General features: G+C 71.0%; 60 protein-coding genes and 2 pseudogenes (1 of these 62 running past the window's edge). 51 read left to right on the top strand and 11 right to left on the bottom strand.

Features of this window, described 5'->3' with window-relative positions; translation table 11 throughout:
• Window positions 1-411, top strand: a pseudogene (locus ACFXPX_RS11005) (IS5 family transposase) (it extends 593 nt beyond the left edge of the window).
• A gap of 19 nt (window positions 412-430) precedes the next feature.
• Here the strand turns inward: ACFXPX_RS11005 and ACFXPX_RS11000 are convergent.
• The 6 genes from ACFXPX_RS11000 to ACFXPX_RS10975 form a co-directional block, all read right to left on the bottom strand.
• The gene (locus ACFXPX_RS11000) at window positions 431-1,723 is read right to left on the bottom strand and encodes a DNA sulfur modification protein DndB (RefSeq protein WP_380640690.1); all 1,293 of its coding nucleotides are present in this window, start codon (window positions 1,721-1,723) and stop codon (window positions 431-433) included.
• Window positions 1,724-1,753: 30 nt separating this feature from the next.
• Window positions 1,754-2,356 (bottom strand): hypothetical protein, encoded by a 603-nt coding sequence (locus ACFXPX_RS10995; RefSeq protein WP_380640688.1) that lies wholly within the window; start codon window positions 2,354-2,356, stop codon window positions 1,754-1,756.
• A 143-nt stretch (window positions 2,357-2,499) separates the two neighbouring features.
• On the bottom strand, window positions 2,500-3,333 hold the full coding sequence (locus tag ACFXPX_RS10990) for a phosphoadenosine phosphosulfate reductase family protein (RefSeq protein WP_380640686.1): 834 nt from the start codon (window positions 3,331-3,333) through the stop codon (window positions 2,500-2,502).
• A gap of 2 nt (window positions 3,334-3,335) precedes the next feature.
• The gene (locus ACFXPX_RS10985; RefSeq protein WP_380640684.1) at window positions 3,336-6,896 is read right to left on the bottom strand and encodes an ATP-binding protein; all 3,561 of its coding nucleotides are present in this window, start codon (window positions 6,894-6,896) and stop codon (window positions 3,336-3,338) included.
• Window positions 6,893-7,993 carry a DUF4007 family protein gene (locus ACFXPX_RS10980; RefSeq protein ID WP_380640682.1) on the bottom strand — a complete coding sequence of 367 codons (1,101 nt, stop codon included), beginning with the start codon at window positions 7,991-7,993 and terminating at the stop codon, window positions 6,893-6,895. Before ACFXPX_RS10980 ends, ACFXPX_RS10985 begins: the two co-directional genes overlap by 4 nt.
• Window positions 7,994-8,046: 53 nt before the next feature.
• Window positions 8,047-9,216 (bottom strand): cysteine desulfurase family protein, encoded by a 1,170-nt coding sequence (locus tag ACFXPX_RS10975; RefSeq protein ID WP_380640680.1) that lies wholly within the window; start codon window positions 9,214-9,216, stop codon window positions 8,047-8,049.
• Window positions 9,217-9,646: 430 nt separating this feature from the next.
• On the opposite strand from ACFXPX_RS10975, the gene ACFXPX_RS10970 reads away from it, so the two are divergent.
• The 7 genes from ACFXPX_RS10970 (at window position 9,647) to ACFXPX_RS10940 (ending at window position 18,766) form a co-directional block, all read left to right on the top strand.
• The gene (locus ACFXPX_RS10970) at window positions 9,647-11,266 is read left to right on the top strand and encodes a DEAD/DEAH box helicase (RefSeq protein WP_380640678.1); all 1,620 of its coding nucleotides are present in this window, start codon (window positions 9,647-9,649) and stop codon (window positions 11,264-11,266) included.
• Complete coding sequence (locus tag ACFXPX_RS10965; RefSeq protein ID WP_380640676.1) at window positions 11,263-13,131, top strand: ATP-binding protein; 1,869 nt, start codon at window positions 11,263-11,265, stop codon at window positions 13,129-13,131. The genes ACFXPX_RS10970 and ACFXPX_RS10965 overlap by 4 nt, the downstream gene beginning before the upstream one ends.
• Complete coding sequence (locus ACFXPX_RS10960) at window positions 13,128-14,039, top strand: phospholipase D family protein (RefSeq protein WP_380640674.1); 912 nt, start codon at window positions 13,128-13,130, stop codon at window positions 14,037-14,039. Before ACFXPX_RS10965 ends, ACFXPX_RS10960 begins: the two co-directional genes overlap by 4 nt.
• 160 nt (window positions 14,040-14,199) lie before the next feature.
• A complete protein-coding gene (locus ACFXPX_RS10955) occupies window positions 14,200-14,844 on the top strand; it encodes a hypothetical protein (RefSeq protein ID WP_380640672.1) in 645 nt (214 codons plus the stop codon).
• Between the two features lie 221 nt (window positions 14,845-15,065).
• Window positions 15,066-15,863, top strand: coding sequence for a phosphoadenosine phosphosulfate reductase (locus tag ACFXPX_RS10950; RefSeq protein WP_380640670.1), 798 nt, complete (start codon window positions 15,066-15,068; stop codon window positions 15,861-15,863).
• 121 nt (window positions 15,864-15,984) lie between these two features.
• On the top strand, window positions 15,985-17,610 hold the full coding sequence (locus ACFXPX_RS10945) for a protein kinase (RefSeq protein WP_380640753.1): 1,626 nt from the start codon (window positions 15,985-15,987) through the stop codon (window positions 17,608-17,610).
• 220 nt (window positions 17,611-17,830) lie between these two features.
• Window positions 17,831-18,766 carry a hypothetical protein gene (locus tag ACFXPX_RS10940; protein WP_380640668.1) on the top strand — a complete coding sequence of 312 codons (936 nt, stop codon included), beginning with the start codon at window positions 17,831-17,833 and terminating at the stop codon, window positions 18,764-18,766.
• Between the two features lie 90 nt (window positions 18,767-18,856).
• Here ACFXPX_RS10940 and ACFXPX_RS10935 read toward each other — a convergent pair whose 3' ends face one another.
• Complete coding sequence (locus tag ACFXPX_RS10935; protein WP_380640666.1) at window positions 18,857-19,603, bottom strand: DNA-methyltransferase; 747 nt, start codon at window positions 19,601-19,603, stop codon at window positions 18,857-18,859.
• A gap of 577 nt (window positions 19,604-20,180) precedes the next feature.
• Between ACFXPX_RS10935 and ACFXPX_RS10930 the strand changes: the two genes are divergently transcribed.
• From ACFXPX_RS10930 to ACFXPX_RS10770, 33 genes and pseudogenes are all read left to right on the top strand, one after another.
• Entirely contained in the window at window positions 20,181-21,350 is a 1,170-nt protein-coding gene (locus ACFXPX_RS10930) for a C40 family peptidase (RefSeq protein ID WP_380640664.1), read from the top strand.
• Window positions 21,351-21,429: 79 nt separating this feature from the next.
• Window positions 21,430-21,738 carry a DUF6112 family protein gene (locus tag ACFXPX_RS10925; RefSeq protein ID WP_380640662.1) on the top strand — a complete coding sequence of 103 codons (309 nt, stop codon included), beginning with the start codon at window positions 21,430-21,432 and terminating at the stop codon, window positions 21,736-21,738.
• Window positions 21,738-22,427 (top strand): hypothetical protein, encoded by a 690-nt coding sequence (locus tag ACFXPX_RS10920; protein ID WP_380640660.1) that lies wholly within the window; start codon window positions 21,738-21,740, stop codon window positions 22,425-22,427. Before ACFXPX_RS10925 ends, ACFXPX_RS10920 begins: the two co-directional genes overlap by 1 nt.
• A 21-nt stretch (window positions 22,428-22,448) precedes the next feature.
• Entirely contained in the window at window positions 22,449-23,870 is a 1,422-nt protein-coding gene (locus tag ACFXPX_RS10915; protein WP_380640659.1) for an ATP-binding protein, read from the top strand.
• A gap of 144 nt (window positions 23,871-24,014) precedes the next feature.
• Window positions 24,015-25,481: an SCO6880 family protein gene (locus tag ACFXPX_RS10910; protein ID WP_380640657.1), complete on the top strand. Its 1,467-nt coding sequence runs from the start codon at window positions 24,015-24,017 to the stop codon at window positions 25,479-25,481.
• Between the two features lie 34 nt (window positions 25,482-25,515).
• A complete protein-coding gene (locus ACFXPX_RS10905) occupies window positions 25,516-25,965 on the top strand; it encodes a DUF6238 family protein (protein WP_380640655.1) in 450 nt (149 codons plus the stop codon).
• 24 nt (window positions 25,966-25,989) lie between these two features.
• On the top strand, window positions 25,990-27,495 hold the full coding sequence (locus ACFXPX_RS10900; RefSeq protein ID WP_380640653.1) for an ATP-binding protein: 1,506 nt from the start codon (window positions 25,990-25,992) through the stop codon (window positions 27,493-27,495).
• Between the two features lie 48 nt (window positions 27,496-27,543).
• Window positions 27,544-28,803: a hypothetical protein gene (locus ACFXPX_RS10895; RefSeq protein ID WP_380640651.1), complete on the top strand. Its 1,260-nt coding sequence runs from the start codon at window positions 27,544-27,546 to the stop codon at window positions 28,801-28,803.
• A gap of 100 nt (window positions 28,804-28,903) precedes the next feature.
• Window positions 28,904-30,010 (top strand): hypothetical protein, encoded by a 1,107-nt coding sequence (locus ACFXPX_RS10890; RefSeq protein ID WP_380640649.1) that lies wholly within the window; start codon window positions 28,904-28,906, stop codon window positions 30,008-30,010.
• 95 nt (window positions 30,011-30,105) lie between these two features.
• Window positions 30,106-30,852: a hypothetical protein gene (locus ACFXPX_RS10885; protein ID WP_380640647.1), complete on the top strand. Its 747-nt coding sequence runs from the start codon at window positions 30,106-30,108 to the stop codon at window positions 30,850-30,852.
• A 35-nt stretch (window positions 30,853-30,887) separates the two neighbouring features.
• Window positions 30,888-31,385 (top strand): hypothetical protein, encoded by a 498-nt coding sequence (locus tag ACFXPX_RS10880; protein WP_350574839.1) that lies wholly within the window; start codon window positions 30,888-30,890, stop codon window positions 31,383-31,385.
• Window positions 31,386-31,460: 75 nt separating this feature from the next.
• A complete protein-coding gene (locus tag ACFXPX_RS10875) occupies window positions 31,461-31,991 on the top strand; it encodes a hypothetical protein (RefSeq protein WP_380640645.1) in 531 nt (176 codons plus the stop codon).
• 123 nt (window positions 31,992-32,114) lie between these two features.
• Complete coding sequence (locus tag ACFXPX_RS10870; RefSeq protein WP_380640643.1) at window positions 32,115-33,323, top strand: hypothetical protein; 1,209 nt, start codon at window positions 32,115-32,117, stop codon at window positions 33,321-33,323.
• A 36-nt stretch (window positions 33,324-33,359) separates the two neighbouring features.
• Window positions 33,360-34,010, top strand: coding sequence for a hypothetical protein (locus ACFXPX_RS10865; RefSeq protein ID WP_380640641.1), 651 nt, complete (start codon window positions 33,360-33,362; stop codon window positions 34,008-34,010).
• A 26-nt stretch (window positions 34,011-34,036) separates the two neighbouring features.
• A complete protein-coding gene (locus ACFXPX_RS10860; RefSeq protein ID WP_380640639.1) occupies window positions 34,037-34,459 on the top strand; it encodes a hypothetical protein in 423 nt (140 codons plus the stop codon).
• A 105-nt stretch (window positions 34,460-34,564) separates the two neighbouring features.
• Window positions 34,565-36,349, top strand: coding sequence for a type IV secretory system conjugative DNA transfer family protein (locus tag ACFXPX_RS10855; RefSeq protein ID WP_380640637.1), 1,785 nt, complete (start codon window positions 34,565-34,567; stop codon window positions 36,347-36,349).
• Window positions 36,350-36,440: 91 nt separating this feature from the next.
• Window positions 36,441-36,686, top strand: a complete 246-nt coding sequence (locus tag ACFXPX_RS10850) for a hypothetical protein (protein WP_380640635.1) — start codon at window positions 36,441-36,443, stop codon at window positions 36,684-36,686.
• Entirely contained in the window at window positions 36,686-37,879 is a 1,194-nt protein-coding gene (locus ACFXPX_RS10845; RefSeq protein ID WP_380640633.1) for a DnaB-like helicase N-terminal domain-containing protein, read from the top strand. Before ACFXPX_RS10850 ends, ACFXPX_RS10845 begins: the two co-directional genes overlap by 1 nt.
• The gene (locus ACFXPX_RS10840) at window positions 37,876-38,454 is read left to right on the top strand and encodes a hypothetical protein (protein ID WP_380640631.1); all 579 of its coding nucleotides are present in this window, start codon (window positions 37,876-37,878) and stop codon (window positions 38,452-38,454) included. The genes ACFXPX_RS10845 and ACFXPX_RS10840 overlap by 4 nt, the downstream gene beginning before the upstream one ends.
• Before the next feature lie 36 nt (window positions 38,455-38,490).
• Window positions 38,491-39,066, top strand: coding sequence for a hypothetical protein (locus ACFXPX_RS10835; RefSeq protein WP_380640629.1), 576 nt, complete (start codon window positions 38,491-38,493; stop codon window positions 39,064-39,066).
• Window positions 39,067-39,150: 84 nt separating this feature from the next.
• Window positions 39,151-39,357: pseudogene (locus tag ACFXPX_RS10830) on the top strand (hypothetical protein); the annotation flags it as partial.
• Window positions 39,269-40,360 carry a DNA cytosine methyltransferase gene (locus ACFXPX_RS10825; protein WP_380640751.1) on the top strand — a complete coding sequence of 364 codons (1,092 nt, stop codon included), beginning with the start codon at window positions 39,269-39,271 and terminating at the stop codon, window positions 40,358-40,360. The pseudogene ACFXPX_RS10830 and the gene ACFXPX_RS10825, both read left to right, overlap by 89 nt.
• Before the next feature lie 156 nt (window positions 40,361-40,516).
• Window positions 40,517-41,719, top strand: a complete 1,203-nt coding sequence (locus tag ACFXPX_RS10820; RefSeq protein WP_380640627.1) for an MFS transporter — start codon at window positions 40,517-40,519, stop codon at window positions 41,717-41,719.
• A 20-nt stretch (window positions 41,720-41,739) separates the two neighbouring features.
• On the top strand, window positions 41,740-42,453 hold the full coding sequence (locus ACFXPX_RS10815; protein ID WP_380640625.1) for an HAD family hydrolase: 714 nt from the start codon (window positions 41,740-41,742) through the stop codon (window positions 42,451-42,453).
• Window positions 42,454-42,590: 137 nt separating this feature from the next.
• On the top strand, window positions 42,591-43,181 hold the full coding sequence (locus ACFXPX_RS10810) for a DUF4913 domain-containing protein (protein ID WP_380640623.1): 591 nt from the start codon (window positions 42,591-42,593) through the stop codon (window positions 43,179-43,181).
• The gene (locus tag ACFXPX_RS10805; protein WP_380640621.1) at window positions 43,178-43,927 is read left to right on the top strand and encodes a glycosyl hydrolase; all 750 of its coding nucleotides are present in this window, start codon (window positions 43,178-43,180) and stop codon (window positions 43,925-43,927) included. The genes ACFXPX_RS10810 and ACFXPX_RS10805 overlap by 4 nt, the downstream gene beginning before the upstream one ends.
• Window positions 43,924-44,436, top strand: a complete 513-nt coding sequence (locus ACFXPX_RS10800; protein WP_380640619.1) for a hypothetical protein — start codon at window positions 43,924-43,926, stop codon at window positions 44,434-44,436. Before ACFXPX_RS10805 ends, ACFXPX_RS10800 begins: the two co-directional genes overlap by 4 nt.
• Window positions 44,436-45,083 carry a hypothetical protein gene (locus ACFXPX_RS10795; protein WP_380640617.1) on the top strand — a complete coding sequence of 216 codons (648 nt, stop codon included), beginning with the start codon at window positions 44,436-44,438 and terminating at the stop codon, window positions 45,081-45,083. The genes ACFXPX_RS10800 and ACFXPX_RS10795 overlap by 1 nt, the downstream gene beginning before the upstream one ends.
• Entirely contained in the window at window positions 45,080-45,937 is an 858-nt protein-coding gene (locus ACFXPX_RS10790) for a hypothetical protein (protein WP_380640615.1), read from the top strand. Before ACFXPX_RS10795 ends, ACFXPX_RS10790 begins: the two co-directional genes overlap by 4 nt.
• Window positions 45,938-45,954: 17 nt before the next feature.
• Entirely contained in the window at window positions 45,955-46,767 is an 813-nt protein-coding gene (locus ACFXPX_RS10785; RefSeq protein ID WP_380640613.1) for a winged helix-turn-helix transcriptional regulator, read from the top strand.
• Between the two features lie 115 nt (window positions 46,768-46,882).
• A complete protein-coding gene (locus ACFXPX_RS10780; protein WP_380640611.1) occupies window positions 46,883-47,677 on the top strand; it encodes a DUF317 domain-containing protein in 795 nt (264 codons plus the stop codon).
• 16 nt (window positions 47,678-47,693) lie between these two features.
• Window positions 47,694-48,509 (top strand): DUF317 domain-containing protein, encoded by an 816-nt coding sequence (locus ACFXPX_RS10775; protein ID WP_380640609.1) that lies wholly within the window; start codon window positions 47,694-47,696, stop codon window positions 48,507-48,509.
• Between the two features lie 89 nt (window positions 48,510-48,598).
• Complete coding sequence (locus ACFXPX_RS10770) at window positions 48,599-49,336, top strand: LuxR C-terminal-related transcriptional regulator (RefSeq protein WP_380640607.1); 738 nt, start codon at window positions 48,599-48,601, stop codon at window positions 49,334-49,336.
• Window positions 49,337-49,343: 7 nt separating this feature from the next.
• Here ACFXPX_RS10770 and ACFXPX_RS10765 read toward each other — a convergent pair whose 3' ends face one another.
• Window positions 49,344-49,604: a hypothetical protein gene (locus tag ACFXPX_RS10765; RefSeq protein WP_380640605.1), complete on the bottom strand. Its 261-nt coding sequence runs from the start codon at window positions 49,602-49,604 to the stop codon at window positions 49,344-49,346.
• A gap of 195 nt (window positions 49,605-49,799) precedes the next feature.
• Between ACFXPX_RS10765 and ACFXPX_RS10760 the strand changes: the two genes are divergently transcribed.
• From ACFXPX_RS10760 to ACFXPX_RS10715, 10 genes are all read left to right on the top strand, one after another.
• Window positions 49,800-50,153, top strand: a complete 354-nt coding sequence (locus ACFXPX_RS10760; protein ID WP_380640603.1) for a DUF317 domain-containing protein — start codon at window positions 49,800-49,802, stop codon at window positions 50,151-50,153.
• Window positions 50,154-50,220: 67 nt separating this feature from the next.
• Window positions 50,221-50,691 (top strand): hypothetical protein, encoded by a 471-nt coding sequence (locus ACFXPX_RS10755; RefSeq protein WP_380640601.1) that lies wholly within the window; start codon window positions 50,221-50,223, stop codon window positions 50,689-50,691.
• 118 nt (window positions 50,692-50,809) lie between these two features.
• Entirely contained in the window at window positions 50,810-51,172 is a 363-nt protein-coding gene (locus ACFXPX_RS10750) for a helix-turn-helix transcriptional regulator (protein ID WP_380640599.1), read from the top strand.
• Window positions 51,173-51,263: 91 nt separating this feature from the next.
• The gene (locus ACFXPX_RS10745; protein ID WP_380640597.1) at window positions 51,264-51,650 is read left to right on the top strand and encodes a hypothetical protein; all 387 of its coding nucleotides are present in this window, start codon (window positions 51,264-51,266) and stop codon (window positions 51,648-51,650) included.
• Window positions 51,650-51,925, top strand: coding sequence for a hypothetical protein (locus tag ACFXPX_RS10740; protein ID WP_380640595.1), 276 nt, complete (start codon window positions 51,650-51,652; stop codon window positions 51,923-51,925). Before ACFXPX_RS10745 ends, ACFXPX_RS10740 begins: the two co-directional genes overlap by 1 nt.
• A gap of 44 nt (window positions 51,926-51,969) precedes the next feature.
• Window positions 51,970-52,182, top strand: a complete 213-nt coding sequence (locus ACFXPX_RS10735; RefSeq protein WP_380640593.1) for a hypothetical protein — start codon at window positions 51,970-51,972, stop codon at window positions 52,180-52,182.
• 81 nt (window positions 52,183-52,263) lie between these two features.
• Window positions 52,264-52,593 (top strand): esterase, encoded by a 330-nt coding sequence (locus ACFXPX_RS10730; RefSeq protein WP_380640591.1) that lies wholly within the window; start codon window positions 52,264-52,266, stop codon window positions 52,591-52,593.
• 113 nt (window positions 52,594-52,706) lie between these two features.
• The gene (locus ACFXPX_RS10725; protein ID WP_380640589.1) at window positions 52,707-52,937 is read left to right on the top strand and encodes a MarR family transcriptional regulator; all 231 of its coding nucleotides are present in this window, start codon (window positions 52,707-52,709) and stop codon (window positions 52,935-52,937) included.
• Between the two features lie 11 nt (window positions 52,938-52,948).
• Complete coding sequence (locus ACFXPX_RS10720; protein ID WP_380640587.1) at window positions 52,949-53,170, top strand: hypothetical protein; 222 nt, start codon at window positions 52,949-52,951, stop codon at window positions 53,168-53,170.
• A 28-nt stretch (window positions 53,171-53,198) separates the two neighbouring features.
• Window positions 53,199-53,543 (top strand): AsnC family protein, encoded by a 345-nt coding sequence (locus ACFXPX_RS10715; RefSeq protein WP_380640585.1) that lies wholly within the window; start codon window positions 53,199-53,201, stop codon window positions 53,541-53,543.
• 65 nt (window positions 53,544-53,608) lie between these two features.
• Here the strand turns inward: ACFXPX_RS10715 and ACFXPX_RS10710 are convergent, their stop codons facing one another.
• From ACFXPX_RS10710 to ACFXPX_RS10700, 3 genes are all read right to left on the bottom strand, one after another.
• Complete coding sequence (locus tag ACFXPX_RS10710) at window positions 53,609-54,007, bottom strand: hypothetical protein (RefSeq protein ID WP_380640583.1); 399 nt, start codon at window positions 54,005-54,007, stop codon at window positions 53,609-53,611.
• A 94-nt stretch (window positions 54,008-54,101) separates the two neighbouring features.
• The gene (locus ACFXPX_RS10705) at window positions 54,102-55,847 is read right to left on the bottom strand and encodes a relaxase/mobilization nuclease domain-containing protein (protein WP_380640581.1); all 1,746 of its coding nucleotides are present in this window, start codon (window positions 55,845-55,847) and stop codon (window positions 54,102-54,104) included.
• Complete coding sequence (locus tag ACFXPX_RS10700; RefSeq protein ID WP_380640579.1) at window positions 55,844-56,278, bottom strand: MobC family plasmid mobilization relaxosome protein; 435 nt, start codon at window positions 56,276-56,278, stop codon at window positions 55,844-55,846. The genes ACFXPX_RS10705 and ACFXPX_RS10700 overlap by 4 nt, the downstream gene beginning before the upstream one ends.
• Window positions 56,279-56,351: the final 73 nt, after the last annotated feature.

Raw genomic sequence — 56,351 nt, 5'->3', positions numbered from 1 at the left:
GAGGGGCAGGCCGCCGACAGCCCGCAGTTCATCCCCGTGCTGAAGAGAATCCGGGTCCGCGGGCCGGTCGGCCGCCCGCGCACCCGGCCCGACGCGGTCGCCGGGGACAAGGCCTACTCGTCCCGCGGTAACCGCAACTACCTGCGCAAACGCCACATCAAAGCGGTCATCCCAGAGAAGAGGGACCAGGCCGCCAATCGCAGGAAGAAGGGCAGTGACGGCGGCCGCCCCGTCAGCCACGACGCCGAGCTCTACAAGGACCGCAACACCGTCGAGCGCCTGATCAACAAGCTGAAGGCCTGGCGGGGCATCGCCACCCGGTTCGACAAGAAGCCCGAGAGTTACCTCGCCGGCCTCCACCTTCGCGGGGCGATGATCTGGATCAAGGATCTCACCAGGACCACCCCTTGATCACGACCGAATACGCTCCCTAGTCAGCATCGACCGGGAGGAGAGCAAACAGCTCCTCGGCCGGCACGGGGTACTTGGTCTTCATGACGTCCGAATAGGCGCGCAGCGCCCTGCTGATCTGGGCCTTGGAACGCGGTGCCAGGTGTACCTGCAGGAGGTCGTACAGGAGCTGCGTGTTGCCGCTGGCCATCTTGCCCTTGGCCTTCGTCCCTTCAGGGGTCTCGATCCACATGGAGGAGAACGGGGCGGCGGTCATCTTCCACTCGAGCGCAGAGAGCCGCTTCAGGACCTCCGGCCACTCCAGTGCTCCCTGCTCGAGGATGTGGCGCACAACCTTGGCGACCTGGTTCTGGACGGCGGGGCGCATGAACGGGTGGCCGGCGCCATCACGGCCCTTGGGCGCCCGAAGGTCCTTCCCTGACAGAGCGGCGAGGTATCGCTCGCGGAGATTCCCGCACGCGTCGAGGAGCTCGTGAAGGCGGACGGACAGGAGCTCGAAGCTCTGGTCGAGGAGCTCATCGGTCGCTCGCTGCTTGGCCTCGCCGGTGGTGCAGGGGAGGTCGTAGCCGATCTCCTTGACGATGTCGTAGAGGACGGCGATGGTGCTCCATGCCGGGCTGGACTGGTTGATGGAGCGCTGAGCGAGGACGAGTTCGCCGTCCTGGCCGACCTTGCTGAAGACGAGAACGACCTTGTCGCGCTTGAGGAACTCGTCATCGTCCAGCAGGCGGCGGGTGAGGATGGCGAAGCTGTCATCCTCGTCGAGGGCGATGTTCTCCTGCAGGTTGGTGCTCTTGGCGTTCCGGTTGATGTTGGTGAACAGACGCCGGGTCCTACGACGGCCGTCCGCGGTGTCGAAGTGCGGCACCACGATGACGTTGATGTCCTCGTTGCCCAACTCAGGATTCTGCTTGATCGCGTCCTTGATGGCCTTGAGCCTGTGCTGACCGTCGAGCGCGAAGAACTGCTGCGTACCGTCAAACGTGAGGACGCCGAAGTTGCGGTCCAGTCCCTGGAGAACGGCCTGGTTCTCGGAATCCATCGTCACCGGCAGGTAGTTCGGGTCACCGCCCCAGACTGCGATGATGAGGGCACCGAGGAACCGGTTCTCGTTGGTGAGCAGGTACTCCGTGATCTCCTGCGTGCGGGTACCGACGCCACGCTGGATCATCGTGCCGAGATCGCGATTGCCGCCGAGCTCGTGCGCGAAGTTGATCTCGCGCGCCACCTGGGCGTAGCTCATCAGGCAGGAGTAGTAGGTCCAGTTGCCCACCTTGGCCTCGAAGGCGGGAACGAACGTCTTGGACGGCATGAGGTACCTCGTTGTCAGGGAGCTTGCGAGCTAGGAGCGGAGAGCCGGCTTGGGGACGGTGCTGAGCCGACCTCGAAGAGTGGGACCGCCCTGGATGTTGAGGGGCGGGTTGTACAGGTGGAGCAGGCGGTCCTCCAGGTTCTTGATCGCCGATCGGTCTTCGACGGTCGCGAACCAGTACTCCAGAGGGCGCAATGCGAGATAGTGGGTGAGCAGGTCGTCCCGGTTGGTAGGTGGCTCGCGGGTCCAAAGGCTCTCGGGGTTGCCCCGCAGGTGCTTGCGGTAGTCCCGGTACCTGTTCCTGAGCGTGTTACCTAGCTGGCCAGCTCCGCCGGCGTGTCCGATGTAGAGGACCTGGTGGAAGCTGCCCTCGGTGCGGTCGGCCATGGCCAGCTTGATTGAAGGGCGCCAGACGAACATGTAGAGGCCCGGCTCGTCGGGTATCGCGTTGACGATGCTCTCGGTCGCGGAGAGCCGCTCCCAGGGAGAAGCGAGTCGCCGGAGATCGTCTTGCAGGACCTGATGTGACGGCACGTCCATCATCGGGGTGATGCCGAGCTGGAACTCGAGAGCGGGACTGGCGTCCAGCCGATGGCGGATGACCGCACGCGCAGCGGTGTCTGGTGTCGCCATTCCCCCTGTGCTCCGATTGGGTGACCGTGTGTGATGAGCGGACACATCCTTACATGCGGCAGCGACAACCGGGGTGGTCGAACGAAAAAGGGTCCAGTTGATGACGGTTTGTCATCTACTGGACCCTTGACCGTGATTCCTCGCTAGAGGTGGCAGACGGAGCAGCCGGCCTCGTCGTCGTCGGCGTCGAGGGCGTCCGACAAGACCTCCAGCAGCGGCCGGTTAGGCTTGATCCGCTTGGCCGCGCGGGCGAGGTTGGCCTCGTGCTTTGCCTGGATCTCCTCCCGCCGCTCTATCAGCTCATGCAGGGACTCGCCCTGGGACCACGTGTAGTCGCGGCCCTGCATGGCGGTGTCCTGGTGGCGCACCTTCTCCTCGTAGGCGACGGCCTTGTCGAAGAGCTCGGGGTGGCGGTCCTTGAGGCCGAGCCACTCGTGCTTGCGCTGGAAGAAGCAGAAGTAGCAGCCGGACCGGGTGCGCCACTCGTAGTAGGCGGGCAGGCCGGTGCCGGCCTCGTCGAGGATGCGGTTGACGCCGTCGCGGTCGATGCCGTCCTCACGGAAAGGGAAGACCGCGGTGATGTTGGGCTTGGTGCTGACGTAGCCGAGGCGGTTCTCGTCGGCGCGGATGGCGACGTAGGAGATGACCTCGTCGTCTCCGACCCATTCCTCCAGGGGCTTGATCTTCAGGTTCTTCGTGCACCAGCGCATCTGGGGGCTGGGAAGGGTGCCTTGGTAGACCTCGAGCCAGTGGTCAAAGTCGCGGTCGGTGTTCAGCCGCACGATGGGCTTGCCGACCGCGGCTTCGAGCTTGTTGAGGTACTCGTATGTCTCGGGCAGCTCGGCGCCGGTGTCGCAGAAGAAGTACTCCATCTCCGGCACGCGGTCGCGCATGTAGATCGCGAGGGCGGAGGAGTCCTTTCCGCCGGACAGGCCCAGGACGTGCCGGACCTTCTTCCCGGAAGTGGTGTCGGTCATGATCACTCCGTCCTCTCGGCTGTGGTGGCGGGCTCGGTGACGCGCTGGGCCAGGGCTGCGAGTAGGATCCGGGCACCGTCAGGTCCGAGCGCCTTCTCGGCCTGTGCCAGGACGCTGACTGCGAGGTTCTCGGCTTCCCGTTGGGTCTGCTTGGGCAGGTAGATCAGCGTGCGCTGTTCGGCCCCGTCCTTGTCGGTCAGGGTAAGCAGCCGGGCTTCGAGTTCCTGCTCCGCGCCGCCCGCGGGCGCGTCGTTCTTGTACAGGTGGCTGACGCGGTCGAGGGCGCTGGCCATCTCGCGTACCCGGCGGGCGAAGACGGCGACGTCGTTGTCGGACCAGTCGCCGAGGGCGGCATGGGACAGCCGAACGATCATCGGGTCCAGCCAGTCGTCGTCCGCCAGGTACTCGTTGAGCGCTATGGCGACGAAGCCGCGCAGCTCCAGGCTGAGGGAGACGCCGGCAAAGCCCTTCAGCCGAGCGGCCAGGGCCCGGCGCAGTTTGGGGAGCGCGGACGGCAGGCGGAACTCCCGGCTGATCGTCTCGATGGCCTCGGCGCGCAGTGCGCGGTCGGCGCCGGAGATCTCATCGGCCGCGGCGGCGAGCCGATCGACGTATCCCTTGTTGCCGGCGGTGCTCTTGCCCTGCTCGGGAGTGATCGGATCCAGGCCGAGGGCCTTGGGCAAGGTCTGGAAGAGCAGCTCGTCCGGGTCCTGCGCCGCGAACAGGGCGGAGCGGACGGCAAGGGCGTCCTTGCTGATCCGCTGGGTGCGCCGGGCGTAGGGGGTGAGCACCATGACTCGCTCCATGAGCGCGCGGGTCACCGCCAGCAGGGCAGGGTTGCGCAGAGCCTGGGAACGAGGCGGCTCCACCTTGAGGGCCACGGACAGGTTCTTGACCACGCTGTGGCGCAGTCCTTCGCCGACCGGTGTGGCCTTCACGGAGAACCGGCCAGGGGACTTCACCATGCGCTCGACCACGTCGGGCGTCAGCCGGGGCAGGTAAGAGCCGTCTTCGAACAGGGCCACGTCATGGCTGCGCACGATGAGGGCAGTCACCACCAGCAGCGGCACGACGCCGGCCTTGACGCCGTACGGCGGCACCATGAGGACCCGGAAGATCCGCTCCAGGCTGGTGCGCTGGTGTGCTTCGGTCAATGCCGTCTCGAGTGCGTTCCACACCTCATGGGTGTACGGATGGGCCGGGCCGGGCCGGGAGAATCCGTAGGGCAGGAGCGAGGGAGAGGACTGGTCGGCAGCCGCAGGGTTTTCGCGGTGCAGACCCATGTAGGCCAGTGCGCCGCTGTACATGGCCCGCTCGGCGGGGTACTTGACGATGCCGAGGTACGGTTCGCCGGACTTCTGCAGCATCGCGGTCAGCAGCTCGCGGCGGGCCTTGGCACCCTGGCTGGTCAGTTCGTGCCGGCCGAGCATCTCGTTGCGGATGTGCGGTGTTGCGGGGAAGACACGGTCACAGGCGATGGACGCAAGGCCGCTGAGGCTGCGGCCCTCGATCACTTCCCCGTCTTCGGCGTCGGCGGCGATGCCGGAGCGCCACAGCCGCCAGGTCGCCCGCTGGGTGGGCGGGAAGAACGCGGCGCTGAGGAGCTCCAGCAGCTCGCGCTTCGCACCGGACGTCCGCTGGCTGATCTCCCGCCGCGCGACGGGGTCGAGGGACTTGTCGCGCTGCAGTTCCTCCAGCGCGACGAGGTTGAAGGCGGCTCGAAGGACGAGGTCGGGCTCTTCGGTGACGCCGAGGACCACCGGCAGGGAGGACTCGATGACGGGCCGGTCCTCGATGCTGCCAAGGTGGAAGACCAGGAGCCCGTCTGCGTGGTCGGCGAGTTCGTCGGGCCCCTTGAGGAGCTTCGTCTGCGCGGTGGTGACCTGGACGAAAAGAGCACGCAGCATGCCGGTGACCTGGCTGTGCCGGCCGGCGGCCACGGCCAAGGGCAGGTAGTCGCCGAGGCGCTGGGCGACGGCGGTGGCGTCGAGGTGACTCCGCGCCTCCTTGAGTCGTCCCTCGATGTCGACATCGGTCCCACGCCAGGCCCGGTATTCCCCGTTGAAAGACCGGTATCCCAGGAACCCGCGGGTCACGAGGCTGTTGAGCTGGTCTTCGAGAGCGGCGAACGCCTTCGGATCGGCGGCCTCGCCGGGCTCGTGCAGCGCGTAGTAGACCATCGCGGCGGTTGCCCGCAGCGCACCGTCCTCGTCGATCAGGTTGAGCATGCCGACCGTGCGCAGCACGTTCTGGTCCGCGGTGGACAGGCCGTTGGCCAGGGTCACACGGGACTCGATCTCGATCCACTTGCTCGCGTTGGTGGACGCAAGAAGCGAGGTACGCCCGGAGTCGAGGAAGAAGTCGTAAAGCTGCGGAAGTTTGACGGTGCTGGCGCGGCGCGGCTTGTCGCTGGAGAACGTCTCCAGGGAGCGGCGGACGGTGTTGGGTTCGTCGTTGTTGAGGAACCCGGTCAGGCTGCGGTCGTGCTGACCGATCTGCGCGGCGAGGAACGGCGCTGCGGCGGCGGTCAGCGGGTGGAGCGGGTAAAGGTCCACGAAGTCCTGCGCCTTGAGGGCGACGACATCGTTGAGGCCGTGGTCGCGCCACGTCTCCTGGGCCGCCTCGGCGTAGGCCGAGATCAGCTTCCGCCCGGATGCGGAGACCCCGGACTGGTCGAGGCGGCGGCGCATCAGCTGGACCGCATCGCCGAGGTGGGGGGCGAAGGTGATGTTCTCGAAGCGCCCCTGGATCTTCGCCCATTCGCGGATTTGCAGTTCGCTGGACTGCGCCGCGTAGTCGAAGAACGACAGGTGCTGGAGCGTCATCATGAACAGCGGCAGGCCCTTCGGGCCGGCACTCTTCTCGGCAAGCTCCTGCAGCAGGAACAGGTCCGTCTTGGCGGTGGCGAACTCGCTGTGCCCGGCGAGGTGTTCGAGGGTCTTGCCGAACTCGTCGATGACCAGCAGCAGGGGCTGCTGCGCGCACAGGGCGGTGACTGCGGCGATGACATCCTCGGGCCCGGCTGTCGCGGGATCGGCGCACCGCACCAGTGCCGCGGAGATCGCCTTCGGCATGCGGGTCGGCCACCGGCGCTCGGCTGCGGTGTGCAGGGCCCGAGAAAGGGTGCTGACGAGCGGCTCGCGACGGGCGGTCGCCACGGCGCCGAGGAAGCCGGCCGGCGCCAGCTCGGCGCGGCCTGCCTCAAGTCGGTGGGCCAGCCCGGTACTGGTGCCGGCCAGGACCTCGTGCGCCTCGGCCCGGCGTCCCTCGTCGTGCCCGAGGAGAGCGTCGATCAGGTTGACGAGCGTGGACTTGCCCGAGCCGTAGGCGCCGGTGAGCGACCACGAGCGGGGGCGGCGCAGATCATCGAGGGCGTTGGCCAGACGGTCGAGGACGTCGAGGGCTCGGGTGCCCACGTAGGGCGAGTGCAGTTCGTCCAGCACGTCGCGCTCCACGTTGGTGGAGCGCATCCTGGAGCCGACGAGCTCGATGCCAGCGGGGAACTCGGTGCCACCGGAAGTCTTGCGGGCGGCCTTGGGCCGCGAGGGGGTCTCGGTGGTCACTGGGAGATCTCCTCGATCAGGGGGAGCTGCTGCTCAACGGTGTTGCGGAGCTCCCGGGCCTCGGCGGCGGCGAGCTTGGGGTAGGTGCGGGCCCAGTCCTGCCGGGTGGGGAACTTCTCCCGCTTGCGGACGTGGTCGTACTGGGCGTCCAGGACCTCCCAGGCGAGCTCGAAGGGATCGGAAGTGAAGACCAGGCTGCGCTGCCCGACAGCTTCGACGAGCTGCAGGCCGGGCGTGGTGGCCGCGACACGCTCCACAGCCGCCGCGATGTCGGGCTCACGGATGCGGAAGGCCCGTCCAGGACCGCCGTGTTCGTTGGCGAGCCGGGCGAGTGAGATCGAGCCGGCGTTGCGCGTCATGGTGGCGGCGTAGTCCAGGCAGGCGTAGGCGACGATCCGGTCCGGGAGGGTGATGCGCGTGCCGGTGGTGAACTCCCACTCCTGCCGACCGGAAACGGGATGCTCCACGGTCTCGATCAGACCCAGTTCGCGGAACGGGCAGGCCAGCAGGTCCTCGAGCGCGCCGGGTGCGCCGCCCTTGGCCCGCTTCGCCGGGACGTACATCTTGGTGATGCAGTCGACGTCCTTCGCGATTGATGCCTCGACCGGCGCCTCCTCGTAGGAGAGGTTCACATGGCGAACGATCAGCTCGGTCAGGTCGGGTGCGGAGAAGCGAGCGAACGGGGCGAGCTGGAAGGCGACGTACCAGGATGGCGCCCAGCTCTTGGCGCCCGGTCGGGAGGACAGCAGCCACCAGTGCAGCAGCCACAGGCTGCCCTGCTCCTCGAGGTACGGGTCGGCGCCGTTCTCGTCAAGGAGCCAGCGCGCCTCCCACGTGGGGTAGGACAGCATCGCTCGGGAGTTGGTGTCGTCACCGTAGTGCTCGCGGGTCAGCTTGAACGCCCGGGACCAGTAGCGCATGGCGTAGACCATGTTCTTGCCGACACCGAGCAGGACCGGGGCGTCCTCGGCGAGGAACACCTCCGGGTTCTCCTTCACCTGCATGTACGCCTTATGGAGCCACCCGAAGCGCGGCGCGAACGTCTCGTGCCGCGCGAAGGAGGGATGGGCGGCTTCCGCGAGCCGGCTGTCTGACATGCGAGGTGTTCTCCGTGTCCGTTCGGGCTTGGATGATCTTTGGGCGGGCTGTGTTATATCGCAGCCGTCAGGGCAGCCCGTACCTGCCGGACAGCTCGGACCGTGGAGGACACGGCTCGCTCGACGTCGTGGGTGCTCGTGGCGTACCCCAGGGAGAACCGGATGGTGCTGTCTGCCTCTTCCCGACTGCGCCCCATAGCCAGGAGCACGTGACTCGGGCTGGGCGCGCCAGAGGAGCACGCGCTCCCCTCCGAAGCTGCCACATCCGGCATCGAGGCGAGAACCGCATCCGCTGGCGCTCCACGGAACGTGATACTGGTCACGCCAGGCAGGCGTCGGCCCACCGCACCGTTGACCCGGCAGTCGCTGATCTGTTCAACGAGTGCTTCCTCCAGGGCGTCACGCAGCAGTGCGACCCGCTCCGCTTCGTCGGCCAAGGAGAGACGGGCGGCTTCGGCTGCCGCCCCGGCTCCGGCGATGCCTGCCACATTCAGGGTGCCGGCCCGCCAACCGCGCTCCTGCCCGCCGCCGAAGAGCAGCGGGCGGTAGGGCAGGCGTACGCCCCTGCGGACGAACAGCGCTCCGACTCCCTGCGGGCCACCGAACTTGTGCGCGGACAGCGACAGCAGGTCGACATCCGTCTCGGCGAGATCGATCGGCAGTCGGCCGACCAGTTGTGTCGCATCGGAGTGGACCAGGACTCCGGCTTCGTGGGCGGCTTCCACGATCGGCGCGAGATCCGTCAGCACGCCCGTCTCGTTGTTGGCTGCCATCAGCGACACGACCGCGACTCCGCCTCCGGCGAGTGCCTCGTGGAAGGCGGCCAGATCCACCAGGCCGTCGGTGTCGACGGGTAGCACCACGAGCGATCCGGGCATATCGACGGTCAGGGCCTTCGAGGTCTCCAGCACAGCCGGATGTTCCACCGCACTCGTCACGAGCCGACCCCCGGCGGAAAACGCCGCCCGCAGGGCGAGGTTGTTCGCCTCGGTGGCGCCGGAAGTGAAGATGATCTCTCCGGGGGAGCAGTTCAGGAGGCCAGCGACCTGACGGCGCGCCAGATCAACCCGGTCGGCGGCATCGCGGCCGGACCGGTGAGTACTTGAGGCGTTGCCGACCGTGCGCATGGCGGCAAGAGCGGCTTCCAATGCTTCGGGGCGGGTGGGCGCCGTCGCGTTGTAGTCGAGGTAGGCCAGAACCGCATCAGGTGACTCGAATGTCACACTCCACCCCATTTCGCTCTGCTCTGGTCGATCAACTGGTGGAGCATCTCGTCCGGTGCGAGAACCTCCACCAGTAGTACCCCGCGATCCTAGCCGGAGCGAAGGACAGGCGGGGTGAAGGCTTCGATTTCCGCACCTCCGGCACGACATGCCACCGGCCATGCGAACAAATGTTCCCACAGGTTCACTGCGACATATAGGGAGGTGAATGCCATTGCCCCGCAAGGAAGTTCGGCCACGACCGGGAGCCCTGCGGCCGTCGAGCAGCCGGATTTCCGGGACCGGCAGCGGCGTGTCGGCACGCAGGGCTAGGGTTTGATCACCAGCCGCGGTGCGAGGGGAAGGTCACACCGCAGGCGACCGGGTCGGGCAGAGGGGAACTACCGCGGGTGTACGGCGATGGCGGAATGCACACACACCTGGCCACGGCATGACGGGGTCGCCCGGCATCGCGTTCGAGTCCGTCCTAGGCGGCGCACCCCTCCCCTACATCCGCGGACTCCTCGGCGAGCAGGCTTGCGACCTCCTGGACCTCCTGCACCAGAGGCAGGACACCGAAGCAGCGCTCCGGAAGGTCGCAGCATCTGCGGTCTCCCCGGAGCAGATCGTCGGCGACCCGGTACGGCGCGCCGAGTTCCTGCAACTGCTCCCGGAGAGCAAGCGGGCCGAGCTCGCTGACCGCCTCGGCCGGACGCCTGCTGATACGGCCGGCGACTTCCTCACGACCCTGCCCTGGTCGCCAGACCAGCGCCGCACGCTTCTCGGGTTTCTGGGACTCGTCGTCGACCGGGCGCCCGAGCCGCCCCCGACGTTCAGGGGCTCCAGCACACCGCGGTACGGGCTCTTTCCTCACCAGCGCCTTGCGGCCGGCCGAGTGCAGCGACTGCTGTACTCCGGGGAACGACGGGTCGTGCTGCACCTGCCCACTGGTGTCGGGAAGACCCGAACCGGCATGAACATCATCTGTGATCACCTACGACGGCACGAGCCGACCGTCGCGGTATGGCTGGCCCGAGGGCGTGAGCTCCTGGAACAGGCGGCTGTGGAGTTCGAGAACGCCTGGGCCGCACTCGGCAACCGAGAGGTCTCCGTGGTGCGGATGTGGGGGGACGCGCCGACCGAACTCGACGGCATCGAGGACGGCATCGTCATCCTCGGCCTCGACAAGGCCACCGCTGCCGCTAGCACAGACCCGACCTTCCTCGACCGTCTCGGCATGCGCACCACGCTCACCACCTTCGACGAAGCCCACCAGGCCATCGCCCCGACCTACCGCCGAACCGTCGACGCACTCACCCTGCGCAGCGACTCCAGCCTGCTCGGCCTCACGGCTACCCCCGGCCGGACCTGGGCCGACATCACCGAAGACGAGAAGCTGTCGGACTTCTTCGCACGCCAGAAGGTGATGCTGGAGATCGACGGCTACGACAATCCCGTCACTGCCCTCATCGAACAGGGCTACCTCGCCCGCCCGCACTTTCGCACCGTGGCCGCAGACTCCGGCACCACGCTCAGCAGCCGGGACAAGCAGGCCCTCGCCGCCTCGTTCGACATCCCCGACACCCTCATGGCCCGGCTCGCCGGCAACGTGCAGTGGAACCTGCAGGTCGTTCGGACGGTGCTCGATCTCAGCCAGCACCACCGCCGGATCCTCCTCTTTGCGGCATCCGTCGAGCACAGCCGCCTGCTGGTGGCGATCTTGTCCGTGCTGGGCCTCGACGCGGACCAGGTGACAGCCGAGTCCTCTCCACGCCACCGTGATCGGGCCATCGCCCGGTTCAAGGGACCGAGCACCAGGCCGATGATCCTCTCCAACTACGGCGTCCTGACCACCGGCTTCGACGCCCCGGCGGCGAGCGCAGCCGTCATCGCTCGCCCGACCCGGTCCCTGGTCCTCTACAGCCAGATGGTCGGACGGGTCATCCGCGGCCCGAAAGCCGGCGGCACCCCCACCTGCGACATCGTCACCGTGATCGACCCCGCGCTCCCCGGCTTCGGAGACGTAGCGGAAGCATTCACCAACTGGGAGGACGTGTGGAAGGCCCGATGACATCCAAGTACTCGATCGTCACCTCTGACCTGACGGTCAAGGCGTTGCAGGACAGCGGCTACAAGTCCACCGCCCACGCCATCGCCGAACTCATCGACAACGGCCTCGAAGCCGAAGCCGACCTCGTCGAACTGTTCGTCGTGGAGGGTAACGAGCACACCGGGCAGCGCGCGCGGTACCGCGTCGAGAAGATCGCCGTACTCGACAACGGGACCGGCATGGACCCCGAGACCCTCCGGCAGTCCCTGCGGTTCGGCGCCGGCACCCGGCAGCAGCGCAAGGGCATCGGCCGATTCGGCGTCGGCCTGCCCAACTCGAGCATCTCGCAGTGCAACCGCGTGGATGTCTGGTCCTGGACCAACGGGCCCCAGAACGCACTGCACACCTACCTCGACCTCAAGGAGATCGGCCAGGGCCTTGAGGAAGTACCGGAGCCCAAGCTCGACGCCGTCCCCGACGAATGGCAAGCCCTGTCCGAGGGACTCGGCAGCTCCGGCACCCTGGTGCAGTGGACCGAACTCGAACGCGTCCAGTGGCGCGGCGCCCAGACCACCGTCGCCAACACCGAGAACCTGATCGGACGGATCTACCGGAACCTCATCGCCAAGGGCAGGCGGATCAAGCTCGTCCCGGTGCGCGGCTGGGCCCAGCTCCCCGGCGCCGGTGACACCCGCCCGAACGACCCGCTCTACCTCATGACGCCGAGCGCCACACCGGCCCCCTTCGACACGAAGCCGATGTTCCGGCCCTTCGGCGCCAGCAACACCGGCGAAGTCGGGGTCGAAAGGTTCATGGTCCGGGCCGCGAACGGGCACGAGTACCCGGTTCACGTCCGCTCCTCCCTCTCGGTGGACGCCGCGCGTCGCACCGACATCCCGGGCGAGCCGTGGCCCGCGAACGTGGCACCGAGCCTCAAGCCCGGCGAGACGCCGTGGGGCAAGCACGCCGCGAAGAACCTGGGGATCTCCCTCATCCGCGCAGACCGCGAGCTCGACCTCGACACCGGATGGATCAACTCCTACGACCCGGTCGAGCGCTGGTGGGGAGTGGAGATCGACTTCCCGCCGGACCTTGACGAGGTCTTCGGCGTCACCAACAACAAGCAGTCCGCGACGATCTTCTCCAGCCTCGCCAACTTCAACTGGCGGGAGGAAGCAGCCGGTCTGTCCTGGGAGGAGTACCGGGAGGAGCTGCGCGACGAAGGCGACCCCCGCCTGCCGCTCATCGAGATCGTCTACCACATCCGCGAGAAGCTCCTCGGCCGCCTGCGCACCGAACTGGCGCACCAGACCGAGGGCACCCGGGCCAGCCGCAAGCGGCACGAGGTGGCGGAGGTCCAAGCCGAGGTGGCGGTGCAGCGGCGGCGCACCGAAACCCGACCGAGCCTGACAGACCAGCTCGCGGAAGAGACCACAGAGGAAGAGAGCAAGCAGCTCCAGTACGAGAGCCTGGTCGAAACGCACCGCTACACCCCGGCCGACGCCCAGCGCATCATCGAGGAGACGATGTCGCAGGGCAAGCACGTCCGACTCCTGACCAGCCGCAACCCCGACTCGCCGGCCTTCTTCAACGTCGAGTACATCCCCGGCATGCTCCAGGTCGCCCTCAACATGGACCACCCGGTCTACAGCGACCTGATCGCCGTCCTCGACGGGGACATCGACGGCGCGAGCCGCGAGGAACTCGCCGAGCGTCTGACCTTGGCCGCCAACGCCTTCAAGCTCATCCTGATCTCCTGGGCGCGATTCGAGGACGAGCAGCCCGAGAAGCCCCGCGAGCGCGCGAAGCGGATGCGCCAGGACTGGGGCCGCATCGCCAGTGAGTTCCTCGGTGCCAGCGACGCCGACGACGAGGACGACGAGTGACGGTCGACCACGTCTGGCGGCAGATCGAGCAGCTCCTCGCCACCGCGACCGACCGGGTCATCCTGGTGGCCCCCTTCATCAAGAAGGAGGTCTTCCAGGCGACGCTCGGCGCTGTTCCCGCACGAGTGGAGGAGATCACCTGCGTCACCCGCTGGTCGGTACCCGAGGTGGCCGCCGGCGTCTCCGATCCGGAGATCGCCGAGCTGGCAAAGCGGGACGGACGTGCCAGCATCCGGCTGTGCCACAACCTGCACGCGAAGCTGTACGTGGCTGATGATCGCTGCCTCGTGGGGTCCGCCAACCTCACGGGCAAGGCCACCGGCCGTGTACCTGCGGCGAACGTCGAACTCCTCGTCGAAGCCGACACGGCCCACCCGGAGGTGCAGCGGGTTCTGGCCGCTCTCGAGGCCACCACGGTGCCCGGGACGGTGGAGCTGGCCGAGCAGATTCGCGAGCAGGCATCTCTTATGAGGGCCGACGAAGACAGCCCTCGTGTCGTCGTGCCTGGCCAGGACGAGCAATCGGACCGGTGGCTGCCGGAAACGCGCAACCCAGAACGGCTCTACCGTGTCTACAACGGGCGACACCGTCACATCGGGAACGACGTGCTCGTCGGCGTACTCCGCGACCTCGCTCACCTCGACATTGGCCCCGGCCTCGACGAGCAAGCGTTCGGTGCCGAAGTCCTGGCCCGTCTCCATGCCATGCCCGAACTGCGCGCACTGACGGCAGCGGGGCGGATGAACCTTGCCGACGCGCAGACCGAGCTGCTGGCAGCAGGAGAGCTCTCCGCTGAGCAGGCCCAGCGCACCGTCGAGACGATCGCTTCCTGGCTCCACTACTTCGACGACGTCCACTTCGTGCCCACCGGCCCCTGGGAGATCCGGCAGGGCAAGGAGCTCGCGTAGCGCGGCCGGGGGCTGGTCGGCGCGGCCAAGGCCGCGCTTCCGGCTCCCGGCGACCCTGGCTCGGACGGCACCGCCCAGTGCGAAGTCGAGCAGCGCGGTATCTTGATGGCGCCCGCAACAGGGCTCGATTGTGGCGCGTACGGCGGAGAAGGCTCGGGACATGACAGCAGTACGGCTTCCGTATCTGCTGGGGCACGCCGAGATCGCCGATCTCTTTGGCATCGAGCGCCAGACATCGGCAAAGTGGCGCGCCGAGGGCACGCTGAGCGAGCCAGATCTTGTCGCCTCGGGCAACCCATACTGGCTGCTGGACACCGTCCTCGACCTCGATGGCCGCGCTGGCCGGCACGTCACCGAGGAGCGTCTGCGACAGTACGAAGCGAAGATCCCCGGCGGGTACCGCCTCGAGAGCCGCGAGCTCTTGCCCGTCATCGTTGGGATCCAGGAAGTCGCCCTAGCGCTCGGTACCGACCAACAGACGGTGTCCCGGTGGCGACACCGCAGGCGGATCGCCGAAGCCGATCTGGTGCTCTCCCGGTCCCCCCTCTGGCTGCTCGACACCATCATCGCGGACGCCACCGAGCGAGGCCGCGGCCTTGTGACCGAGGAGATCGAGCGGCTGCAGGCCGGTGAGCGCGTTCCACAGAAGCCACGGGGCCGCAGGGTGGCGGACGAGCCGCGACCACCCAAGAAGCCACTGCCGGAAGCGCAGAGCTTCACCAGCTCCGAGCAGGACGAAGCGGTCGCCTTCGTCACCGCAATGCTGTCCGAGGGACACACCACGGTCATCCGACCGAAGCGGTAGACGCTCCCCGCCCAGCACACCCTCGGCATGCTCCCGCGTGGCTGCACCCGCATGCCCTTCGCTGAGAGAATCAGTTGACGTTTGAGATTCTATCCATAGAGTCTCCCATGTCGAGACCAGCTCTAACCAGGGGGCGTCATGCCACTCAACACACGTACGCGCAGGGTTCTGCCACGCGCCATCGGCGGACAATCCACACCCTGTGGATGGGAGGTCGGCTCGTGAGAGCGATCTCCTATGGCGGCGGGGTCCAGTCCACGGCGCTCCTCGTTCTCGCCGCTCGGCGCGAGATCAACTACCCCACCTTCCTGTTCGCCAACGTCGGCGACGACAGCGAGCACCCCGCGACTCTCGCCTACATCCGCGACATCGCCGCGCCCTATGCGGCCAGGGCAGGGCTCGAGCTGCACCAGCTCCGGCGGACGCGACGCGACGGCACCACCGAGACCCTCATGGAGCGACTGAACCGGCCCGACACCCGCTCGATCCCCATCCCGGTGCGGATGGCGAACGGAGCACCCGGGCGTAGATCCTGCACCGCCGACTTCAAGATCAAGGTGGTCGGGCGCTGGCTCCGGCAACACGGGGCGACCGCCGACGCTCCAGCGACTGTGGGGATCGGCATTTCCGTCGACGAGATCCACAGGGCGAACCGGCGCCGAAGCGAACCACACGAGCAGATCGACTACCCACTGCTCGACCTTCGGCTACGGCGCACCGACTGCGAACAGATCATCAGAGACGCCGGCCTCCCCGTACCACCGAAGAGCTCTTGCTTCTTCTGCCCCTTTCGCACGGTCGATGCCTGGCGCCAGCAGCGGCAGACTGAGCCGGAACTCTTCGCGCGGGCGATAGCACTCGAGAAGACCGTGAACGGTCGGCGCGCTGCCCTCGGCCGTGACCCGGTCTACCTCACTCGCTACGGCCGACCTCTCGCGGAGGCCATCCCTGTCCAGCGTGGGATCCCGTCCGAAGAGACAGAGGACAGCGGCTGCGACTCGGGCTGGTGCATGACCTGACCTCGCCACCCAGACCTCCAGTTGGAGGACCACGCACGGCCGGGGGCACAGCCCGATAGAGTGCACGACCGGTAGAGCGCACCCAGACCAACCGCGCTCCCAAGGCCGTGACGGGGTGGAAATGCACGGAGCAAGGCTGGATGACCGGTACCGCCTGGAATCAATCCTGGGCTCCGGCGGTATGGGCCAGGTCTGGCGCGCCTTCGACGAACGGGTCGGCCGCCCGGTAGCAGTCAAGCTGCTGACGGGCGCCGACCCGGCGTCCGCCAGCATCGAGCGCTTCGCTGCGGAAGCCAGGGCCGCGGGCAACCTCAGCAGTCCGCACATCGTGACGATCCACGACTTCGGCCGCACTGGACCCGACTACGGCCGCGCGCCGTTCCTTGTCATGGAGCTCCTCGAAGGGCAATCCCTGGAAGAGATCATCTCTCAGGGGGCACTCCCGCCAATCGAAGACGCCCTGGACTGGATCCTGCAGGTGTGCACCGGTCTCGCCGCCGCCCACCGGGCCGGACTTGTCCATCGAGACATCAAGCCAGCGAATGCCATGCTCCTGCCCGGAGGCACCGTCAAGATCCTCGACTTCGGCATCGCCAAGCATCTGTACGAGGACCTCGCCCTCACCGGCACCGGCCACGCGATCGGCACAGCCGCCTACATGGCCCCGGAACAAGCCCAAGGCGACCGGAACATCGGCCCTTCCGCCGACCTCTACGCCGCCGGATGCCTCCTCCACACCCTCCTGACCGGCCAACCACCCTTTACCGGAGCGCCGCTGGCCGTCCTCCACCAGCACCTGACCCGGAAACCCCAAGCCCCCAGCAGCCACCGCGCCTCCATCCCCGCCGCAGTCGACGAACTCGTCCTCCAACTCCTGGCGAAGGAGCCTGATGACCGGCCCGCCAGCGCCGCCCAGGTCATCGAGGCGATCGACGCGCTGCTCGCGATCCCCGCACAGCGCCCGCACTCCACGCCACCCTCAACGGTCGCCCCGGACCTTTCGTCAGCCCCGACTAGGACCGCTTGGTGGGCGCAGCCCGCAGCGCCACATCCTCCGACCGTTCTCGACGCACCCCCAGCCCGCTCTCCGGGCAGCACCGTGCCGGCCCGGCGTGACCCCGCACCACTCGACGCCCCGCCGGAGCCCGAGCCGAAGGCCGCGCCCACGAACCCGGGGACGGCTAGGAACAAGGCCGTGGGACGAAGCGCGCTGGCAGGTGCCGTGTTGATCGGACTTCAACTGGTCGCCTTCGCTTCCTGGTCCGTGCGCTGGACGGTCCCCGTTGCCATCGCCGCGGCTCTGCTCCTGGTCGTCGGAATGAAACTCGACGTGCCCACGGCCGAAGACGAGGACGGCACGGGCGGGTTCTTCGTCTCCATGGGCATGACCGCGATCTCCTGCCTCTTGCTCCTGATCATCTCGCCGATGCCCTGGTGGGGCGTGTTGATCCTCAGCTGGGTGATGTGCCCACTCCTGCTTGCGCTACAAAAGCCACTCGTACGTGGTCTCAGCACGGCCTTCGTGCGACACCACGCCGAAGTGCAGATGGCAGTCAGCGCAGGCTTGGTGAACACCACGCTCGCAACGGGACTCCTCGCCGGCACGCAGCTGCCAGTCCTGATCGTCGTGCTTCTCGGTGCCCTCGGGTGGCTGGCTTCCTCCACCGTGCTGACCGTCCTGCTGCCGTTTCACACGTCAGTCAGGTCCCGCTCGGTCCGTCAGACCGGAGTAGGCAGATACCGCTGATTGGGGTGGTTCGTGACGGCGCAGCGACTGTAGACACGATCCGAGTCTCAAGTCCCTTTCCCAGCAACCGCTGAGTTTCCCGCCCCCAACATGCTGGGCGGCGCCGCACAGCAGTCGAAGGTCTCAGCGGAGCCGCGGACCCCGCCGACAGAAGTGAGGAGGAATACGTCGCTCCTCTTCTGGATTGGTTCCTCCGTACGGTCGTGCGAAGGGGGCGTGGGTGGCTGATCTGAAGGTGTTCCGACTCGGGGCGGACGGCCAGGACGTGGAGCTGCGCAGCTCGACGGTGGCGCTGGAGGTGCAGTTGCAGCGCCGGGTGGAGGCGAGCATGGAGGCCATGCTCGGCATCCGGTTCCTGGCGTCGGAGTACCCGACCGGTCCGTGGCACCGGGGCCGGGTGGACTCGTTGGGCCTGGACGAGAACGGCGTGCCCGTCGTGATCGAGTTCAAAAAGGGCAACGACAGCGGAGTCGTCTCCCAGGCCGTCTCCTACCTCACCTGGGTGAAGAGCAGCCACCACGAGTTCGAGGCCCTCGTCCGGGAGAAGCTGGGGTCCGAGGCGGCCGAGTCCATCGACTGGCGTGCGCCCCGGGCGCTGTGCATCGCGGCCGGGTTCTCGCACCATGACCGGGTGGCCGTTGGTGACCTGGGGCGGCAGTGGCCGATCGAGCTGGTCCGCTACCGGATCTTCGACGGCGGGCTGCTGAGCCTGCAGCGGGTCGAGCCGGTCTCCGCCGCTGTCAGCCCGGCAGCCTCGCGCAGATCGACCACGCCTGCGGTGCCGGCGGCTGCCGCCGAGGCGGCCGAGCTGCCGGTCGTCGGCGACGTACCGGAGTGTCTCCGGGATCTGTACGCCGAGCTGGACGAGGTGCTCACCGCGTCGGGCGAGGTGGAGACCGTCGTCCTCAAGCACTACATCGCTTACCGGCGGCTGCAGAACGTGGCCAGCGTGATCTTCCGGCCGTCCGCCTCGCACCGAGTGATCCTGGCATACCTGCGCCTGGACCCGGACACGGTGGAGCTGGAGGAGGGCTTCACGCGCGACATGCGCGGAATCGGCCACCTGGGCACCGGGGACCTGGAGGTGCGGATCGCCTCGGCGGCTGACCTCAAGAAGGCGGGACCGCTGATCGAGCGGGCGGTTCAGGCGGCCTGACCAAACGGCGAGGGCGGCTGGAGCTTGATGCTCCAGCCGCCCTTGTGCGTCTGCGGGCCGGTAGGTGCCGGCTGTCCGAGGTTCTCACCGTCACGCCTCCGGTCCGGCGAGGACGAAGTCGTCCTTGGTCAGCTCGGCGCGCAGGCGCTGCTCGGCGACGTCGGCGTAGTGCGGCGAGAGTTCGGCGCCGACGAATCGCCGGCCTTCGCGTAGGGCGGCGACGCCGGTCGAGCCGCTGCCGGTGAACGGGTCGAGAACGGTGCCGTTCTCGGGGCAGATCTGGACGAGCTGCTGCATGATCTCCAGCGGCTTCTGGGTGATGTGGACCCGGTCCTTGCGGGGCTGGCTGGCGATGAAGTGGCCGGGCAGGTAGAGGTCTCGGCTGTTGTCGAGGGTGCCCTTGACGCCCCAGATGATGAACTCCGCGGACTGCTTGAAGCCGCCCTTGCGCGGACGGCTGGCGGGCTTGATCCACGGGATGGTGCCCTGCCACGTCCACCCGGCCATCTGCAGTGCGTCGCTGGTGGTGGGCTCCTGTCGCCAGTCGGAGAAGACCATCGCGACCGAGTGCTCGGTACTCGCCCGGTATGCCTCGGTCAGCAGGTCGGTGAGCCACGAGCGGTACGAGCGCTGGTCGCGGTTCTCGCCGGGGAAGGTCTTCAGGTCGTGCGCGGAGTTGGAGGTCACGTACTTGGCGCGGGCGTCGCGGCTGGTGCGCTCGGAGCTGGTCCGGCCGCCGCTGTTGTACGGCGGGTCGGTGATGACCGCGTTGACGCTCTCGTCCGGGAGGGACTTCAGGACGGTGAGGGCGTCGCCTCGGTGCAGCTTGTAGCTCATGGGTTCTTCCTTCAGGGCGTGGTTGGGCCCGCTCCGGGCGGCGCCCGGCGGCAGCCGCCGGGAGCGGGGATGTGGAGGAAGGTAGCGGCGATCGGCGGCCGGACCTAACGAGCGGCGAGGGAGGTTCCGGGCCTGGTCGGGGGTCGTTTGGTGCGGCCGACTTTCGCGTCTACTGTCTGGCCATGCCAACCGGGCCGGTGGCCAACTCGGCCCGGGACGGCCTGTGTTGTCCTGTGCTGTCTCGTCCAACGGGGCTGCTTACGGACCCCGCGCCCACATCGTTTCGACCCTGTAGGAGGCTGCTGTGTTCCGGCTGAGATTACGAGCGCGGCTGGCTGCCGCGCGTGACCCGAGACCGGCGTCCGGGAGCTACCAACTCCTCTGACCCGGGCCCGCCCTGAGCGTGGGCGGTTTCACGACCGGCGCGGTGCCGGTGACTTCTTCGCACGAGAGTCCGGCACCGCGCCCTCCTACGAATCCCGCAAGGAGCCGCTGCGATGCAGCATGCCCTGGCACACCCGTGCCCTCATCCACCTCTGCCAACTGCCCTGCGCTGCTTCGGTGATCGGCGGCGGCCGTGAAGAAGACCGTCGGCACGCTCGTCGGCGTTCTCGCCTGCGGTCCGCTGATGCTGGCCCTGCCGGTGGTGATCGTCGGCGCGGGCAACGCGTCGGCGACGGCTTGTCCGACCGGCGGTGGTTCACAGGCTGTGGACAGTTCCGCCGTCGCGGCGCAGGTGGAGTCGATCCTCAAGGGCTCGAGCCCGCTGTCGGCGCCGGCCGTGGCCGGACTGGACAAGCCGGACGAGCAGATCCCGAACGCCAAGACGATCCAGGCCACCGGCGTGGCGATGCACATCCCCGTCCGCGGGCAGATCGTCGCCCTGGCAACGGCGCTCCAGGAGAGCGGACTTCGGAACATCAACTACGGGGACCGCGATTCGCTGGGCCTGTTCCAGCAGCGGCCCTCGCAGGGCTGGGGCACGCCGGCGCAGATCATGCAGCCGGTGTACGCCTCGACGAAGTTCTACGAGGCGCTCCAGCAGGTCAGCGGCTGGCAGTCGATGACCGTCACCCAGGCCGCCCAGGCGGTGCAGCGCAGCGGGTTCCCCGACGCGTACGCGAAGTGGGAGCCGCTGGCGACCGCCTTGCAGAAGGCGATCGAACCGCTGCTCACCCCTGGCACCGCCCCACCGCCTGGGGGGAGCCCGACCCCGGCGCCGACTCCTTCGGGCGGCGGCACCACGAGCCCCTCGCCGAGCACCGGCGGCTGCGGAACCTCGGGTGGCGACGGCACCAACTTCGGGACCATCCCGGCGGGTTCGCTCCCGGCCGGGTACACGATTCCGACCGACGCCCCCCAGCAGGTCCAGACCGCGATCCGTTGGGCGCTCGGTCAGTTGGGCACCCCGTACCAGTGGGGCGGGACGTGCGAGAACTCGCACGGGCCGGACCCGATGGGCCGGTGCGACTGCTCCTCGCTGATGCAGATGGCCTACAAGGCCGCCGGCGTCTCCCTGGAGCGGACCACCTACGACCAGGTCAAGCAGGGCACGGCCGTCTCGGCGGACGCCCTCAAGCCCGGTGACCTGCTCTTCACCCGGGGCACCGCCGCCGTGCCAGAACACGTCGGGATGTTCATCGGCTCGGGGCTCGTCGTGCAGGCCCCGCACACGGGTGACGTGGTCAAGATCTCGACGCTCGCCGAATGGCGACCGGAGATCCTCGCAGCCCGCCGCGTCGTCTGACCGGCACTTCTCCCCCTCCCTCTCCCTCTCCTCCCCTCCCGGGCTGCCTTCGCATGCCCATATTCGAACTGGAGTTCCCATGTTTCTCGCGAACGCGGCCACGCAGCTCGCTTTCGATCCCGGCATCAGCCCGAACGAGGGCGGCCTGCCCGGCCTTTCGGTCCTCAAGCAGGTGATGGGCTCGATCAACTTGTTCGGCATCATCGCGATCGTCGGCGCGCTCGCGGTGAGCGCCGGGGTCTGGGCCTGGGGGCACCACTCGGGCGGCCACCAGGCCGAGGCCAACGGCAAGAAGGGCGTGCTGGTGTCGGCCGGTGCCGCGCTGTTGATCGGTGCGGCAAACGGCATCGTGGCGTTCTTCTCGGGCCTTGGCGGTCAGGTCCACTGATGCAGAATCGTTCCTTCACCCGTGAAGGCGTGTCCGGCGGCGCATCGCGCGTGCGCCGCCGGGCGCTGCTCGGCCTCGTGGTCCTGGTGGTCCTCGTCGTCCTGGCCGGCGCGCTCGCGTACTTCACCCGCGACACCCGATCCACGCCCAAACCTGCTTCTCCGGTGGCCAGTTCCTCGCCTGCTGCCAGCGCTTCCGCGTCGGCGTCGCCTGCGGGTGGTGCCGGTTCGGTTCCGTCGCCGCCGTCGACGCACGATCCGATCGGCTACGCGAAGGCTGCGGCGGTGGCGCTGTGGTCGTACGACACCCGCTCGTACTCGCAGCCGGAGCTGGTGGCCGGCCTCCACCGGTGGCTGACGGCCGAGGGGAATTACGCGGACGCCGGCTCGGTGGACCGCCTGGTGCCCTCGCCGCTGCTGTGGGGACGGATGGCCGACTCCGGCCAGCTCGCCACCGCGACCGCGGACGAGGCGCACTTCCCGGACACGTTCACCAGGGCGCTGCAGGCCGATCCGGGGGCGATCAAGCAGGCGTACATCTACGCCGTCACCGTCACCGGCAAGCAGTCGATCTCCTGGAACGGTGCCCCGCAGGGCGGGGCCGAGGACCGCTCGTCCACCCTCGCCGTCCAGTGCCGCCCCGACCGTCCCTGCGCTCTGGTCGGCGTGCTGCCGACCGTCTCGCCCTAACCCCAGGAAGGAGGTTCCCCCATGGGTGTCTGCGACGTCCCCATGATCAGCCAGGTCTGCGACGCGGTCGACGCGATCAACTTCGTCTCCGATCCGGGCAAGAGCATTACCGACGGCATCGGTGCGTGGATCACCAAGTCGATGACGGAGCTGGCGACCAGCGCCGTCAACCTCGCCTCGAAGGCGGTCAACCAGACCACCGGCATCGACCTCAACGCCGGCTGGTTCCGGCAGAACTACGAGCTGATCCTGCCGATCGGCCTGATCCTCACGGTCGGCACGTTCTGCGCGCAGCTGATCCTCGCCGCCTGGCGCCGCGACGACCGGGCGCTGGCCCGCGCGGCCTGGGGCACCATGACCGGCGTCCTGTTCTCCTTCTGCGCGATCTCCTTCACCTCGGTTGCGGTGACGGTCGTCGACGCGCTGTCCGACAGCCTGTTCAAGGCCGCCGGAACCACGTTGGAGGACGCGATCCGGCGGATCATCAAGGTCTCCGAACTCGGCGCCATGTACGGGCTCGGCTGGACGATCCCATCCCTGGTGGCCATCGGGTGCGCGATCGGCGCGTTCCTCTACTGGGGCACGATGGTCGCCCGCAAGGTCGGCATCCTGGTCCTGGTCGTCCTCGCGAGCTTCGCCGGGGCCGGCGGAGGCTGGGAGGTCGCGCAGCGCTGGCGGCGCGGCTGGATCGAGGCCACCGCCACCCTGGTGGCGTCGAAGCTCCTGATGACCATCGTGTTCATCACCGGCATCTCCGCGATCGGCAACTCGAACGCCCATGACGGGATGAGCGCCCTCTCCGACGCCATGGCCGGTGTCGTGATCATGGTGCTCGTGCTGCTGTGCCCGTACGCCTGCTACAAGTTCATCCACTGGGCGACGGACGGCTCGGGCCACGACGACATGCACCGCACCAGCGTTGCCGGTGTCGCGGTGGCCGCTGGGGCGGCAAAGACCGCTGCCGGCCTCGCGATGCAGATGGGCACCGGTGTCCCGGCCCCGCAGGGCCCCAACCAGGTCCCCGGGATGAACGGCGGCGGTGCCTCCACCGGCATCGACCCGACCGGGCGGATCAGCAAGGAAGGCATCGACGCCGGCCCCGCGCAGCAGCCGACGAAGTTCCGCTTCGGCGAGGACCCGGCCGCGCCCGGCGACCGCGGACGTGCCCTGGTCACCCGGCCCGGCATCCCCGCACTGATCACCCGGGCCGACTCCGGCTCTGGTGGTGGGCAGCCGTCGTCCGGCGGCGGCCAGGATGGAGCCGCAGCCCAGCCTGCCACTCCGTCCGCACCGGAACTGTCGACGACCCCGGCCGCACCCGCGCCCCCGGCGCCCGGTCCGGCCCCCTCGGTCCCGGCACCGCCAGCAGGCTCCGGACCGCCCCCGGCCGGAGCACCGTCCCGGTTCGTCTTCCCGAACCGGCCCACCGAGCCCGGTTCCTGACCGGCTCTTGTTCCTGGGGCGGGCGGCCCTTCGCCGCCCGCCCCAGGGCCCCCGGCCCGAACTCTCGAAGGAGCCCCGCGATGACGTCCAGAAGAACGCCGAGCCCCCGACCACCGCCCGCACGCTCACCCCTCTGGAACCCCGATGTCCTCCTCGACGCCCGACGCTCCCGCGTCCGTCAAGTTCCCCCACCGCAGCCGCCGAGGCATCCTGCTCGGCCTGAGCGCGCCGCAGCTGATCACCTGCGCCATCACCGGCCTGCTGCTGCTCGCCGTCCTCACCACCCGGGGCGTCACCGGCGCCCTGCAGCTCATACCCCTGTGGGCGGGTGTCGCCGCGCTGGTGTTCATCCGCTACCGGGGCCGCACCCTCGCCGACTGGGCACCGATCGCCGCCCGCTACGGCCTGCGGCGCCTGCGCGGCCAGCTGATCTGGCTCGCCCGCCCCTCCCGGCGACCGGTGCGCGAGGGTCTGCTCCACCTTCCCGGCAGCGCAGCCAGCCTGCGCGTGGTCACCGCCCCGGACCGCCGCTACGGCGCCGTCCACGACCCGCACGCCGGCACCCTCACCGCGATCGTCAAGGTCTCCTCCCGCGCCTACGCCCTCCTCGACCCCGGTACCCAGAGCGCCAACGTCAACGGCTGGGGCCGCGCGCTCGCGGCGCTGGCCCGCACCGGCCAGGTCGCCCGGATCCAGGTGGTGGAGCGGACCGTCCCTGACACCGGCGACGCGCTTCGCCGCTACTGGGAGGAGCACGGCCACCCCGACGCGCCGCTCGCCGGCGAGCTGTACGGGGAGTTGATCCGGGGCGCTGGTCCGGCCGCCGCTCCGCACGAGGCATACGTCGCCGTCGCCATGGACTTCAAGGCCGCCCGGCGGCTGATCAACCAGGCCGGAGGCGGCCTGACCGGCGGCTTCGCGGTCCTGGCCCAGCTCACCTCCGCGTTCGAGCAGTCCGCCCGCAACGCCGGCCTCAACCCGACCGGCTGGCTCAACGCCAACGAGATCGCCGCCGTCGCCCGTACCGCCTATGACCCGAAGTCCCGTGCGGCGCTGGACCGCTGGTCCGAGGACGGGCGACCGGCCGCCGACCCGGCCGCCGCCGGTCCGGTGGTCGTGGTGGAGAAGGCCGACCACATCTCGACCGACTCAGCCCACCACACCACCTACTGGGTGGAGAACTGGCCCCGCACGCAGGTCAACCCCGGTTTCCTGCACCAGCTGATGTTCGCCTCGGGTGTGCGCCGCACCGTCTCACTGGCCTACGAGCCGAAGGACCTGGACTCAGCGATGCGCGATGTCCGCCGCAAGAAGGCGTCGGTGATCGCGGACTCGGCCGAGCGTGCCCGCAAGGGCCAGGTGGCCAGCGAGGCCGACTCGGTGGAGTACCAGGACATCCAGGACCGCGAGCGGCAGCTGATCGCCGGCCACGCCGACGTCGCCCTCACCGGGCTGCTGACCGTGTCCGCCGACACGGAGGACGAACTGCGCTCCGCCTGCGCCGTGGTGGAGACCGCGGCCGTGGGTGCCCAGCTCGACCTGCGCCCGCTCACCTGGCAGCAGGCCGAGGCGTTCACCGCCTCCGCGCTGCCGTTCGCCCTCGCCGCTTGATGCCGGCCCGCCCTCCCTCTGAAAGAGCACCCTGATGCCGGCCACCCCCGCCACCGCGCAGGACTTCGTCCCGTACGCGACCGCCGCGATCGACTTCCATCGCGCGCTCAACGTCCCGACCGGCCCGCTGGTCGCCTCCCGCGCCGAACTCGACTGCCTGCACGAGCACTTGGTCTCCCTGCACGGCCTCCTCGGTGCCCACACCCAGCGCACCTCCCCGCTGCTGCCTGCCGAGGGCGACCACCTCAAGGCCGCCCGCACCCGCCTGTGGCAGGCCGCCGACCACCTCCACGCCGCCTACCACGCCTCACCCCGGCCCGGCAGCGGTGAGGTCCCCGGCCCCGACGCGTGCCGCGCCCGCCTTCCCGAGGGCGCGCCGGAGCTGACCATCTGCCGCCGCCACCAGGAAACCGCGCAGCTGGTCCGCCGCCGCACCACCCCCGCCGACCTGCACGCCCCGTTCACCGGCCTCGTCCGCCGCTGACTCTCACCCCCGGAATCCGTGATCATGCCCAGGAACCGCGCCACCGCCTCCCACCTGTTCATCCCGCGCAAGACCAGCCGCGCCGACCGGCGCTCCGCCCGTGCCGGGTACGCCGAGGCCCGCACCAAGGCCCGCCTCGCCACCCTGCCGACCGTGCGACGCGAGCGCGAGGCCGCCGACCCCGAACTGCGGCCCCTCTACCCAGCCTCCGGCCGCCCCGGTCCCGCTTCCGCGCGCGGCGGCAAGATCCGCCTGCCCAAGCACCGCATGACCACCGCTGTCGCCGGCGGGGCCTACCCCTTCCTCGCGGAGGCCGGCCTCGGCGCCGAGGGGATCTTCATCGGTCGCGACCTCCACGCCGAAGGCTCGTTCTGCTACGACCCCTTCGCCCTCTACAACTCCGGCCGCATCGAGGGGTTCACGAACCCGAACGGGATCCTGTGCGGCATCATCGGCATGGGCAAGAGCGCGCTCGCCAAGTCCATAGCGACCCGCGCCATCGCCCACGGCTACAAGATCTACATCCCGTCCGACCCGAAGGGCGAGTGGTCGGGCCTGGCCGAGGCCCTCGGCGGCCAGACGATCGCGCTCGGCCCCGGCCTGCCCGGCAAGCTGAATCCGCTGGACGCACCGCAGCGTCCGGACGGGGTGAGCGAGGAGGACTGGACCGCCGAGGTCCGCAAGCGGCGCCTCCTGCTGTTGGCCAGCCTCGCGGCCACCGTGCTCAAGCGCGACCTGCTGCCGATGGAGCACACGGGCCTGGACGTCGCGCTCGACCTGGCCGTCGCCGACGCCGAGGCGACGGGCACGGTGCCGCTTCTCGGCGATATCGCCCAGGCTCTCGGGCGACCTGAGCGCCTGGATGCCGCCCTCGGCGACCAAGCCGGCAGCCTCGGCCACGCCACCGATGACCTCGCCCACGCTCTTCGCCGCCTGGTCCACGGCGACCTGTCCGGCATGTTCGACGCGCCGTCCACCGTGACGTTCGACCCGGACGCGCCGATGCTCTCGATCGACCTCTCCCGGCTCGGCAGCAGCGGCGACGACACGGCCCTGGTGCTGGCCATGACCTGTGCGAGCGCGTGGATGGAGTCCGCCCTCGCGGACCCCGCTGGCGGTCGCCGGTGGGTGATCTACGACGAGGCGTGGCGGATCATGCGGCACGTCGGCCTGCTGGAGCGGATGCAGCAGCAGTGGAAGCTGTCGCGGGGTCTCGGCATCGCCAACCTCCTGATCTTGCACCGCCTTTCGGATCTGCTGTCCGCGGGCGACGCCGGATCGCGTGGTCGCGTGCTCGCCGAGGGCCTGCTCGCCGACTGCAGCACCCGGATCATCTACCGGCAGGAACCGGACCAGATCCCCGCCGCCATGGCTCTGCTCGGTCTGACCGGCGTCGAAGCCCAGGCCATCGCCGCCCTCACCCGCGGCCGGGGCCTGTGGAAGGTCGCCAGCCTGAGCTTCATCGTGCAGCACCTACTCCACTCCAGGGAGAAGCAGCTGTACGACACCGACTTCCGCATGGCCGCTTGACCGGCCCGACTTCAGGAATCCTGAACCCGAGTGTCTATCAACGACGTTGTGTCCTACCTCGACCACGCCCATCTCACGGCGGCCGACTTCACGGAGTTCGAGCAGCTGGTCGCCGCCCGCCCCGACCAGCGCCCCGCCCTTCACGCCAACTGGCACCCCGTACTGACCTCCACCCAGCGCGACGGCGCACAGTGGGTGTCCTCCTCCGCCGTGTTCAAGCCCTGCGATGCCCGCGTCGACAGCGAACTCGGCGAGGAGACGTACGTACGGGTGTACTTCGACGAGGACGGCCGGGCACTGCCCGACCGGCCCCGCCGCCCCGTGCCCGTTCCGCCGCTGGCCGCCGAGTTGGCCGAGCACCTGCCCGGGTGGTCCGTCCAGCCCTGTCCCCTCAACCCCGGCCGGGATCTCGTCGAACTGCGCGAGCGGCTCTGGGGTGGAGGTCCAGCGCCGTGGGACAGCGTCTCGGCCCCGCACACCGCCCTGCTCCTCGCGGGCCCCGGCGGTGAGCGGTTCCTCGCCGTACGGCCGCGCCCCGGCCACGAGCTGGTGGTCCGCGCTGCCCGGCCCGACGACGATCCCGACAGCCTCCTCGGCGGCATGAAGCCCCCGGCCCGCATCGTGTTCCCCACCGACGCGACGCCGGCCACGGTGGCGGCCGATGTCCGGGACCGCCTCGCGCCCGGCTACCGGCAGGCCGCCTGGCAGGCGCGGACGAACTCCTTCACCTTCGCCGCCGAGGGCCTGCAGCGACTGAGCACCGTCTACATCCCCGGAACCGACATGCCTTGGAGCCGCCGTGGGGAGGCCGGCAGCTTCGAGTCCGAGGCCGGCCGCAACCGTGCGGCCTGGCGCTACATCACCACGCTCACCGACCAGGGCCCGCACCTCGTGGCCGGCATCCGGGCAACTGCCCGCGTCGAGGACCACCTCGACCCCGTCACCGGCCCCGCGCTGCGACGGCTCGGCGAATCCGAGAGGGCCCTCGGGCGGCTCCGGGAGATCCGGGAGGGCTGGCAGGACGCCATGGACTGCTTCCTCCCCGGGCATCCCACGGCCCAGCAAGCCCGGGACCGCGCCGTGGAGCTGCGCAACCAGGAGGCGTGGCAGGCCGCCGCACCGCTCAGGGACGGCCCGCTTCTCGCGCTCGCCGCGCACGTCGCACCCAGGGTCGCCCAGCCCGTGCAGGACCGCGAGCAGCAGGTCAAGGCCGCGCTCGCCCGCACCGGCCATCCCCGAGGCGACTTCGCGGTGGCGCCTGCTCCGCCCCTCCCGCCGGTTCTCGGCACACCCCGCCGCACGCGGTAACCGCCTACCACCGCTTCGCATCCGGACCAAGTCCCCGGTCCCCGGCATCATCAGCGCCCCGCCCCCAGCGCCCCGGGGCGCGCACCACCAGGAGCACACCATGCAACCCGCCGATCTGACCGTCCTGTTCACCGAGAACGCTTTCGGTGTCACCGCTCACGTCTACGGCCCGGACACCCTGACCGACCGCAACGCCACCGGTCCGGCCCGGCGCTATCTCCCTGTCACCCGCCCCCTCGCTCAGCGGGGCCTTGAGACCGGAGTCGACTTCGGGGCGGACGACTACATCGTCGACGCGGGTCTGCCTGACGGCAGCCGCCTCGTGATCTCGCCGGAGCAGTCCGGCCATACGGACGACACCGCACCAGACTGGCTAGTGACTCATCACTCCAGCCCCGACGACCCTGAGCTGTTCGAAGTCGTCTACGACAGCAGGCTGAACGGGCCCGACGCCCGCAACGCGGGAGACGTGTCCAAGCTGCTCGCCGCCGTCGACGAGCACCTCGACGACCTCGGCGTTCCGTCCCGCGAGCAGGTCCGGGCCGTACGCGACGGCGCCGAGTCCGCACTGCACCGCGCCGGGTTCATCCCCGTCGTCCGTATCCACGAGACCCACCACCGGCTTCCCGCTGCCATGGTCGACCCCGGCGAGCGCCGGGTCGCCGTCACACGGGCCGTCGACTACCTGCGCTCCGCCGGCTACCGCTTCACGTGCCCGGCGGACCTGATCGACCACAGCCTTCCGCCGTCGCTGCCCCCGGCCCGGTCGCTGGCCCAGGTCAGCGAGACCATCGCGGAGGCCGGCCACACCCGGGAGGCAGTCGACGCGCTGAGCGAGCTGACCGCACCCGGTGACGGCGTCCTCGACCAGACCGTCGCGGTCCTGCAGGAGACGGCCTCCTGGTGGGAGGGGCTGGGCGGCGCCGCCGATCCGCACTACGCGGCCCGCCTGCGCTACATCGCGGACATGGCGGACGGCTACGTGCGGGAGATCCGGGCGATGCGCGGCGACCTCGCCGACCGGCACGCCGCCCACCCCAATCGGCCCCGGTCCGCAGCCCTGGTCGCGGCCGGTGGCCTCGACGCCCGGGTGCTCGCCGCGCTCGCCACCTCCCCCACCCCCACCCGCACCCTCACCGGCCACCCGGCCGAAGCCGTCCTCGCCTCCCCGGTCGGCGCCGTACGCGCTGCCGGCCCGCGCCGCTGACCCCTGTCCAGGAAGGAAGACCGCTGTGCCCCGCCGATGCAGACCGCGCCTCACCCACCGGTCCACCGTCCGAACCAGCAACGCGGAGCCCCACCGTGCCTACCGCCGCACCCACCCAGCTGCCCGACGTCGCCATCGGGCACCACCCGAACCACGGGATCGTCGCCTCCCTCCCCACCCAGAACGCCGCCGCCCAGTGGTTCCTCGAACGCCTCGACTTCCAGCAACTGCCCGACAACCCGCGCCTGTACGCGCTCACCGACCAGCACCGAGAAGCCCCCGACCGCGCCGCCTGGGCCGCCAAGCTCCTCACCGGCGCCGGCTACCGGGTCGACACCGACATGGCGCTCACCCCCAGCGAGAACACCGGAACCCGGGAACAGGCCCGCTCCCGGCTGCCCGCCACCGAACCGGCCCCGGACACCGCTCCGGACGTCGCCTTCGCCGAGCACCCCCAGCTCGGTGTCGTCGCTGCCACTGCCGACACGATCAACGCGGTCGAGCGCGGCGGTCAGATCCTCGAAGACCACGGCTGGCGGTTCAACCACGTCCTCGACGTCTACACCCTGCCGGTCACCGTCGAGCGGGGCGAGTCGCTGGAGCGCATGGCCGCCGCCACCACCGCCATGCACCGTGCGGGCGACTTGCAGGTCGCGGTCCAGCCGCATCTCGCCGATGACCTGGCCGCCCGCCGCGCACCGGCCCAGCAGGCTTTCACCACGCACAAGTTCCGCGTCAACGAGGCCGTGCTCAAGGCACCCGCCGCCGTGTCGACCGCCGTCGCCGTGAGTCCGCCTCCGGCGGCCGTCGACCCGCGCATCGCGTTCGCCCGTGCCCGCTGACCACCCCATCCCCATCCCTACCAAGGAGCAGAGCAATGGCCGTGAAGAAGGTCTGGCAAATCACCCACGCCTGCGGGCACGACAGCGAGCGGGACCTCAGCGACCGGCCGGCCGACCGCCGCGCCGGCTTCGCCGACTGGCTCGCCAAGCAGGACTGCACCGACTGCTGGCGCGCCGCGAAGGCCGGCGACGAGGCCGAGAAGGCCGCCTGGCTTCAGGCCAAGCGCGCCGCCGAACAGGCCGAGTCGGAAGCCTGGTCCGCGCAGTACCGGATGCCGCCGCTGGAGGGCACCGAGAAGGGCATCGCCTGGGGCGTGCGCTGCCGCCACCAGGTCCTCGCCGCCGCCTACACCGCTCTCGTCCTGGACGGCGGCATGCCGGAGTCCGAGTGGGAACGGATCGAGGACCAGGCGCGGACGATCACCCGCGCGGGCTGGTGGATCGACCAGCGCACCTCCGAACCGGGCGACCTGGAAGAACTGCTGGAGTCCGCCGTGGACGCCGACCGGCCGACCGAGAACCCCTTCATGTGACCTACCGGAGCCCTGCCCGGCGCAGGACACCGGCCCCAACTCCCCGCACCGCACCACGATTCGGAACACAGCACCATGGCTACCTACCCGCTGCAGTGCACCGTCCGGCGCACCGAGAGCACCCTCGACCTGCTGAACACGTTGGACGCGCTCAACGACGACCCCGACTTCGAGCCGAGCCTGTTCGCTACGTGGTCACCCGGCCCGCCCGATCAGGAGGTCTACGACCTGCGGGACCTGGCGGCGCTGCTGGACGAACCGCGGGCGCTTCGCAAGCCCCGCACCGGCCACACCCCCTCCCAGCGCCTGACCTGGCACTGCTCGATACGCAACACCACCCAGTCCGGCCTCAGCGACGATCACTGGTGGCACCTGCTGCAGCAGGTGCTCAATGCCACCGGCATCCAGCCCCAGAACGATCCCAACTCCTGCCGCTGGCTGGCTGTGCGCTCCACCGCCGACAGGCTCGACATCGTCGCCACCGTCATCCGCCAGGACGGCAGCTGGGCCAGGCTGCACAACGACGAGCGATTCGCCCAGTACGCCTGCGAGCGCTTCGCTGCGGACCACAAGCTCAACTCGCCGAAGCGGCTCGGCGAGGAGTGATGGACGGCCCGGCCCGAGCGCGGCTTCTACCACCGATCTCCGGCCGGGCCAAACCCCCGATCCTGCGGATTCTGTCCCCGTCAGCCCGCTCGCCGGGCACCGCCCGTCCGAGAAGGGGACGCCGTGATCGCCCACCTGCAGCGCGCCACCACCACGGCCGCGCTGATTCCCGCCCTGTACGGCCTGGACGAGCCGGGCGACCGGCTGCCTCCCCGGCTGATCGGCGCCGACTACCGAGGCGCCGACAAACAACTGCCGCTGTTCGGTGACCCGCAGGAGGTCCTCGGCGGCGGCGTGCTGGACGCCCCCGCCCTGCGGATCGGCTCCCGGGCACCCGCGCGCCCCGTGTGGATGTGCTCCGTGCGCTCCGACCCGCGCCACCCGGACCTGAGCGACGCCCAGTGGGCGGATGTCGCCCGGCGTCTCGTCTCGGCGACCGGGCTCGCCCCCGCCGGCGACCCGAACGGCTGCCGGTGGGCGGCCATCCGCAACGGCAACCGGTCGGTGCACGTCGTCGCCACCGTCGTGCGCGAGGACGGATACATCCACAACACCTACCGCGACCCCTTCCACGTGCAGGCCGAGTGCACCCGCATCGCCGCCGAACTCGGCCACCTCACCCGTACCGTCACCACCGCCAAGGACCACCGGATGCCCTCCATCACCATCAGCGCCGAGCCCAGCGGTAGCGTCGTCGCCACCGGCGCCGGCGACGACCTGTCGGCCACCCTGCTCCGCCACGCCGGGTTCAAGCAGATCGACGACTGGCACGGCCGCCGTCACCGGCTGCCCACCACCACCGACCCCGCCGACCGGGCCTCCGTCGCCACCCACGCCACCGAGATGCTGCGCGCCGCCCGCTACACCGTCGACCTCGACCCCAATCTCGCCACCGAGCCGCTCAGCACCGCAGGTCAGCAGATCCTGAATCTCACCGACGAGCTGCGCGGCGCCAAGGACTTCGCCGAACTCGCCGGGGCGCTCGACCAGCTGCTCGACCCGGACGACGGGATGCTGGTGCGCCTCCAGGAGGCGCTGGAGATCGCCTCCGAGCAGATCACCGAACTCGACCCCGAGCAGTTCGCGCTCTCCGACCGGTTCGGCTTCGCGTCCGACCAGTTGGTCACCGCCCAGGCCGAACTCGCCGGGGCCGTCGACGAAGTGCAGCGCGCCATGTCCGACCCAGCGGACCGTGCCGACGACCTGCGCACCCGCGCCGCGCTCGCCCGCAGCACCACCGCCCCGGCCGCCGCCAACGCCCCGGATCTGCCCGCCGCTTGGCGCACACCCGTACCGGCCGCAGCGGCAGTTCCCGCCGTCCGCACCCGCTGAAACGTCCCTGCCCGTCACTACTTCCTGGGAGCACTGGTGCCCGAGCACTACTCGTCGATCGGAGAAACGGTCGGCGCCGCCATGCAGCACAACATCCGCCTGGCCCACCGCGACCAGCAGACCCTCGCAGCCGGCGAGCCACTCCAGGTCCGCTACATACCGCCGCCCACCGCCGACCCCCGCTCGCTGCCGGGCATGGTCGTCCGGCTCGAAGAGGACGCGAGTCCCGGTGACGTGGCGGCGATCTTCGAGGAGACGACCAGCGCCCTGGTCGGCCCGCTGACGCAGCTGACCGAGCTGGTCGCGGCCGGGGCCGACTGGGCCCGCGCCAGGGTGGACTTCGCCTCCCCCGGCTACAACCTGTCCTACGACACGTGGGCACGACTGGCCACCGCGCACCAGGCGCTCCTCACCGTCCGGGAGGACCTGGAGACCGCCACCGCGAGGATCCCCGACTGCCCCGCCGAGCCGAGCCGCTCAGGCCACTCGGAGACCATGCCGGTGCTGCGGACCCGCGAACTGCTGCACGACGTCATGGGCAGCGTGCCGCCGCCCACGTCGGAGGCCCAGCGCCGTCAGGCAGCCGTCGCCGGCTCTCCCGGGCGCGTGCCCCAGCCGTCCACCATCTCCGAGCCCACCGCCGCGCCGACCACGGCCCCGGCCGCGCAACCGCGCCGTACCCGCTGACAGCAGCACCGAGAGGACCGACCGCCATGGGAAACCTCGCCGACACCTACGGCACCGACGTCGAGATCTACCGCGGCGGCGACGACCGGATCTGGGCTGACTGCCGCACCGATGCCCCTGGTCTCGTCGACCGCACCCTGCGCCAGTTCGGCTTCACTGCCCCACCCGACCCCGGCAACCCCGCCTCCTACAGCCTCCCGCCGGAGCGGCCCCGCGCGGACCAGCTGACCGCCGCCTCCGGCGCGGCTTACCTGCTTGGCGTCCAGCAGCACCGCGTCGCCATCGAGTCGGAGTTGGTCGTCGCTCTCGACGGCATGGACGACCCCGCCGAGCTGCGGCGCGCGGCAGCCCTCGCCACCTCCCCCGCGACGCGCGTGACCGCCACCGTGCAGCAGCCGCCGGCCCCACCGGCGCGGGCGTCCGAGCGACCGAGCAGCCGCAGCCGCTGAAACGTTCCTTCACCCTCGCCCCGATGGAGAGCAGCCCCGTGACGATCCGTTCGAGAGCCGAGCGCGCCCCGCCCACCGCCCGCTCGCACCCACCTGGACTCTCCCTTGCCCGCCTCGCGCACCGGCGCGCCGTCGACCTCCACCGGCACGGACGCGCTCCTCTACCTCCTGTTCGCCGTCGTCGGCGCCGCCATCGCCTTCGGCTCCCTCGCCTGGCTGACCGGCAACCTCGCCAACTACATCGTGGGGTCCGGCCCTTGGGCGCCGTTCCGCGTCGCCGACGCCCTACTGCACCCCGACCGGCTGTGGCCCCACCTCGACCCGACCTCCGTCCTGGTCAGCGCCCGCATCGTCCCCGGCGCCCTCACCCTCGCCATCACCGTCACCGTCCTGGTGCTGTGGCTGCGCCGCCGCGCTGGCGCGAAGAGCGGCATGGCCCGCAAGGCGGACATCGCCCCGCTCCTCGACAAGGAGATCACGCAGAAGGCCCGCAGCCTGCGCCCGAGCCTCAAGGACCACAAGGAGATCGCCCCCGCTGACCGGGGGATCCTGGTCGGCACGCTCTCCCCCGGCAGGGCCGAGGTCCGCGCGAGCTGGGAGGACGTGATGGTCGCCATCATGGCGCCCCGCTCCGGCAAGACCTCGGGCATCGCGATCCCCGCGATCCTCGCCGCCCCAGGCCCGGTGCTGCTGACCAGTAACAAGGCGGCGAACGACGCCTTCACCGCCTGTGCCGACGCCCGCGCGAAGGTCGGCACGGTCTGGACCATGGACCCGCAGCAGATCGCGCACCATCCGCGCGAGATGTGGTGGGACATCCTCGCCGACGCCCGCGACCTCGCCGGCGCCAAGCGCCTGGCCGGACACTTCGTCACCGCCTCCGTCGACGAGTCCAGCGGCTCCGACTTCTGGTCGACCGCGGCGAGCAACACCCTCGGGTCGCTGTTCCTCGCCGCTGCGAGCCACCGCCGCCCGATCACCGACGTCCTGGCCTGGCTCGCCTCCCCCTCCGACCGCACCCCCGTCGACCTGCTCACCGACGCCGGCCACCACGCGGTCGCCGCCCAGCTCCAGGGCACCGTCACCGGCGCCACCGAGACCCGGGACGGCATCTACGAGACGGCGCGCCAGTACGCGAGCTGCCTGCTGGACCCGGAGATCGCCGCCTGGGTCACCCCCACACCGGGCCTGGCGGAGTTCAAGCCCTTCGACTTCGCCTCCTCCCGCGACACGCTGTTCCTGCTGAGCAAGGACGGCGGCGGCTCCGCCAGCGCGATCATCGCGGCTGCCGCCGATGCGGTGATGCGCGCGGCCGTCATCGTCGCCGAACGCTCCGGCGGCCGACTCGACCCGCCCGCGCTGTGCGTCCTCGACGAGGCCGCGAACGTTTGCCGCATCAGCGACTTGCCGGACCTCTACTCCCACCTGGGCAGCCGGGGCGTCATCCCGATCACCATCCTGCAGTCCTACCGCCAGGGCCAGCGCTGCTGGGGCGAGGCCGGCATGGATGCCCTCTGGAGCGCGGCCACCACCAAGATCATTGGTTCGGGCATCGACGACGCGGACTTCGCCGATCGGCTGAGCAGGCAGATCGGCGAGCACGAGGTGCAGACCGTCTCTGTGTCCGACTCCGGCAGCGGCAAGTCGACTTCGGTGTCGATGCGCACCGAGCGCATCCTGCCGCCCGACGAGATCCGCGCGCTGCCCAAGGGCAAGATCCTGCTCTTCGCGACCGGCATGCGGGTGGCGATGCTCGACCTCAAGCCCTGGTACAAGGAGCGCTCCGCCAAGGAGATCGGCCCAGCCTCCGCCCGCGCCACCAAGGCCATCACCGAACGCGCCATCGCCAAGGCCACCGCCGACCGCGACGACTTCACCCTCTCGGCCTGACGCACCCCCCACCGGCGGCGCCGACCGGGAACCCGCCTCTTCTCAGGCCGGCGCCGCCCCCTCCTCCGCCTCGACTCCGGAAGGTCTCTTCATGTCCGACACCAACTCGCCTGCCGCCCTCAGCCGTTCGGCTCCCCTCGCCGGAGCGCCGGTCGTCCGCCGGGGCGGCCAGTGGTGGCTGATCACCGGCACCGGCTCGATCCTGGCCACCGACCCCGTCTTCACCGGTGAGCTGGACCGCTTCGCCACCGCGATGGCCGCTGCCGACCGCGAGGTCGACCGGCTACGGGACAAGCAGACCGCCGCCCGGAAGAAGCGGAAGGGGAAGCGGCGGTGATGGACGCACTACTCAAGGGCGAGCAAGCTCTTCTCGGCGCGGTCCTCCTCGACCCGGCCCAGCTCGACACGCTGGCCTGGCTGACGCCCGCCGACTTCTACCGTCCGGCTCACCGAGCCCTGTTCGCCGCGATGCGGACCCTGAGCAACGGTCAGCGTCCCGTGCGGGAACCTGACGGGACAGTGCCGCTCTCGTGGGTGACCGACACGGTCGCCGAGGCGAGCCGCGAGGTGCGCGGGTTGAACGCCTCGTACCCGTTCACCCTGATCGCCGCGTGCCCGCGCCCGCAGAATGCTCCGGTGTACGGCCGGATGGTGCTCGAAGGGTCCATCCACCGCACGGTGCTTGAGCACGCCGTCCGGCTGGAGCACGTCGCCCGCATCGATGCCGAGCAGCACCAGGTCGAGGGCGTCCTGCACCACGCCGATGCCCTCACCAGCGTGCTCGGCGACCTCGCCCGCCGCTGGGGCACCGAGCCCCGTCCCGTTCCGCCGCCCGGTCCTGTCGCGAGCACGGCGGCGTCACCGGTCGGGCCCAGGGAGACCGAGGACGAGCAGTTCCTCCTGGCCGTCCTCGTCAATCAGCCCGAAGCGATGGCCGAGGTGTACGACTGGCTGCGGCCCGGCGACTTCGTCGACGCCGGCCACGGCCAGATCTACCGCTGCCTCGGCTCCCTCCACCATCGGGGCGAGCCGATCGACGAGGTGACCGCCCTGTGGGAGATCCAGCGGCGCGGCCTGCTGGCCGACGGCACTCTCTCGCGCGAACAGGTCGACAGTCTCCTCGGCGGCCCGGGGGCGGGCTCGGCCGAGTGGCTGGGCGACCAGGTCATCCGCTCCTCCGTCGCCCGCGCCGCCGCCGGGGCCGCCACCAAGATCAAGACGCTTGCCGAGGCCGAGGCGCTGGCGCCCGGCCGACTCATCGGGCAGGCCCTGCACGCCCTCGGCCCACTCGACGAGGTGCGCGCCCGCTGGCGCACGGCCAACCAACTCCCCTCCACGGCAGCCGAGAAGGACGCCACCGAGGTACGCCCTGACCCTGCGGCCCGGGTGCGCGCGGCACTGTCCCGAAGCCCCCAGCCACAGCCCGCCGCGAGGGCCGCCCCGCCCGCCACCGCCCTGTCCAGGACGGGCACCGCGACCACGCCGCCCGCCCGCACCGCACCCTCCCACCGCCTCCGGAGCACCCCGTGAACAGCCCGATGTCGGAAGCACTGCTGCTGCACTCCACGGCGGCTGGGCTCGACGCCCAACGCGCCAAACTGCCCCAGGTCAGTGCCCCGTTCCGTCTCCCCAACCCCATCAGCGTGGCTAGCCAGATCGCCGAACTCGGCGGATCCATAATCACGATGGGCGACGAGTACCTGTTCCATGCGGGCGCAGTCGCACCGCAGGAGCACACGGTCCACACGGCCGAGGCGCTCGCCAGCGCCATCGGCAGCGTCGCCCAGGCCGCGTCCGCTCTCGGCACGGTCGCCCAGCAGATCGCCTTCGTCGCCCGAACGGCCGGCAAGCGCGGTGATGCCGGCTACGAGGACGCCCACACCGTCGCCGGGCAGATGATCGAGTTCGCCGTCGAGACAGCGCGCGACGACCTCGCCGAAGCTGCCCAGACCCTCCGGACCGCTGCCTCAGCCGTCTCCCCACCCGCCGTGAAGGTCCAGCGGGCCGCCCTCGCACGCTCTCCCGGCGCTCCGGCCCCGACCCCGACCGCAATCGCCGTGCCTGCCACCGCAGCAATCCAGCGCGCCCCTGCCCGCTCGCGCTGAACCAATCCCCGTCCCTCCACCCTGGAACCCGCCACCATGGACTTCATCCCCTACCGCCTCGAACGTGAGCAGCTCCACGCGCTCGCCGACCAGCTCGTCGACGCCGCCCGGCACCTGGCCCGACTGAACCCGACCAGCCGCCTGCCCGCCCCCGAAGCGGCCTCCGACGTCCTGACTGCTCTCGCGGGCCTGCAGCAGTACGTCCTCTCCTGTGCCGGCGACGTCAACGAGACCGGCGCTCTTGAGCCCGACCAGGCGCGTGCCCACCATCGCGCCGTCCTCGGCGACGCCTTGGTCGCGCCCGTGATCGCACACGCGATCACCGTGGCCTCGTCCACGCTCATCACCACCGGCCACAAGATCGCCCGGACCCGCCCGGTCCATCTGCCCACCGATGGCATGAGCGTCTACCTCGACCTTCTCGACGCCCAGACCACCCTGGTCTCCGCCGCCGGCTCGCTGCGCCAGCTCGCCGGTCAGCTCACGCACGACCAGCCCGCCGCCCTGGACGAACTCGCTGCCCTCCTCGCCTCGCCACCGCGCCTGCGCCACCAGGCCGCACCCGCCCCCGGCACCACCAAGCCGGAAACCCTGCGCGTCCGGGGCCGCTGACATGCACCCGCTCTCCGTCCTGCCGCCGGTTGGACACGCCCCGTCTGCCCTCGCCACCACTGTCCTCTGCTTCAGGAACCACCCGTGAACGCACCCTTCGACGAGTCGCTCGCCCTGCACGCTGGCCCCGGCCCGCTGATCGGGAGCCTGTGCAGCGGGTACGGCGGGCTCGACCTCGGTGTCCAGGCCGCGCTCGGCGGCCGTGTGGCCTGGCACGCCGAGACCGAGCCCGGCCCGTCCGCGATCCTCGCCCGTCACTGGCCCGGCGTGCCGAACCTGGGCGACATCACCACCATCGACTGGTCCACCGTCCCGGGGGTCTGCGTCCTCACGGCGGGTTTCCCCTGTCAAAGACGTCTCGGTCGCCGGCCGCCGCGCCGGGCTCAACTCCGAAACCCGATCCGGTCTTTGGCTGCACGTGGCTCGCGCCGTCGAGGCCCTGCGCCCGCACCTCCTGGTGGTCGAGAATGTACGAGGACTGCTCACCTCCCCCGCCGTCGCCGCCTCCGCTGGCGACGTGGAACGCTGCCCGTGGTGTCTGGGAGATGACCCAACCCAGCCTGATCTGCGGGCACTTGGCGCCGTACTCGGCACCCTGGCCGAGCTTCGGTACGACGCGAAGTGGCTCGTTCTTCGCGCCTCCGACGTCGGTGCGCCCCACCACCGAGCCAGGGTCTTCCTCACCGCCTGGCCCGCCGACCACGGCGTTGCTCAAGACCCCGACGAGCAACATCGGCTCCAACGGCGGCTCGCAGCACCCGGAGAAGAGGAAGCGCGGCGGCCACGGCCCGAACCTGGCGGACGAGGTGGAGTGGCTGCTTCCTACTCCGAAAGCGTCGGACGGGATCAAGGGCTCGCCGAACCAGCGGCACGGCGGCGGGGACCTGACCCTGCCCTCAGCAGCAGCTTCACTGCGGCCCTCCTCGCCCCGGAACCCGGCCTCACGCTCCTCCCGGCGCCGGCCCTCGCCGGTCTCGGCAGCGGTGGCTCTGCCACTGTGGCCGCAGGACGGCTCGACCCCGGACGGTGGGGACCGTACGCCGGAGCAGTCGCCCGATGGGAGACGCTCACCCGCCCGGCGCCGGCGGCCACCGACGAGGGCGGCAAGCTCCGGGCGGAGTTCGTCGAGTGGATGCAAGGGCTTGAGGCGGGCTGGGTGACCGCCACCCCCGGACTCGGCCGCCCGGCCCAGCTCACCGCGCTCGGCAACGGCGTCGTTCCCCAACAGGCCAAGCGCGCATTGGAGTTGCTGGCTCCTCCATTCCCTCACTGTGCCCGCTGCCGTGCCGGGTGAGGGGCTTCTACCTCTTTTTCCCGGCCGTACCAAATCCCGGAATCCGCGGACTCTTCTGCCCGCAGCCGCACCGACCCGAGGGGGCTGTCATGCCTGCGCATGCCCCGGTCCGGCGCGCCCGCGCGCCGCCGGCCGTACGACCGAAGGACCTTCTCCTTGAGTACCACCACCGCCTGCGGCCCCACCCAGGACAGCGGATACCGCGCTGTCCTGGGCTCGCCGTACGTCGCCCGCCTGCTGGGCGGCACCCTGATCGGACGTCTTCCCACCGGCATGGCGCCGATCGCGATCCTGCTGCTGGTGCGTGCCGAGCACGGCCCGCTCGCCCTGGCCGGAGCCCTCGGTGCCCTGTACGGCCTTGCCTGCGCGCTCGGGCAGCCGCTGCTCGGGCGCCTGGTCGACCGCCACGGCCAGAGCCGGGTCCTCGTCCCCGCCACGGCCGCCGCGAGTACGGCGTTCCTGCTGCTGCCGTGCACCGGTCCGGTGCGCCACCCGGTGCTCGCCGCGCTCACCGTGCTCGCCGCAGGGCTGGCAACGCCTCCGCTGGAGGCCGGCCTCCGGGCTCTGTGGCCGGTGCTGCTGCCGGACGCCGGACGCCAGCGCACCGCGCTCTCGCTGGACAGCAGCACCCAGGGCCTGGTGTTCGTCGCGGGTCCGCTGCTGGCCACCGGCTTCGCAGCCGGTGCCGGAGCGACCACCGCGCTGGTGGCGACCGCGGCCCTCGGCCTGCTCGGCACCGGCCTGGTTGTCACCTCCCAGCCCTCACGCGCTTGGCGGCCTGCGGAGTTCACCGAGGCGGTGCACTGGACGGGTCCACTGCGCGTGCCGGGTCTTCGGGTGCTGTTCGCCGCGCTGATCGGCACCGGTGTCGCGCTCGGCGCCGTCAACGTCCTGGCCCTGTCGGCGGCCGAGCGCCACCACGCCGGGTGGCTGGCCGGGGTGATGCCCGCCGCGCTGTCCATCGGCAGCATGCTCGGCGGCCTCGCCTACGGCCGACACGCCTGGCCCGGAGCCCCCACCCGGCACCTGGTCGCCGCCTCGGTCGGCTTCGCGGCCGGATGGCTGCCGCTGCTGCCCGACCCCGCCCCGACCGTCGCCGTCCTGGGCGCCGTGCTGCCCGGCACCTTCCTCGCACCGCTGCTGACCGCCGCGTTCCTCACCGTCGACCGCCTCGCCCCCGAAGGCGAATCGACCGAGGCGTTCGCCTGGCTGATCGCCTGCATCGGCATCGGCCAGGCCGCCGGCACCGCCCTGGCCTCCCTCGCTGCCGTCCCGCTGCTCGTCGCCGCCGTCCCGCTCGCCGGCGCCGCCTTCGCGCTGTGGCTGCTCCACCGCTTCAACGACCGCCTCTCCTCCTAACCACCCCGAAGGACACCGCCGTGAACACCGCCCTCTTCGCCGCCACAACTCCCAACGCCCGCATGCACGTTGTCTGGGACTGGAACGGCACGGTCAAGGACGACCTCGACGACCACGTCTCCGCACTGAACGCCACCCTGCCCGCCCTCGGCGGCGTGCCGGTCGACCGGGAGACCTACCGGGCCAAGCACACCGTGCCGATCCCCCGCTTCTACGCCCGCCTGCTCGGACGCACCATCACCGAGCAGGAGTGGATCTCCAGCGACAACGCCTTCCTGGACCACCTGCGCGCCCAGCCGGTGCGCGTGCGCGAGGGCGCCGTCGAGCTGATGACCACGCTGCACGAGGCCGGGCACACCCAGTCGCTGCTCTCCCTGTGCCCGCACGACACCCTCGTGCGCGAGGTCGAGGAGGCCGGCATCGGCCACTTCTTCACCCGGATCGAGGGCCGCACCGGGCCCTCCGGCGGCACCAAGGCCGCCCCGCTCACCACTCACCTCGAAGCCCTCGGCCTCACCGAGCAGGCACACCGGGTGCTACTGGTCGGCGACGCCGTCGACGACGCGGATGCCGCCCACGCCAACGGCGCACACGCGGTGCTGCACACCGGCGGGCTGCACCACCCCGCCAAGCTCGCCGCCGCCGGCCACCCGCTGACCGACACCCTCGCCGACGCCGTCGCCCTCGGCCTGCGCCTCATCCAGAACCACGGCGCCCAACTGGCCTGCGCCTAGCACGGATCGGCGGCCGAACCAAACCGCCGATCCTGCGGACCATCTCCTCAGCAACCGCTTCACCGGAGCCCTGCCATGACCCGAAGAAGACCAGCCGACCCCGCCCTCCCCGTCCGTCCCAACCCCCTGGATGTGCCATGTCCGAGTCCGACCCGATGCCGGGCGCCCCCGAGCCCGAGCCGATCCGTATCCCCGACGAGGACCTCGACGACCTCGTCAGCGCGCTGAACCGCACCATGGCCGAGGTCCGCCAGCACGGCGTGATCCTCGACCGCCTCGGCTCCGAAGCCGACGAAGAGGCCGGGCCCAGCTCGGCCGCGCCGGAGTCCGCGCCCGAGGGCGGACCCGGCGGTGCCCCCTCGCTGTTCATCCTCGCGATGGGCGGCGCCCAGTACGCCGCCGAACTGGCCGAGCTCTCCTTCTGGGTCACCCACATCCTGCTGCCCGTCTACGGCCGGGAGATCGGCTCCACCCGGCCGTGGTGCGCACAGTGGCACGAGCACCCGGAGGCCGTCGCCCGCCTCCACGCGCTCTGGCTCGCGTGGCAGCAGCTGACCGCCGCCGAGGCCGGCCAGAGCGGGCCCTCGACCTGGCACCGCGACCACCTGGACCACGCCCTGCTCCAGCTCCGTGCTCCGGACGGCCCGTTCGCCGCCTGCACCACTAGCCCCTCCCGGCTGGCCCACCGCGTCCTGACCACCCCCGACCAGCTGGGACTCGCCGCATGAACACCCTCGACTTCCGCCTCGACGGCCTCAAGCCCGCCGACGAGTCCCTCGGCCATTCGTACAACTACCCCTGGGAGAAGGACTTCCAGCTCATCTCCCACCACGACGTGGGCGACCGCAGCTTCATCATCGCCTTCGACAACACGGCGACCTGGGACTACCCCAACAAGGCCAACATCGTCTCCTTCGACGTCGACCGCGACCGCAGCCAGGACATGTTCAGCATGCACCGGGAAGGGCATGCCACCTTCGCGTTCGCGCAGAACTGGCTGGTCAACCGCGGCTGCCCGCCGGACAAGGTCGCACCGGTCTTCGACGTCCCCCGCCCCGCCGACGAGCTGTCCGTCCGGGTCGAGGACCGCATCCGGCGCTCGGGCGAGAGCCTCAAGGTCGCCGACTACCAGGTGATCGACGGGGGCGACACCGAGGGCTGGAGCGTCGCCGTCGACCGCGAGGCCAGCGAGCTGCCCGTCCGCGTGTTCCTGGAGACGCTTCAGCCCGAGCAGTTCACCTACACGGTGCGCGAGGGGGCCTTCGCCGACCACGCCGCCGCCGACGACTGGCTGGAGCACCGCTCGACCCCGCTGCCCGAGCCGCCCGAGTACCGCCGCGACGCCGAGGCCCTGCGCACCAGCGCCGCGCTCGCCCGCAGCACCACGGCCCCGGCCGTCACCGCCGCCGACGTCCTGGCCGCCGCACCGGCAGCCGCCGCCGTCACCCTGCCCGATCGGGGGCGGTCGCTGTGAGCCGCGCCAAGTTCGCCTTCTCCGCCCACCCCGACGCCCTCGCCGACCTGCGCCAACTCCCTGAGCCCATCCGCGACCAGGCCCTGCTGCACCTGCAGGACCTCGTCCACGGCGAACGCGTCGCCACCCGCCTGGATGGCCGGCTGGAGGGCTGCCACAAGATCGTCCTCGGCGCAGGCGGCGAATGGGCCACGCACCGCCTGGTCGTGCAGTTCCGCGACGCACCGCCCAGCTCCCAGCACCGGCGCGAGGTCCACCTCGTCGCCGCCGGGCCACGGCTCGACTACGCGGTCTACCGCTCCGCCCAGAACCGGCTCGGCCGCACCGGCCTCAACCTCCCGCCCGGCCTGGACCCGGCACGGGAGGCCCAGATCCGGCAGCAGCAGGAAGCCCGCGTCCGCGCCGCCCGCGCCCGATCCGCAAGCCCCACACCTGCAGCCGCCAGCGCCGCCTACACCACCGCGTCCCCCGGCTTCGCCACCAGCGCTTCCCCGCGAAAGGCCCGATGATGACCACGCCCACCCCCACGCACACCGACCTCGCCACATGGCTCGCCGAGGCCGCCGAGGCCGTCACCGGCATCGTCACCGCCGAGCACGCCACGCCGCGCTCGCGCTCTCACCTCCACCCCGTCCTCGGGCCGCTCACCGCCGGTCCGAAGGTGATCACGGCACTCGCTTTCCGGCTAGAGGACCTGCTGGAGGAGCGGCTGCCGACCACTCCCGCCGCCCTGTTCGCTCTCGCCTCCTACGCCTCCGCCCTAGGCTGGCTGACCGAGTCACTCGCCGAACTCACTCAGGCCGTCGACCGCTTGACCGTCGAGGCCGGCCTGCAGTCCGACACCGCGACCACGGCACCGGCCGAGGTCTCGGACTTCGATCTGTCGGCCTACGCCCCGCAGGACCAGCAGGCCATCACCGCCCTCGCTGCCGAGGCCGCCCTCCCGCCCGGCCTCTACCTGCAGATCCTGGGCCAGGCTCTGCTCGCCTCCACGGAGTTCACGGACGCGTGCACGGAGATCATCATCGCTCTGGCCGAGGATGCCCGCCGCCTCCTGGACGAGGAAGTCAGCTTCGTGCGCCTCGGCGGCGAAGGCCCCGACAGCCTGCCCACCCTGGTCCGCTCCCTCCTTGCCCGGATGGAGATGGCCGGATGAACCCGCACGACCCGCTGGTCCGCCCCGGCGCGCACCTGGTCTTCGACCGGCTCGGTGTCGAGAACCCCTGGGAGCTGTACGCGCGCCACCCCGGCGAGAGCCCTCTCACCCGCGTCGCGTTCATGGTGGCGTCCTGCGCCCGCGAAGTCGACCGGCTCCACCAGGACCTCACCGCCAAGGCGCAGCAGGTGACCGAGCGTCTGGCGCCGATCGCCCGGGGCGATCACGCCTCGATGCGCGGGGTCAATGGAGTCATGCAGTCCGCCGGCCTTCAGGTCGAGTTGCTCGCCGCTCGGCGGGGCGCGGCGTTCGAGCAACTCTCGGATGTGGTCAGCGCCTACGAGCGGTGTACCGAGGAGGGCCTGGCGGATCCGCGGAGTCCTCTTGCCGTCAAGCGCGCGGCGGTCACCGCCTCCCCGGCGCCGGCCGCCGAGCCCGACCTTCCTGGTACACCGTCGAGGTACGACCCCCGGACCCGGGAGTTCGAGGCGCTGGCGGCGATCGACCGTGGTCGTCTGCGACTGTGCAAGAGCGCTGTCTACGGCTACACGTTCACGTCCGATGGCAGTGGCGTGGCGCCGTCGGTCTGGGCGCACACCGTCGAGGCGCTGATGGCCGAAGACCTCGTGGTCGCCGATACCAGCACTTCGTCCTACCGGCCCGGTCAGCTGCTCTCACTGACGCCCGCCGGGCAGGCCCTCCTGGATGCCTCGCGCACCGCCGACCAGCGCGTCGCCGCCGCGCTGGCCCGCACCCCCTCTGGCCCCGTCGTCACGCCCGCGACCGGTCCCGCCCAGACGGCACCGCTGGCGCCATCGGCCCGGCCCTCCCTCTCTTCCTCCCGCACCCGTTGAACAAGGAACTCCCGGCCATGTCCATCCAGCCGTCCACCCCGATGAGCACCACTGACGCGCAGCGCACCGAGGCCGCCCTTCGCCGTCTCGCCCCGAAGTGGACCACCCACATCGTGCACACGGTCGCCAAGTACGGTCCGGAGATGCGCGTTTCCGACGTCGCCCAGCACTTTCCGACGTTGTCGCAGTCGTACGTCAGCAAGCGCCTGGCCACGATGTCCACCGACAGCCTGGTGGCCCGCGACGGCGAGTTCGACCGTTGGGCCCCCTACCGGCTCTCGTCCGCTGCCCGCACCCTCGGCCCCGTCTACCGCGCTCTCACCCAGTGGTCCTCCGACCACATCGACCGCACCCCGCAAGGGCGGTACGACCGGGTCGAGAACGCCCTGCACCGCCTGCAACTGACGGACACCACTGAAACCGTCCGCCTGCTCTCGGAGCGCGGAAGCCTGCGCCTGACCCACCTGGCCGAACTGCTCGACTCCCCGCCGCCGGTCGCGGCGGCCCGGCTGACCCGCATGCAGGCGGACGGCCTGGTTGCGCGCGCCGACAACCGGCACGGCGCCCCCTACCTCCTCACCGACGCCGGACGGGCGCTCGGGCCCGTCTACACCGCCCTCCAGCAGTGGGAGCACCGGCACAGCGTCACCGCTGCCCGCGCGGTGCCGGCCGCCGAGCGCACTCTGGCTTCCCCCGCGCAGTCTGTCCGGACTGCTGCCGCACTGCGCCGCAGCCCCGCCCCCTCCGCGCTGTTCAGCCACCCCCCGGTGCCGCAGCCGCGTGTCCCCGCCGGCGTCACACCGGCCACCTCCTTCTCGTACGGCCGGTGAGCACCGTGAACTCCCGCCACAGAACGGCTCCGTGTCCCCAGCGCCCCGGGTCCGCACGCTGCCCCGTCAACAGCGGTGTGCGGGCCCGCTCCCCGCCAAGCTCAGGAGCCCAACCGTGCCCACCGTCCCCTATCTTGTTCGTCCGCTTCGTCTCGCCGGTCCCGGCGACCAGCGACTTGTCACCGGCCAACTGGCCTCGGCCCCCGGCTGGAGCCGCGCCCGTACAGCGGACGGGGCTGCCCTCTTCACCAGCCCCTGCCGCACCACCGTCTTCACCAGCTCCGGCCCACCCGAGACCCCGAGCACGTGGAGCGTCCACGGCTACACCACCTCCGGCTCGGAGGCGCTGTGGAGTGCGGTGTTCAGCCCCGGTACGCCCGCCGAGATCACTGCCGGCTTCACCGCCGTCCTCGTCGACGGCCTGCGCAGCGGGCACCGCGACTACCTGCTCGGCGGACCCCACCACCTCGACTGCACGCCCGGATCCGTTCTCGCCGACCGCGGCTGGCAGCCCACCCCCGGGCCGAAGGGCTTCCACGACCAGGTCGCGCCGGACGGGACCGCCCGCTACCGGCACCGCGTCGGACACCAACCCTCCGACGAGGAGATCGCCGGCCTGGTCCCACCATCGTGGAGCATGATCGTCGACGACCCGCAACACCCCTTCTGGCATGCCGACTTCAGCATCGGCGTGCCGTTCTACCCGCTCGTGCGCGCCGCCCTCGCCTTTAGCTCCGCCGAACCTGTCGAGCGGCCCCTCGGCGGCATCCCCGCCCGCCACCTGCCCTACGTCACCGCCCGCCGCGCCCCGACCCCGGCCCTCGCCCGGCCGCAGCGCGCCCGCATCCCGCAGGGCACCGCCGTCCCGCCCGCCGCACTGCCGGTTCCCGGCGGAGCACGCCGTCGCTGACCCCCGGAGTACTCCCATGCCGTACACCTCCGAAAAGCCCCGCGAGTACCGCGTCCAGCCGCGCTACCTCGCGGACACCCAGGCCGACGTCACCGAGGCCATCACCCCGCTGGTCAAGGCCGGGTGGGCCGCCACCAACGACGACCTGGGCAACACGTACGTCACCGCACCGGACCTGACCGCCCGCCTGGCATTCCTTCCCGAGGGCCCGGACTCGACGCTGTGGAAGATCAGCGCCGGTCCGGAGCCGACCGTCCCCCAGTGGCTGGTCACCTTCGACGACCGGGTGCCCACCGAGATCGTCCAGGACTTCACCACCGCCCTCGCCGACGCCTACACACGCGGCCCCGACGCCTACCTCGGCGCCAGCCGACCCGCCCCGCACCGGGCGGCCGGACAGTGGGTAGAGCCCATCGTCCTCCAGAGCCCCGATCAGCTCGTCACCCGATCGACGCGCCCCGGCTTCCTGCGGCACGCCGAGGAGATGGACGAGACCACCGAACGCTGGCTCTTCGAGGCCGGCTCGCCCGAGCGCCGCTGGTACGCCAGCGCCTCCTCGCACCTGCCCGCGCCCCTTCTGGACACGCTCACCGCCGCCGCCTTCGACCCGTCCACGGTGCACCGGTACCTGCGGCGCGACCAGCTTGCGCGCCTGCCCGCGAGCGCCGTCGCAACGCCCACCGCGCCGAGCCCGCTGGAGGTCGCACGCGTCAGGGCAGCAACCTCCCGCTCGCTCTCCGTCCCCCTGGCGGCCACGTCCGTGCTCGCCCACACCACCTCGACCCGTCCCCCGGCACACCCGAACCCCGTGCTCGCCGGCCGAACCCGCTAACCCGCACCGAGGACCACGCCATGGCCAAGCCCCCTGCAAGCCACGCGGATTCCAGACCGTCCCGCCGCAACTCCCCGAAGGAGACCACGTTGAGCACGCCCCTGCTCGGCCTGCCCCTCACCCCCGTCGAAGCGAGCACCCTGCGCTACCTGACCGAGGGCTACACCGTCGCCGAGATCGCCCGCAGACAGGGCACCCGCGCCGCCACCGTCCACTCCCGCGCCGCCCGAGCCCGCCGCAAGCTCGGCGCCGGCAGCAACGACCACGCCGTCCAGCTCTACGCCCAGCAGCAGGCCGCCACCTCCCGCCAGGCCGCTGAGCAAGCCCCCTTGGAGAACACCGTGTCCGACCCGACCCCCCTCGACCACGCCGACTCAATGATCGAGAAAGCCTGGGGCCGACCGATCGCCGAACTCGAGAAGGCTTCGGTCCGCCAGCCCGTCGAGGACCCACTGCTGCGAACGGCGATGCACACGCGCTCCCACCTCGTCGTCGTCTCCAATGCCGCTGCCGTGCACCAGGAACGGCTGCACGCCCTCACCCGGCCCGGCCACGTCCCGGCCTTCTACGACCTCGACCGGATCACCCAGTCCGCGAGCGCACTGCGCACGGCCTACGCCGAAAGCAACACCGCCTTGCAGGCCATCAGCCACGTCATCGACGCCCGCGAACTCGCCCTCAAGGCCGAAGGCGGCCCGGACGCCGCGCGCGTGAGGGCCGCCACCGCCCGCACCTCGCAGGCACCCCGGCCTCTGGGGCTGCCCGCGGACCAGCCTGCCCCGCCGGCCACCGCCGCTTCGGCCAGGCCCGTGGCGAACCGGCTTTAGGCGCCCGTCAGTTCGCCTCGCGGTCGCGGTGGGCGCCCGGATCCATGGCGCCCACCGCGCGGGCCAGTTCCTCCACGGTCAGCTCGACCCGCTGCCCGTCCGCCAGCCGTGCCGCCACCGCGTCGTCCTGCTGCCGCTCGGCGCGGCTCACGGTGTGCACGGCCCACTGGCCCTCGCCGATCACCGTGACGTCGCCCATCGTCCAGGCCCGCCCCGCGCTGCGGATCTTGCGCTCCAGCGCCGCCATGTCCCGGCCTCTGCTCGCCACCAACGCCGTCGTCCCCCTTCACCCCGTACGGCCTCGCGCCGTAACCCTGCTTCAGCACCCGGGTGCCCCGATCCATTCCCTTCCAGTTCGCCCACGGCAGAGACCGATCGCCGATAACGACTACGAACTTCGGGACGCTGCATGTCAAAGTACTCACGTCACCGAAACCGCAGGTCAACGAAGGGACCGGCCCCCGTGAACACCCCCAGCAGCCTCCTGCCCGCCCCCGTCCGCACCCCCGCCCAGGACCGCTCCTGGCTCTCCTCCGACCACTGCGCGGAGCCCGTGCTCGCCCTCCTCAGTGGCCTCGGCTGGCCGATGGTCGACACACCGGAGGCGAACGTCCACTGCACCAGCCCGGACGGTCGGGTGTACGTCGGTTGGCTGCCGGAGGACCCCGGCGCCTGGCAGCGCGGCATCGTCTGGCGCATCCAGGTCCTGCCCACCGGCACCGATGCCACGCCGTGGACCCAGGAGTTCGGCATCCACACGCCCTCCGAGGCCGTCGCCGGATTCCTCGCCGCGCTCATCGCCAACCCTGCCCGCTGACCTCAACCAGCCCCTGCCCCCCGGCGGGCACTGTCCAACCGACCAACCCACCACAGGAGAGCATGCGTTGACCTTCGTCCGTACCATCGAGTCCGCCCTCACCGACGAGCTGCCCCACGGTGAGAGCCCAGTCGCCGGACGTCCGGTCTACCAGTCCCTGCGGCAGCGCGGGCTCGCCTTCGAGCCCGTCCACACCGGCGGCGGCTACTTCGCCCTGTCGCTGCTGGTCCCCGGTGGGGAAATCCTGGTCACCGACGATGACGGCCAGATCGCGCGCCCCGCCGAGTTCCATTCCGCCTGGCTCGCCTGCTTCTACCCCGAGCCGACCTCGCCCTTCGATGCCGACGACGAGGACGTGGTGGACGTCTACGTCGGCGACGGAAGCCTCTCCCTCGCGGACGACTGCGCCGCTTGCGCCGACTCGGTCGCCCTCTGGCTCGCCACCCGCCAGGCCAGCATCTCGACCGGCCCGCGCATCGTCAGTCTCGACACGGAGGCTGCCGCCCCCGCCAGCAGCTCCCTCACCCTGGCCAGCTGACCCCTCGCCTTCAGCACGGCACGGGCCCCGCCGCGCGCCCACCTCGGGCACCCGCCACAGCGGCGGGCCCTTCCCCGGCCCCTCCCGCAACTCCCGTTCCGACGAATGGAATCCGCACGTGAAGCTCACCATCGACCCAACTCGTATCCCCGGCCCGGCCATCGCCGCGCTTGGAGCACTCAACGCCTTCTCCGTCCAACCGGGCTCCACCGCCTTCGCCCTCAGTCTCTGCGTGACCGTCAGCGGCCTGCTGAGCGCCTTCGACGATGTCCACGAGCTGGGTCTGCGCCGCGACCGGAAGGTCATCGCCCACCTCGCCAAAGTGCCGGACGGCGCCCGCGTGCGCCAGATCGGCAACGCGCTCGACCTGGCCGACCGCACGGTCGCCAGATCGCTCGACCGCCTGGCCGCTGACGGCCTCGTGGTGCGCGAAGCCGAGGGCGAGTCGCTGCCGATGCGCTCCTACCGGCTTGCCGACTGAACCAACCGCGTTCCCAGGCCGCACTGCCCGAGATGAACCGCCGACCAGCAGGGAGAGACCCACGAGCACCCACCACGCCGACTTCCACCCGGTGGTCGTCACCGCGACCACCGAGCACCAGGCCAGCCACGCCATCCTCACCAGCGTTCACCTGCGGATCGTCCGCGCCGACCAAGTCCGCTCCGGCGACCTGATCGTCTCCGCCTTCGAAGCCGCGCAACCCGGACGACTCCACCGGACCGCCTACTTCGCCGCCGGCCCGTACCCGGCCCGGCCGAACTCCTACGACCCCACCTGCGGCTGCGGTGTCTGCGGCCTCCCCGAAGTCCACGGCCCCGACGGCACCGTCGTCCTCACCACCGGCCATCCCTGGGACACCTGCGACCCATGGCCCGCCGACGACCTCGTCCTGATCCGCCCCCGCCGCGACCTGCACGGCACGGCAATCCCCTCCCCCGAGCCAACCACGAGGACCTGATGCCCGCCTACCGCGCCCCGCTGACCAACCACCACGCCGACCGCAGTCTCTGCCCGCCCGAGCACAAGCACACCAGCTCCGGCAAGCCGCTCCACGCCGACTGCCCCGGCCGCTCCTACTCCCAGGCCGTCTGCACCTGCGGCGGCTGGGAGATCAAGAACTCGGGCAAGGGCTACGTCGACGAGGCCCGCAGGCGGCACCTCGCCACCCACCCCAAGCCCGTCTCGAAGGGCCCGGCCGTCCTGCGCGAACTGCTCCGCCTCGACCTCCCGTGACCATCGCCCACGCCCACCAGCCCCTCTCTACTCGGAGACCCTCGATGCCCCAGTACTTCACCGTCGCTCACCTGATCGCCCAGCTCCAGAACCTCGACCCGAACCTGCAGGTCCGCCTCGCCGTCAACCCCGACTTCCCCTTCGCCCACTACGTCGGCACGGACGTCATCGTCCACAACGGCACCGCCTACCTCGGCGAGGACGGCCAGGAGGGCTACCTCCCGCCCGCCGTCCGCGACCACCTCGCCTGGTCCTGACCCCGCCCGAAGGAGACCCGCATCCCCACCACCCGCCGCCTCGCCCGCCCGCAACCGCTCGACCGCTTCGCGCTACACCCCATGCCCCCGTGGGCCAGCGGAGCACTCGTCCACCGCGTCCCCACCACCCCCGACCAGCCGATCAACATCCTCTGGCTCCCGGCCGCCGCGCCCAGGCTCCCCTTCGGCCGCATCCTGCTGCGCTGGGAGAAAGCGCCCGAGGCCGGCTGGGACGTCACCGCCCGCCTCGGCCTCGCCACCGGCGACGTCCACCTCGCCACCTGGCCCGCCGCCCCCGACGACTGGCCCCGGCTAGTCCGCCCCACGCTGTCCGAGGTCACCGGCTTGTGCTCCGCCCTCTCCGTCGCCACCGCCGCCCTCGAACTCGCCAACCGCCTCGCCGACTCCTGAGCTCCACCGCACAAGGCCGCCCCGCGCCGACCAGGACGGGGCGGCCTCGCCGTACGCCCGCCCGACCGGCGGCGCGTACGCTCGTCACCGAACCACCGAGGAAGGACACACGCATGGCCGACGACCAGCAGCTCTGGGGCTACGCCGAGGTCGCCGCGCACCTGGGCATCAGCGTCGGCGCCGCCCGCAACCGTAAGAACCGAGGCACCCTTCCCGCCCCCGACGACACCAGCATCTCCGACCGGCCCCGCTGGAAGCCCTCCACCTTCCAGGGCTGGAAGCCGGTCGGCCAGGGCCGCCGAAGCGACCTCCTCGACAACCCGGCCACCGACACCAGCAGCTGACGGAGTTCGCCATGCCCACCTCTGCGATGCCCTCGCCCCCGTTCCCCGCGCCCGACTCCGCCGTGCTCGCCCTGATCGTCGCCAACGCCGTCAACGCCGTGAACTCCGGCGAGGCCAGCATCGAGCAGGCGATCCTGCACGCAGCCGTCCACGGCTGGTACGAGGGCCACATCGAGGGCGAAGACACCTGCCCCGGCTGCGACTTCCGAGGCCCGATCCAACCGCGCCCGTGACCGAACAAGCCACAGGAGACCGCCACCGGTGACCGATCGCTCGATCCACCGCCCCGGACCGCTCATCGCCTGCTGCACCCTCGCTGCCCTGGGCGCCGCCCTTGCTGTCCCGGCCGCGCTGGCCGACGCCTACGCGGTGTGCGCCGTTGGGCTTTTCGCCCTCGGTGGCGGCGCGCTGGCCGCCTACCGCACCGTCCGAGGCACCGAGCACCGGACCGACCACGCCGTCCTCGAGCGGCTCAGGCAGGAGCCTGCCCTCGGCCCCGAGGCCCTCGCCGACCAGCTCGGCCTGCGCCCGGCCGCCGTACGGCTCAGTCTTCGCCGACTGACCGTCGCCGGCCAACTCCCCCCGCTCGCAGCGCCTCCCGGCTAGGGGCGCTGACCAGCAACGATGAGGACCGCCACCGATACCGGTGGCGGTCCTTTCTGCTGTCCGCTCTAAGCGTCGAGGTAAATGCCGGCGAAGATGCCGTCGAAGCCCAGGGCCACCCGCCCGGCACCGGTCGACGGGTGGCGCGTCCAGGTCGGGTCGGCGATCAGGGCGTCGAAGTCCTTGCGCGTGATCTCCGGCTCCAGCCAGTCGTTACCGCAGCGGCAGCACACCCACACGTCGCGGCCCTGGTTGAGCAGCAGCCAGTCCCGGCGGGCCCGACAAGCGGAGCACGTCACCGGCATGCCGCGCAGCGCCAGTTCGGCCGGGTGCAGGATGCCCCGGACAGCTTCCGGACCGCTGGGCGTCTGGGTCTCGTACTCCAGCTGCCGGAGCGGGTCGGAGCCGACCGGGACCGGGGTGGCGATCGGGGTCGGAGCGGTGGTGGTGTGCTCGGTTCTGGTCACGTGCTCTCCGTTCGCGGTGCTCGGGTACTTGCGTAACACCTGGTGGAACCGGGTGTCGAGAGGTTTCGGGCAGGCTGCCCGCAGGGTTGGCGGGTCAGCGGTGTGGTGCCGGTCGGCGCGGGTCGGTCACGGGCTGGGTCGGTGCCGGCTGGGTGGTACGCGCCTGGGCCGGAGCGGTCCGGGCCCGGGTGCCGGCGGTCGTACGAGTGCGGGGGCGTTCGGGGTTGGCGGGCAGGTCAGCGAGGCGGCGGATGCGCCAGACGAGGACGTCGGTGGTATTGCGGGCGGTTTCCAGCTCCCGGCGATCGACGGCCTTCTCCAGGAGGGCCTTGGGGTCGTGGCCGGCCTTCTCGGCTTCTGCGAGGACGGCGGCCAGGGCGTCGTGCTCGCGGGCCGGGCCCTGCTGGGTGCCGGCACTACCGAGGACGGTTCGGATGGTGGTGTCGTGGCGGCGGCGCTCGCCTTCCGGGAGGGCGCGGCCGATCTCGCGCATGGTGCGCATGGGGGTGGCTGCGGCCTGCTGATAGGCGGTGCGCAGGTGTTCTGCGGTCTGGCGGGAGGCGGCGGCCTGCTGGGCGTGGCCCCTCGCGGAGTGCCAGCGCGCTGCGGCCAAAGCGACCAGGACGAGCGTGGACAAGACCATAGCGGTGGTGCCGCCGTCCTCTCCACGTCCGAGCGCACTGCCGGCGTGGACTATTCCGCGGGCGGCCGAGCGCAGGGCGCGGATGTCGGCATTCTCGGCGCGGACGTGGCTGCGGGTGGCGCGTTCGAAGGCGCGGGCGGCGTCTCGCAGTTCGGTGCGGGTGGCTGCCGGGGAGGTCTGGGCGAGGGCGTCGAGGAGTTCACCGGCGCCGACGAGGTGGGCGGCGGCTTCGTCGTCGTCCTGGTCGAGGACCGCGGCGGCGCGCTCGGCGGTGCCGGCAGCTTCTCGGCGGCGGCGCGCGGGAGCGGAGCGGCCGGAGCGGGTCGGGCGGTTGTCCGTCTCCGTGGTGGCGGTGGCGGGCGCGGTGTCCAGGCGTCGGCGGATGCGCGGGAGGGACAGGTCGGGGGCCAGGGTGCTGCCGGGGAACCAGATCGGCTCGCCGTCGCGGTTGCGGTCGCCGGGCAGGGCGACGCTGTAGCCGAGGACGTCGCCGGAAGGGGCGTGGCGCAGCTTCACGCGAAGGCCGGCCTCGCGCAGTCGCGTGAAGAACTCCTCTTCTCCGGCGGCTCCGGCGACGGCCTGGCGGACGGCTTCGCGCAGGCTTTCGCGCGGGGTCTCGGTGCGGCCGGTGCGCTCGGCCTTCCACTGTTCCTGGCTGGTCGGGTTCTTGGCGGCGGTGCCGTCGCCCGGGTTGAGCTGTCGCAGGCCGTACTCCTTCTCTATGAGGCGGGCTTCGGCTTGGGCCTTGCGCTTGTCGAAGCTCAGGGCAGCCAGGCGGCCGTCCTGGCGGACCAGCGTGGCGGCGATGTGGATGTGGTCGTCGGCGTGGCGCACGGCGACCCAGCGGCAGGCGGCAGTGTCGCCTTCGGGGGCGATGCCGGTGGCGTGGACGATGCGGCGGGCGATGGCGGCCCACTCGGCGTCGTCGAGGTGGCGGTCACCGGGGGCGGTGCGCAGTGAGCAGTGCCAGATCTTGTTGGCCGGGGCCCGCTTGCCGAGGGCTTTGACCGGCTGGTCGAGCTGGTTGGCGAGCTTGGCGACCTGGTGCCGCTCCGGGTTGGGGCCCGGGTCGGGCGCGAAGTTGTTCCAGGAGGCGACGAGGTGCTGGTTGGTGTGCTCCTCGTGCTTGCCGGGTCCGAAGAGGTAGTCGATGAGGGGGAAGGCGCGGTCGGTGCCGGTGCGGATCTTGGGGATCACCGGCGGACCAGCCAGTCGACGGCCTCGTCGACCGCGTCGATGGAGGCTTCGACGCGGGCCAGGAGCTGGCGCAGCTCGGCGCCCGGCTGGCCGCCGGCGTTCACGAAGTGGGCGAGCTGGTTGAGGTTGTTGCCCACGGCGCCGAGCTGGCGGTTGGACTCCATGAGTTCCTGGATGCCGCGCCGGTAGTCGGCGACCGCAGCGCTGGGGTCGGTGCTGGCGGCGGCGGCCACGGCGGCTGCAGCGGTGTAGCCGCCGGGGGCGAGTTCGGCTCGGGCGGCGGCGCGCTGAAGGAGGGACCACTCGGAGTCGCTGAATCGTGGGCAGATGCGGTTGGTTCGCGGCACGCTCTGGCGCAGGCGGCGGCGCGGCGCAGCGCGGACGGCTTCGGCGGTCGACTGGGTCTGCTGCTCCTCCCTCGTCGTCGGCACCCCTGGGCCGACTCCCCCGGGGGGGGGGCGGGCCCCCCGGGGGGGGGCCGCCCCCGGCGCCCCCCCCCCCCGC

Source organism: Kitasatospora sp. NPDC059146 (assembly GCF_042786665.1).
Taxonomy (GTDB): Bacteria; Actinomycetota; Actinomycetes; order Streptomycetales; family Streptomycetaceae; genus Kitasatospora.
The sequence above is the reverse complement of the archived record's forward strand: the minus strand, read 5'-3'. Positions and strand labels throughout refer to the sequence as shown.

What these genes read in the sequence shown, in the direction of transcription:
- ACFXPX_RS11000 (WP_380640690.1), bottom strand. Translation starts at nt 1,723, where the DNA reads ATGCCGTCCAAGACGTTCGTTCCCGCCTTCGAGGCCAAGGTGGGCAAC.
- ACFXPX_RS10995 (WP_380640688.1), bottom strand. Translation starts at nt 2,356, where the DNA reads ATGGCGACACCAGACACCGCTGCGCGTGCGGTCATCCGCCATCGGCTG.
- ACFXPX_RS10990 (WP_380640686.1), bottom strand. Translation starts at nt 3,333, where the DNA reads ATGACCGACACCACTTCCGGGAAGAAGGTCCGGCACGTCCTGGGCCTG.
- ACFXPX_RS10980 (WP_380640682.1), bottom strand. Translation starts at nt 7,993, where the DNA reads ATGTCAGACAGCCGGCTCGCGGAAGCCGCCCATCCCTCCTTCGCGCGG.
- ACFXPX_RS10970 (WP_380640678.1), top strand. Translation starts at nt 9,647, where the DNA reads ATGACGGGGTCGCCCGGCATCGCGTTCGAGTCCGTCCTAGGCGGCGCA.
- ACFXPX_RS10965 (WP_380640676.1), top strand. Translation starts at nt 11,263, where the DNA reads ATGACATCCAAGTACTCGATCGTCACCTCTGACCTGACGGTCAAGGCG.
- ACFXPX_RS10955 (WP_380640672.1), top strand. Translation starts at nt 14,200, where the DNA reads ATGACAGCAGTACGGCTTCCGTATCTGCTGGGGCACGCCGAGATCGCC.
- ACFXPX_RS10945 (WP_380640753.1), top strand. Translation starts at nt 15,985, where the DNA reads ATGCACGGAGCAAGGCTGGATGACCGGTACCGCCTGGAATCAATCCTG.
- ACFXPX_RS10935 (WP_380640666.1), bottom strand. Translation starts at nt 19,603, where the DNA reads ATGAGCTACAAGCTGCACCGAGGCGACGCCCTCACCGTCCTGAAGTCC.
- ACFXPX_RS10925 (WP_380640662.1), top strand. Translation starts at nt 21,430, where the DNA reads ATGTTTCTCGCGAACGCGGCCACGCAGCTCGCTTTCGATCCCGGCATC.
- ACFXPX_RS10920 (WP_380640660.1), top strand. Translation starts at nt 21,738, where the DNA reads ATGCAGAATCGTTCCTTCACCCGTGAAGGCGTGTCCGGCGGCGCATCG.
- ACFXPX_RS10915 (WP_380640659.1), top strand. Translation starts at nt 22,449, where the DNA reads ATGGGTGTCTGCGACGTCCCCATGATCAGCCAGGTCTGCGACGCGGTC.
- ACFXPX_RS10910 (WP_380640657.1), top strand. Translation starts at nt 24,015, where the DNA reads ATGTCCTCCTCGACGCCCGACGCTCCCGCGTCCGTCAAGTTCCCCCAC.
- ACFXPX_RS10905 (WP_380640655.1), top strand. Translation starts at nt 25,516, where the DNA reads ATGCCGGCCACCCCCGCCACCGCGCAGGACTTCGTCCCGTACGCGACC.
- ACFXPX_RS10900 (WP_380640653.1), top strand. Translation starts at nt 25,990, where the DNA reads ATGCCCAGGAACCGCGCCACCGCCTCCCACCTGTTCATCCCGCGCAAG.
- ACFXPX_RS10890 (WP_380640649.1), top strand. Translation starts at nt 28,904, where the DNA reads ATGCAACCCGCCGATCTGACCGTCCTGTTCACCGAGAACGCTTTCGGT.
- ACFXPX_RS10880 (WP_350574839.1), top strand. Translation starts at nt 30,888, where the DNA reads ATGGCCGTGAAGAAGGTCTGGCAAATCACCCACGCCTGCGGGCACGAC.
- ACFXPX_RS10875 (WP_380640645.1), top strand. Translation starts at nt 31,461, where the DNA reads ATGGCTACCTACCCGCTGCAGTGCACCGTCCGGCGCACCGAGAGCACC.
- ACFXPX_RS10860 (WP_380640639.1), top strand. Translation starts at nt 34,037, where the DNA reads ATGGGAAACCTCGCCGACACCTACGGCACCGACGTCGAGATCTACCGC.
- ACFXPX_RS10850 (WP_380640635.1), top strand. Translation starts at nt 36,441, where the DNA reads ATGTCCGACACCAACTCGCCTGCCGCCCTCAGCCGTTCGGCTCCCCTC.
- ACFXPX_RS10845 (WP_380640633.1), top strand. Translation starts at nt 36,686, where the DNA reads ATGGACGCACTACTCAAGGGCGAGCAAGCTCTTCTCGGCGCGGTCCTC.
- ACFXPX_RS10835 (WP_380640629.1), top strand. Translation starts at nt 38,491, where the DNA reads ATGGACTTCATCCCCTACCGCCTCGAACGTGAGCAGCTCCACGCGCTC.
- ACFXPX_RS10810 (WP_380640623.1), top strand. Translation starts at nt 42,591, where the DNA reads ATGTCCGAGTCCGACCCGATGCCGGGCGCCCCCGAGCCCGAGCCGATC.
- ACFXPX_RS10805 (WP_380640621.1), top strand. Translation starts at nt 43,178, where the DNA reads ATGAACACCCTCGACTTCCGCCTCGACGGCCTCAAGCCCGCCGACGAG.
- ACFXPX_RS10795 (WP_380640617.1), top strand. Translation starts at nt 44,436, where the DNA reads ATGACCACGCCCACCCCCACGCACACCGACCTCGCCACATGGCTCGCC.
- ACFXPX_RS10790 (WP_380640615.1), top strand. Translation starts at nt 45,080, where the DNA reads ATGAACCCGCACGACCCGCTGGTCCGCCCCGGCGCGCACCTGGTCTTC.
- ACFXPX_RS10785 (WP_380640613.1), top strand. Translation starts at nt 45,955, where the DNA reads ATGTCCATCCAGCCGTCCACCCCGATGAGCACCACTGACGCGCAGCGC.
- ACFXPX_RS10775 (WP_380640609.1), top strand. Translation starts at nt 47,694, where the DNA reads ATGCCGTACACCTCCGAAAAGCCCCGCGAGTACCGCGTCCAGCCGCGC.
- ACFXPX_RS10740 (WP_380640595.1), top strand. Translation starts at nt 51,650, where the DNA reads ATGCCCGCCTACCGCGCCCCGCTGACCAACCACCACGCCGACCGCAGT.
- ACFXPX_RS10735 (WP_380640593.1), top strand. Translation starts at nt 51,970, where the DNA reads ATGCCCCAGTACTTCACCGTCGCTCACCTGATCGCCCAGCTCCAGAAC.
- ACFXPX_RS10730 (WP_380640591.1), top strand. Translation starts at nt 52,264, where the DNA reads ATGCCCCCGTGGGCCAGCGGAGCACTCGTCCACCGCGTCCCCACCACC.
- ACFXPX_RS10725 (WP_380640589.1), top strand. Translation starts at nt 52,707, where the DNA reads ATGGCCGACGACCAGCAGCTCTGGGGCTACGCCGAGGTCGCCGCGCAC.
- ACFXPX_RS10720 (WP_380640587.1), top strand. Translation starts at nt 52,949, where the DNA reads ATGCCCACCTCTGCGATGCCCTCGCCCCCGTTCCCCGCGCCCGACTCC.